A 56571-nucleotide genomic window follows, 5' to 3' on the forward strand; every position below is an offset into this window, starting at 1 on the left:
CCAGATCGCGTCTCGCCCCGCTCGCGGCGGCGGCGGGCAAGCCCACGGCGGACGCCCCGTTGCTGATAAGCCCACGGCCCGAGGGATCGATAAGAAACCTCGAATTTTCCGATGACGGAAGGATGCTCGCAAGCCGGGAATATGCTCGCGAAATATCATGGGATGTCGAACGTGCAGCATTCGCTTCGGCGCGCAAACCCGAATATGGCGATCTTCCTCCTGCGTTCGATCGCAACCTTCCCATCGAGTTCGGCGACGGGCACAGGCGTGCGCGGGTGGCGCTGCAAGCCATATCGATCGAGGACGATCGGACCGGTGCCTCGCGGACGATTCAGGTGGGCGACCTGGTGAAGGTGGCAGCCTTATCTCCCGACGACGCGAAGATCGCGGTCAGCGGTCCCGACGGAAAACTCCGACTCTATTCGACCGAGAGCGGCGCGCTTCTTCATCAGCTTTCGGGGCACAATGGAACCGTTGTCAGTCTGGCCTGGAGTCCGGATTCCGATCTGCTGGCGAGCGGTTCCGAGGCGGGGGCCATTATCGTCTTTTCCGCTGAAACGGGCGGCGTGGCCGCCAGGCTGAGCGGGGATGCCTCCGCACAAGGCCACAAGGCGAAGATCCGCGCGTTCGGCTTCAGCCCAGACGCGCGGAGCCTCTTCACGCTGTCGAGCGCGATCGGCGAGCGCGACGGCAAAGCGCTGCGGCAATGGGACAGCGCCACCCGGCGTCTGATCGCCCAATATCCCGCGGATCAGGACGCGGCCGTGATGATTTCGGGAGACGGACGGCGCGTGGCGGCGCTCGGATCGGACGGTATCGACATATTCCTGACCTCGAACCCCGACATATTGGAGCGCTCGGCGAAAATCCCTGGTGGTGCCCGGCTCCGCGACGCGACGATTTCAACGTCCCGCGACGTTGGCATCGTTTCCGGCCTTTTTGACGGTGGCGGCACGGCGGCGTTCGAGATCGGTAGCGGAAAGCTGCTTTGGCGGCAGGACAAGGTCGACGGCGTCCTGCTTGCTGCCGATGCGAACGGTTCGCGCATCGCGGTTGCCGACATCCGCGACGATGGCACGTTCAGGCTGCTGTCGGCCGACAGCGGGGACGAACTATGTTCAGCGCCGGTGAAGAAAATGACGGTAGCTTCGGGCGAGCCGGTCAGCCCATTTGGTGCGCTGGCCTTTTCCGCCGACGGGTCGGAAGTCGTCGGTTTGGGAATGACCTTTGCACCGGGTAGCCGCGGCGAGCCGGCGATCGCGAATCTTGCTCGATCGACGCGTTGGAACGTGCAGGATTGCTCGGTTGTGGCGGACTTGGACGCGAGTGCCGCTGCACAGGACCAGAGTGCGCAGAAGGTCGCCTTTGGCGGCCATGCATCGGCGGTCGCGGGCGTCATCGGAACCGCCGAAGACCCCGTCTATGCGGTGCGCTTTTCCCCCGGCGGCAAGCAGGCCTATGCGTTGACCCGGCAAAACCGGCTCTGGCTCTATTTCGCGGGCGGGGTTCGGGCACCCCGGCATCTGGCGACGTTCGTCGCGGGCGTATCGGGGCTCGCCTTTTCGCCTGACGGCGCGCGACTGGCTGTATCGAGCGAGAACGGGCTTTGGCTGTGGAATGCCGAAACCGGCGAATTGGAGGGCGAGGTGGGGCGCGAATGAAGGGGCGGCGGAATATTCCTTGTAACCAACACCCTCGACGGCGGTACGCGGGAATGTCGTTCCTGTTGGCCGCAGTTGCTGCGAGCTTCGCGGCGAAAGCACAGGAACCGGACCCTCGTGCGATCGGCAAGGCGTTTGAATATGTCCAGCTGGCGACGCTTTCGGAATCGACGATCAACCTCAACGCCGCGACGGTGCTGGCGTCGCGCGGCGATAGCGAAATTGCCGTTTGGGAAGGCGAGCGGCAGGCCGCGCTGGCCGATTTGACACGCGCGGAACGCGATTTCGAAGACGCGCTCGCTGCAAAACCCGACCCCGCTGTCGGTAAGCAGGCTGCCGAGCGCCGCGCCGCGCTTCTCGTGGGCATCGAGGCGATCGAGGCCCGGATTCGCGACCGCGACCCTGCCTATTGGGATCTTCTGCACCCTGAAGCCGTGTCGCTCGCCGGCTTGCAGCGCCTGCTCAATGCCGACGAGGCTCTGCTTCTGATCGTGACGTTCGAAAAGAAGAGCTACAGCTTTGCGGTCACCGCCAAAGGCGCCGGCTGGTCGCGTGTCGACGGCTATGGATCGCGCGAACTGAAATCGGACGTCGATGCCATTCGGTCCGGAATTCGCGAAGAGATCGACGGATATGCGGATCCCGGCACCGGCATCGATCTTGAACGCGCGCATCGCATCTACGCGAATCTGGTGGCGCCGGTCGAAAAGGACCTAGGAGGCAGACGGCGGATCTTCACGGTGATCGGCGGGCCGCTTTCGGCCTTGCCCCTCGGCCTCCTTCCCAGAACCCCGGCCCGGGAATCCGGAGGCGCCGCCTGGATGGCGGACGAGCGCGTCATCATGTCGCTCGCGACGGTTTCCATGCTGCGCGCGCAGCGCTGCCTGCTTGTCGATCAAAAGCATCGCCATGCGGGCTGCGAGGCGGCCGGCGCAGGACGGTCGGCAAGCAAATCGTCGGGTTTGCAGGGGCAGGGGTTTCTGGGGGTCGGCAATCCGGCGATCGGGAAGCAGGGCGTGCCATCGGCGCAGCCGGCGGGCGTTCCTGGCGACTGGGCGACCCGGGGGATCGCCAATCGCGATATGCTGATGGGGATGGTGTCGCTTCCGGGTACGGCGTCCGAACTGAAGATGGCCGCGCAATCCTTCGGCCCGGGTCGAAGCCGTCTGCTGATGGGAAGCGAAGCCGATGAGCGGAATGTCCGGGGGGCCTTGCGCGAAAGCCGGCCGCGTTTCATCGCCTTTGCGACCCATGGGCTGCTGGCGTCTCAGGTCGGCGGTCTGGCCGAGCCGGGGCTGGTGCTGACCCCGCCGGCTAGCAATGTCCGATCGGACGATGACGGCTTTCTGTCGGCATCGGAAATCGCGCAATTCCAGCTGGCGCGTGCCGCCATCATCCTCTCTGCCTGCAACACGGGAACCGAGGAAAGAGGCATCGCCTCGCGTAACCTCAACAGCGTCGCCCGGTCGTTCCAGTTCGCCGGCGCGCGCGAGGTCATTGCATCCCATTGGAACGTCGACGATGAAGCAACGGCGCGGCTGATGGAGATATTCTTCAGGAAGATCGCAGCCAATCCTTCCTTGTCGGTTCCGGCCGCATTCCAGGAAGCGCAAGGCGAATTGCGGCGCGATCCTCGCTGGACATCGCCGGCCTTTTGGGCCCCCTTCTCGACTATCGGCGCTGATCATTGAGTGGCAGACCGTTTCGATCGTGATATTGATCCGCTGGTGCGCCAGTTCGCGCGTCACCCAGTCAGGCGGCGGTAGTCAGACGGACAACGGGGATGGTTGCCCAACGCCTGCTCAAGCCGTTTTGCAAAAGCGCGCTCTCGCGAACCTGGTTGAATGCCGCCCATTGTGGCCAGGCGCCGCCAGCGGCACCTGGATAAAGGTCACGAACAGCATGAAGGCAAGCGCCGGTTCGAGCGCTGCGGCGTCGGGCTTCGGCGCGCCCGCAAGCGCGCCAAGCAACACGAGAAAGCGAACAGGTCGAAACATCCCGAGGATTGCCAGCGGCCATGCCGGAATGGTGCTCAGCCCTACGGCTGTGCGATCAAATATGCCGATGAGGCTGCGACGAAGGCCTGATCGCCGGGCTCCCTTGTTGTCCGTTCCACCGCGGTCTCTATGGATCGCGGCGAGGCGGGGCATGTCTGCGGCGGAAAACCCCCAAGTCATTCTGGGGCCGGGCAGGCGCGCTCGAACAGATTTGGTCCGAACTTGCTTTGGATATTAGTGGATTAGGGAGTACCTAAGATTCGGTTTTGGCGCGTAATCTATTCGTGATATTTGGGCATTTCTGTTTCTGGTCACCTTTGGGGAAGGGGGATTGTGATGCTTGGCCCATTCAAAGCCGCGGCGATAGTGGGGATCGGGATTTCGCTGACGAGCTTTACGCCGCCGCCGGCTTTTTCGGCCGCCGCGCTGGAAGCGCTGGATCCGAGCCGTCTCGCGACCCTGTTTTGCGGCGCCCGGCGGGCGGGTTCGTCCCTGGCGCAGAATCTCCTTGTCGCGGCGGCGTTCGCGGCGCCCGCCAGTGAAGGCAGGCCGATACCGCTCTTTCCGGACCTCGCGACCTCACCGTTTCCGGTCTCGACCGACAAGGATCAGGCCCGGCGCTATTTCAGTCAGGGGCTGCTCCTGACCTACGGCTTCAATCATGCGGGCGCGGTGCGCTCGTTTCGCGAGGCGCAGCGGCTCGACCGCGATTGCGCGATGTGCTGGTGGGGCGAAGCCGTCGCGCTCGGCCCGAACATCAATGCGCCGATGGACGATCGCGATCGCGACGCCGCGCTGGGCGCGATGGACCGCGCGATGGCGCTGCGAAGCACCGCCACGCCGATGGAGCGAGCACTGATCGAGGCTGTCGCAAAGCGATATTCGCGCGATCCTAATAGCGACCGCGCCGCGCTCGATGCCAGCTACGCCGACGCGATGCTCGACGTCGCACGCCGGTTTCCGGGCGACGACGATGTGGCGGTGCTGACTGCCGAAGCGGTGATGGGCACAAGCCCGTGGAATTATTGGGAGGCTGACAAGAAGACATCGGTCGGCCGGAGCGGCGAAGCCGTGCGGCTTGTCGAGGCGGTGCTCAAGCGCAATCCCGGCCATGTCCAGGCGAACCATCTCTATATCCATCTGATGGAAGCGAGCGACCCGCAGCGCGCCGAGGCGGCCGCCGACCGGCTGGGGAGTCCGTCGGCGCCCAGCGCGGCGCACCTCGTCCACATGCCCGGGCATATCTATCAGCTGCGCGGCCGCCACGCCGATTCGATCCGCGTCAACATCGCCGCCGCGCGCGCGGACGAGGAATATATCCGCAGCGCCGGCGACAACGGGCTCGTGCGCTACGGCTATTATCCGCACAATGTCCACTTCATCGTGACGTCGGCGCAAATGGCCGGCGACATGCCCACCGCCATTCGCGAGGCGCAGCGGCTGCGAACCTTGCTCGATCCCAAGACGTCGGCGCAGATTGCGTGGATCCAGTCGATCGATGCCGCGCCTTATTTCGCAATGGCGCAATTTGCCGATCCGAAAGCCATATTGGCGATGCCGGCGCCCGACCCGAGCCTGGCCTATCCGACGGCGATGCGGCATTTCGCCCGCAGCATCGCCTATGCCGGGCTTCGCGACCGCAAGGCATTCGATCGCGAACTGGCGGCGATGACCAGGATACGGACGTCGGATGCGATGAAGGCGATGATCGAACAGGACGTGCCGGCGGGAGATCTGGTCTCGCTCGCCGAGCTCGTGGCGCGCGGCCGGTTCGCAAGCGCGCGGGGCCGCACCGACGAGGCCATCGGCTTTTATCGTCAGGCGATCGCGATCGAGGCCGGCCTTCCCTATCAGGAGCCGCCCTATTGGTATTATCCGGTGAAGCAGTCGCTGGGCGCGGCGCTGTTCCGCGCGCGGCGCTATGGCGAAGCGAGCGAGGCCTTTCGCGCCGCGCTGGCCCAGACGCCGAACAACGGCTGGGCGCTTTACGGGCTCGGCCGCAGCGAGGCCGCGCAAGGGAACAGGCTGGAGGCGGCCGCCGCCGACAAGGCCTTGTCGAAGGCATGGATCGGCGACAAGGCCTGGCTCCGCATGGATCGATTATAGTTGAGCGCCGGGAAACGCGGCGCAAAGCCCTTCGGCTTTTCTCTGGCGATTTTCGGGGAAGGTGGTGGTGCCGCTTACAGGACTCGAACCTGTGACCCCATCATTACGAATGATGTGCTCTACCAACTGAGCTAAAGCGGCAACGAGGGGCGCCACTAGCAGCGCCTTGGGATGAAAACAAGCATCCTTGCGCAGGATTCGGTGTTCGCATTCGACACGGGCAAAGCGGGGGCAGTCCCGTGCCTAATCCTGACCCAGCGGCAGTTCGGTCGTCGCCTTGATTTCGGACAGCGCCACCGTCGAATTGATTTCCTGTATCCCCGGCAATTTGCTCAGCTGGTCGAAGAAAAAGCGTTCATAGGCGTCGATGTCCTTCGCGACGATCCGCAGCATGAAATCGGTCGTCCCCATCAGCACATAGGCGTCGAGCACCTCGGGGAACCCCTGGATCGCGGTGCTGAATTCGTCGAGGTTGGCGCGGCCGTGGGCGTTGAGCTTGACCTGCGCGAACACATGCGCGTTGAGCCCGACCTTGCGCCGGTCGATGATCGCGACGCGCTTCCTGATGAAGCCCTCGCGTTCGAGCCGGTCGATGCGGCGCCAGCACGGTGAAACCGACAGCCCGACGCGCTCGGCGATTTCGGCCGTGGTTTGATTCGCGTCGCGCTGCAATTCGCGGATAATCTTTATCTCGAATGGGTCAAGAGCGGTCATTTCATCCTCGTATGACAATTTTTTGGATCATAACATGCAAAAATGGGCATGGGCGACCGATAATCGATCAAGAATGCCCAAGGCGGAAATGCGACAAGGCACGCTCAATCAAAGGAGTATGTTTCATGGTCGTCCGTCTTGCCCGTCTGGCCCCGCCGCTCGAATGCGTGCGGCTCTATGATCTCGAAGCGGGGCTCGACGGATTCATCGCGATTCACTCGACCGCATTGGGCCCGGGGGCGGGCGGTTGCCGCCTGTGGTCCTACCCCGATATGAAGCAGGCGCTGGGCGACGCCGTGCGGCTTGCCGAGGGCATGAGCTACAAGAATGCGCTTGCCGGCTTGCCGCTTGGCGGCGCGAAAGCGGTGCTGCGGCGTCCCGAGGGCGAGTTCGACCGGGTGGCGCTGTTCCGCGCCTTCGGCCGCGCGGTCGAAAATCTGGGCGGCATGTATGTCACCGCCGAGGATGTCGGCACATCGGTCGAGGACATGCAGGAGGTCGCCGCGGTCTCGCGCCATGTCGCCGGACTGCCCGCGGTTGCGGGACGTGCGGGGGGCGACCCATCGCCGTGGACCGCCAAGGGTGTGTTCGAATCGATGCAGGTCGCCGCCGAGTTCGCACTGGGGCGCGATCTGGCGGGGCTGACGGTGGCGGTGCAGGGCACCGGCAATGTCGGCGCCGACCTTTGCCGCCGCCTCGCCGATGCGGGTGCGCGGCTGGTCATCGCCGACGTCAATCCGGCGCGCCGCGATCGGCTGAAGGCGGTGCTTGGCGCCGAGGTCGTCGACGTTTCGGAGATCGCTTCAGTCGAGGCCGACATCTTCGCGCCCTGCGCGCTCGGCGGCGCGCTCGACCGCGAGACCGTTGCCCGGCTGAAGGCGAAGCTCGTTTGCGGCGCGGCGAACAACCAGCTTGCGACCCCCGACGTCGCTGCGCTGCTGCTCGAACGCGGGATCGCCTATGCCCCCGACTATGTCGTCAACGCGGGCGGCATCATCAACGTGTCGGCCGAATATCTGGGCGAGGACGAAGATGATGTGAAGCTTCGCGTCGCCGAAATCGCGCCGCGCGTCGGCGCGCTCCTCGAACGCGCGGCGCGCGAAGGCCGCTCGCCCGCGTTGGTCGCCGACGAGATGGCCGAAGAGGTGATCGCGGGCGCGCAGCGCGAGGCGGCCTGATGCACCGCTTCCATGTCGACGCGATCCTCGACCCGCAATCGCTGCCGCGCGTCGCCAATTATTTCGCGCAGCGGTCGATCGTACCGAGCGCGATGGCGATGCAGGTCCTGCCGACGCATATGCGGATCGAAGTGACGGTCGCGGGGCTTCCGCCCGGGCAGGCGGCGATCATCGCGGCGAAGCTGGGCGAAGTCGTCGCCGTCACGGGGTCGGAACTGGAAGAGCTTGTCGCCGAGCTGGCCTGACGGCCAATGGCGGCCCGTAGCGAACGGAGCCAAGCTCAGCTACGGGCCGCAACAGTATCTCTACTGCTTTGGTAGAGTGACATCGGGGCGATGGCTTGGCTAGACAGGGTGCGTTCGAAACAGCGCAGCAACCACTCGATTCATCGCCCGAAATGCCATCGCAGCAAAAGACCAGAACCGGACTCATCATCCGCCATGTCCCGCACGAGGGGATCGCCGGATATCGCGAACCGATCGAGGCCGCGGGATATGCGCTCGCGCGCCTCGACGTATCCGATACGAATTTTGGCGCGGTCGATCTGGGCGAGCCCGACCTGCTCATTATGATGGGCGGTCCGATGGGGGTTTATGAGCAGGACGCGCATCCGTGGATCGCCTGCCAGATGAAGCGCCTGGCACGCCGGCTCGACGCGGGGCGGCCGACGCTCGGCGTGTGTTTCGGGGCGCAAATGATCGCCGCGGCGATGGGCGCGCGGGTTTATCCGGGGCCGGCGAAGGAGGTCGGGTTTCACCCGCTGAGCTTTGTCGACACGTCATCGCCGCTGCGCCACCTTGCCGGCGTGCCGGTCCTCCATTGGCACGGCGACACCTTCGACCTTCCCGATGACGTCGAATTGCTGGCGTCGACGCCGGCCTATCCGCATCAGGCATTCCGCCGCGGTAACAATATCCTCGCGCTGCAGTTCCACGGCGAGATGGGGCTCGATCCGCGGTTCGACGAATGGCTGCGCCAATGGCCCGATGCGCTGGCGGAAACTGGCGGGAGCGTGAACGGAATGCGCGACCTCCATCGGCGGCATGGTCCTTCCGCGGTGGCGGCGGGGCGTATGATGATCGCCGAATGGCTCGCCGGGCTGACGGACTGAACGGCCTTCGCCGACCTTCAAGATTTTCTTTCGTGATGGCGAGGCCGCGGCGGCTTGCCTCGGTCGCGGACGCGTGCGAGGGGCACCGGCGAGCAGTCGGAGACGAAGACGATGCAGTTCGACGTGGTGATAGTGGGCGCGGGTCATGGCGGAGCGCAGGTGGCGATCATGCTGCGCACGCAGAAGTTCGCAGGGACCATCGCGATCATCGGCGACGAGCCCGAACTCCCCTATGAACGCCCGCCGCTGTCGAAAGAATATTTCGCGGGCGAGAAGGAATTCGAACGCATCCAACTGCGCCCCGCCAAATATTGGGACGAGCGCGAAGTCACGATGCTGCTCGGCAAGCGCGTCGCGAGCGTCGATCCGGCCGCCCATACCGTCACCACCGATGGCGGCGAGACGATCGGCTATGGCAAGCTCGTCTGGGCGACTGGTGGATCCCCGCGCATGCTCCCGATCCCCGGCGGCGACTTGCCCGGCGTGCAGGGCGTGCGCACGCGCGCCGATGCCGACGCGATGAAGGCGGCGTCCGAAACCGCGGGCCAGATCGTCGTGATCGGCGGCGGCTATATCGGGCTCGAAGCCGCGGCGGTGCTGAGCAAGGCGGGCAAGAAGGTCGTGCTCCTCGAAGCGCTCGATCGCGTACTCGCGCGCGTCGCGGGCGCCGACCTGTCGCGCTTTTACGAGAAGGAGCACCGCGATCATGGCGTCGACCTGCGCCTCGGCGTGTGTGTCGATGCGATCGAGGGCGAGACGAAGGTCACCGGCGTCCGACTTGCCGACGGGGAGGTGATCCCCGCCGATCTCGTCATCGTCGGCATCGGTATCGTGCCCGCGGTCGAACCGCTGATCGCCGCGGGCGCCGACTGCGCCAACGGCGTGCGCGTCGACCGCCTGTGCAAGACGAGCCTGCCCGACGTCTATGCGATCGGCGACTGCGCGGCGCATGCGAATCACTTCGCCGAAGGCGCCGAGATCCGCCTGGAATCGGTGCAAAACGCCAATGACCAGGCGAATGTCGTCGCCAAGGGCATCGTCGGCGACGAAGCGCCATATCACGCCATCCCCTGGTTCTGGTCGAACCAGTACGACCTCAAGCTCCAGACCGCGGGTCTTTCGACCGGGCATGATCAGGCGGTGCTGCGCGGAGATCCCGCCACGCGCAGCTTCTCGGTGGTCTACCTCAAGGCGGGCAAAGTCATCGCGATCGACTGCGTCAATGCGACCAAGGATTATGTCCAGGGGCGCATGATAGTCACCGCGGGGCTGGTGGCGACGGCCGAGCAGCTCGCCGACACCGAAACCCCGCTGAAAGCGTTGCTTCCCGCCTGACGCCTACCAGCGGATCGTCACCCCGACCGTGCCGCCATAGCGCCGGCTGCGCGGCCCGTCGGCGTCGAACGCATAATCGCCCTTCACATGCACCGCGACGCTGTCGCCGAGGCGTGCGATCAGCCCGGCGCCGACCTCGGCCTCGGTGCGGCCGAGGTCGGTGCGGATCGGATCGGTGCCGAAACGCGTCGACTGGTCGCCCGAAAAGCCGTGCCACAGGCTGGCGTGGAGATAGGGCTGGAAGCCGCCATATTCGCCCTGGAGGCGCAGCCCGGCGCGCCCCGTAAGTGAATCGCCCGTGGCGAAATCGATCGCCGAGAAGGCGTCGGCGCGGTCGTCGAGCTTCACCTGCTGCCACAAGAGCTGCGCCTGCGGCTCGAGCGTCCACTTGCCCGAGAGCGCGATCGGATATCCGGCCTCGAGCGACGCGGTCCAGCCGGTGCCGTCGACGTCGATTGCCATGCCCGAACTGGCGGCGGCTTCGCCGTCGAACCAGCTGTGCATCGCCACCAGGTCGACGTACCAGCCGCTTGTCCCGACGAGCGTCGCATAACCGGCAAGGCTCGTCGCCTTGACATCGATCTGGCCGACGGTGAGGTCGTTCCAGCCGAGCGCGCCGCCGCGGACGGTGCCGTCGGTCGACGAGCGTCCGACGAAGGCGCCCAGGCGAATGTTCGTCCCGCCATCCTCGCCCCAGCCGGCGAAATCCTGCCCGATCTGGAATCCCGAGAGGTCGCCGTCGAGCGAGGGTGCGACGTCGCCGCCCCATTTGATGTCGCTATTTTCGGCGAAGACGCGTCCCCATGTCGCGGGCAGCACACCGCCGCCGCGCAGCAGCGCCTGCTCGCCGCGGCGCTCGTGGAAGGTGCCGAGCGTCGCCGACGCCAAATGATGCGCGACGGGCACTGCCGCGACAAAGGCCGCGACCTCGGGCCGGAAGAGCGGAACGACCTCGCCGGCCGCGGCAACGGCCGGTGTCGCGCCGGGCGTCGGCGGTTCGGCGGCCGGGTCGGGGGTCGGCGGCGGTAGCGGCGCGGGTTCGGCCGGCGGTTCGGGCGGCGGCGGCGGTGCGGCGGGTTCGGGCGCCGGCGGCGGCTCGGGCGTCGGCGCCGGCGGCGGATCGGTCACGGTCACCGGCGGCGCGGGATCGACCGGGTCGGGATCGACCGGCGTCGGCTCGGGCGGCGGGGGCGGGGGAGCGGGCACCGGCGGCGGCGGCGGTGCCGGCGGCTCGGGTGGCAGCGGTTCGGGGGCGGGCGCCGGTGGCGGCGGCGTCAAGACCGGCGGCGCGGGCGCGGGCTCGGGCGGCGGGGGAGCCGCGGGTGCTGGCGGGGGCGGCAAGGTCGAGCGCAGATACCAATTCTGCCCGGTGCCGGTGGTCGTGCCGCCGCGAAACAGGAAATATTCATAGGCGCCGACGGCGACGCGGTGGTTGAGCGCAAAGGCGCCGCTCGCCGTCGTTCCGCCATTGATCGCCTCGACGACAAGGATGCCGTTTTGCGCCGTGACACCCCCGGTGCCGCCGGCGTTGAGCACGGTGATTCCCGTTGTGCCCGACGCGGCACCCGCGTCGATCACCAGCTTGTCGGACAGCGAGTTGTCGCCCCCGAGCACGGTATCAATCAGCAGCAGGCCATCGTTGCCGACATAGTCGCCGCGCACGGTGAAGCTGTTGCCCGGGGTATTGCCGCCATTGGTCAGATCGATGCGCCCGGCGTTCACCAGCGTCGCGCGCTGTCCCGCGGTAAAGGCCGCGATCCCTCCCTGAAGGCCGCCGCCGAAGATCGTGCTCGACGCGTCGAGTTCGAAACGGCCGGTGCCCGTCCCCGCATCGCCAAGCGTCAGGAAGCCATCGAAGGTCAGTTCGCTATCGTTGGTGGCGCGGATCAGTTCCCAGCCGTCGAAGCGTGCGATTCCACCGCTTGTGACATTGTCGAAGGTGAGCGTGTCGGTTCCTTCGCCCCCCGTGATCCGCGGTGACCGGCCAAGATGCGCCGCCGTCAGATCCACCAGCCGCGCGCTGTCATTGTCGCCGCCGAGGTCGACCGTGCCATGGACGATGCCGCCGCCGTCCCAGGTGAAGCTGTCGGCGCCGACGCTGAGCAGCACGTCGCCGCCGACCGATCCCCCGGTGATCGTCACGCTGTCGGTGCCGCCCGAGACGCTGATATTGCCGCCGATCGTGCCGCCCGACAGGATGATCGTGTCGTTGCCGAATCCGGCGACGAGATTGCGATCGATGATCCCGCCCGACATGTCGAACAGATTGTCGGCGAGCTTCATATTGACGCGGCCGATGCGCCCGCCGGTCATCCGCGCCGTGTCGCCGTCGTCGAACGCGTCAACGATGCGGCCGCCCGACATGAGGAAGGTGTCCATCGACCCGCCCTGGTTGAGCGTGTTGATCTCGCCGCCGGTCATCACGAAATCGTCGATGCCTTCGCCTTGCTGCACCTGTCCGGTGACCGTCCCGGCGCTGATCTGGAAACGGTCGTCGCCATTGCCCTGATCGACGCCGCCGTTGATGCGGCCCGAATCCATCACGACGGCGTCGGTCCCTCCGCCAAAGGTTACATTGCCGGCGATGATCCCGGTTCCACCGGCGGGGAGCGTCAACTGGTTGTTGCCGCCCGGATCGTTCAGGCCGGCAGGGGAGGTGCCGCTGCTGCAGCCGTGGGTGTCGTCACCCGCGGTGGGCGTAAAGACGCATTGCGCAAGCGCCGGCGACGCCTGCGTCAGCGTGAGGCCGACGGCAGCGGTCGACAGGAGCAAATGCTTCCGGCGTGGGGCGAGCGGCTTCGATATGGATTTGGGGGGCATGCGTCCTCATTCCCTTTCGGGTTGGTATGCCCCCCTGTCCGTCAAGCCTATAAACTGAATGTTACCAAAACGCTAAGCATCAAATTGCGGCGGCGGTTCGTCGCCCAGAGCGCGCTTCAATGTCGCCTTGATATTGCGCAGCAGCCGGCGCAGTGCGATGATGACGATGACGGCGGCAACCGCGAGCAGGATCGCGATGACGATGGCCAGCGGCGGATAGGCGATGGCGAGCGCCAGCAGGCCGCCCGTGGCGACATCTTCGCCGGTCGACACGACGGCGTTGCTGAACGGTTCGGGGCTGACGTTGACGACCGCGCGCGTCGTCGCCTTGGCGCCATGGCTCAGCAAGGCGCCGCCGCCGCCGAGCAGAAAGGCGATGACCTGCCACGCCGGATCCGATGAATCGACCAGCGCCAGCGCCAGCAGCGCGCCGCCGAGCGGACGGACGATGCTGTGGACCGTATCCCAGATCGAATCGACCCAGGCGATCTTGTCGGCCAGGAACTCGGCGAGGGTGCCGACAAAAGCGACGCCGAGCACCCATGGGTTGGCGAGCACCTGTAAGGCGGCGAGATGTTCGGGCAGCGGCAGCCAGCCGAAATGCATCGCGGTGCCGGTCGCCAATATGGTGAGGTAGAGCCGCCAGCCGGCAAGGAGGCTGAGGCTGCCCGCGACGCCCAAAATCTCGACGATTCCCAATGCCCTGCTCCCCGTCCCGGATCCCTTGGTCGAGCGTCATCTTGCACCCGTCCGCGCGTGCCCGCAATGCGGGATGACAAGGGGATGCGGCGGGGTTATCGCTTGGCCATGACAAATACCCCGACGACCCCGCCCGCCGAGATCTTGCCCGACGGTGCCATTCCCGCCGCGACGCTGGTCATCATGCGGCCGGCGGACGACGGCGGCGCTGACGAGATATTGATGGTCAAGCGGTCGGTCGCCATGGCTTTCGCGGCCGGGGCGGTTGTGTTTCCCGGCGGCCGCGTCGACCCCGACGATTATCGGGTGGCGCGTCTGTACGGGCCGGGCATCGACGAAGCCGACGGCGCGGCGCGGGTCGCGGCGCTGCGCGAGACGCTGGAGGAAACGGGCCTCGCGGTCGGTTGGCCGGCGCTGGACGAAAGCGACGTCGCCGAGGTGCGGCAGGCGTTGCTCGCCGGAACGTTGCTTTCGGACATATTGGCAGCGCGCGGCGACCGAATCGCACTGGAATCCTTCGTCCCTTTCGCGCGATGGTGCCCCAATTTCAAAGAGGCGCGGACGTTCGACACGCGTTTCTATGCCGTCGTCGCCCCGCCGCACAGCCACGAGCTGACGGTCGAGGAGGCCGAGCACAGCCATATTTTCTGGGCGAGCGCGAAGGCCACGCTGGCGATGGCCGACCGCGGCGACGTGTCGGTGATCTTCCCAACCCGTCGCAATCTCGAACGCCTGGCTCAAGTCATGGATTTTTCTAGCTTTTCCGATCATTCCGGCCAGTTTCCGGTCGAGCTCATCACGCCATGGGTCGAGGAGCGCGAGGGGCAGTCCTATCTCTGCATCCCCGGGCATCTCGGCTATCCTGTTACGAGCGAATCCTTCGAGCGCGTACGGCGCGGATAAGTAGCGTTCGAAGCAACAACTTTTCCCCTATTTATGATTTACTAAGATTTACCGGGGTAGGGCAAAACGTCGTTGCAATTGCTGAACGCCGTGCCTAATAAGGCGCTGCAGAAGCAGACCGGGGGAAACTTCGCCGGTGTGATTCGACAAAAGTAATCCAGTGGACGGAGAAAATGATGAACCTGCTTAAGAAAGCTGCGATCTCTCTCGCAGCGACCTCGATGATTGCGGCGCCGGTTGCCGCGTCGGCTGCTCCCGCAGCCCGCGCAGCTTCGGCCGTTGACGGCCAGAGCGAACTCGAAGGCAGCACGAGCTGGATCATCGCTGTCCTCGCTCTCGTTGCTGTCGTTGGCGGCATCATCATCGCGTCGGACAACGACGACGACAAGCCGACCAGCCCGTAATAACGGCTGTTCTGGCTAGCCAGACTTTCGCAAAGGGCTCCGAGCTTCGCTCGGGGCCCTTTGTTTATTCCGGGTGGTGAACACCTGCGCGTCGCCAAGGCGCGATGATGCAGGGTCAGAGTGCGACGGTCCGGTTCGTCCGTGATCGCGCGAGCGGGATCGCCTGGCGGGCGCGGTGGGCGGCGGCCGCGTCGATGGGGGCGAGCGTCAGCGCATAACCCTCGGCGTGCGCGTCGCCCGGCCTTGCGGCATCGGCCAGAACGATACCCCAGGGATCGACGGCAAGGCTGTGGCCAAAGGTCTGCCGGCCGTCTTCATGCGCGCCGCCCTGCGCCGCCGCCACGACATGACAGCCGGTTTCGATCGCCCGTGCACGCATCAGGACATGCCAATGCGCCTCGCCCGTCGACACGGTGAAGGCGGCGGGGATGGCGATCACCGTCGCGCCGCGATCGACCAGCGCGCGGTAAAGCTCGGGGAAGCGCAGGTCGTAACAGATGCTGAGTCCCATCAGTCCGAGCGGCGTTTCGACGACCGCCACGGCGTCGCCGCCGGCATAGGCCGCCGATTCCTGCCAATTTTCGCCCGACGGCAGGGTGACGTCGAACATATGGATCTTGTCGTAACGCGCGCGGATGCTGCCGTCGGCGGCGATGACATGGCTGCGGTTGACGCGGCGTTCGCCATCGTCGGCCAGCAGCGGCATCGATCCCGAATGCAGCCATATCCCGTGCTTCTGCGCCAACGCCTGCAGCGCCGCGGGCCAGGGGCTGTCGGCTTCGCTAGCCAAATGCGCCCCGGATCGCGCGCGCTCGCGGTCGAGGAGCAGCGACATTTCGGGAAGAAAGGCCATCGCGGCACCGTGCGCCGCGGCTTCGCCCATCGCGCGGTCGATCGTCGCGAGATTGACGGCGGGGTCGATACCGCTGGTCATCTGGATCAGGGCGGCGAGGGGAGCGGGTTCTTCGGTCATGGCTTCTGGCTAAGCCGATGGCGTCCGCAGGACAAGCCGCATGACAGTTCAGTGGCCAGCAAGGTTCGAAGGCGATAAGATGGGGCAATGTTCACTTTCTCCCGGCGCGCGCCGCTTAGTTTGACCCGATCTTTTCTCCTTGCCGGCGCCGCTGCTGCGTTGCTGCTGACGGGGCCGTCCGTCAGCGCGCAAGGGACGGCGACGAAAACCGCCGGCGCCCCGGCGAAAAGCGGCGACTGGCTGTATGTCGGCAGCGATATTCCGCGCGACACCGCGTGGCAGTTCGGCGTGCTTCCCAACGGTGTGCGCTATGCCGTGCGCAACAATGGCGTTCCCCCGGGGCAGGTGTCGATCCGCGTCCGCATGGACGTCGGCTCGATGTTCGAAACCGAACAGGAGCGCGGTTACGCCCATTTGCTCGAACATCTGACCTTCCGCGGGTCGGAGCATATTCCCGATGGCGAAGCCAAGCGCATCTGGCAGCGGTTCGGCGTTACCTTCGGTAGCGATTCGAACGCGCAGACGACTCCGACGCAGACGGTCTATCAACTCGACCTGCCGAGCGTGACGCCCGCCAATCTCGACGAAAGCATGAAATTGCTGTCGGGCATGGTGCGCGAACCGCGCATCTCCGAACTCGCGGTCGCCGCCGAGCGCGGCGTTGTAATGTCAGAACTGCGCGAAGCCGACGGCCCGCAAAAGCGGATTGCCGACGCGACCAACGCGCATCTGTTCGCAGGGCAATTGCTTGGCGACCGCTCGCCGATCGGCACCACGGCGTCGCTCGGCAAGGCGAGCGCGACCTCGGTCGCCGCCTTCCACAATCGCTGGTATCGCCCCGACCGGGCGGTCGTGGTTATCGTCGGCGATGCCGATCCGGCGGTGCTCGCCGGGCTGGTCGCGAAATATTATGGCGACTGGAAAGCCGACGGACCGAACCCCGCCAATCCCGATTTCGGCAAGCCCGACCCGACCAAACCCGCGGCGCGCGAGATCGTCGAGGCGAACCAGCCGCTGGCGCTGACGCTGGCGATGGTGCGCCCGTGGAAGAAGCGCATCGACACGGTCGAAAATACGCGGCGGCTCTATCTCGAATTCATCGCGCAGGCGCTGGTCAATCGCCGGCTGGAAAACCGCGCGCGCAGCGGCGGCAGCTATCTGGTCGCGACGGTCGAGCAGCAATATGTCAGCCGCAGCGTCGACGTGACGATGGCGTCGATCGTTCCCCTGAGCGACTGGAAAGCCGCGCTTGCCGACGTGCGCGGCGTGATCGCCGACGCGGTGAAAAACCCGCCGTCGCAGGCCGACATCGACCGCGAGGCGAACGAGATTCAGGCGTTCCTGGTCAAGGAGCTGGAGAATGCGCGCAACGAGCCCGGCGCGCGGCTCGCTGACGACATGGTGCGGGCGGTCGATATCAACGAAACGGTAACGAGCCCGCAGGGGCAGGTCGACATGTTCAAGGCGATCCGCGCCTCGGCGACGCCGAAGGTGATGCTGGACATCAGCAAGGCGATCTTTGCCGCGCCGGTCACCCGCGTCGTGCTGACCACGCCAACGCCCGCGGGCGGCGATGCCGCAGTGCTGGCCGCGCTGAAGGCACCCGTGACCGCGCGCGACGACCGGCTGGCGGCGGTGAAGGCCGATTTCAAGCAGCTGCCGGCGATCGGCCAGCCGGGCACGATCGCCGCGACCAGCGCCCTCCTCGGCCTGCGCGCCGAGCGGATCGAATTCGCCAATGGCGTTACCGCGCTCGTTTCGAACAACAAGGTCGAGCCGGGCAAGGTGCGCGTCAATGTGCGCTTTGGCACCGGCAACCGCAGCGTCGCCGCCGACGCGCCGAACCTGCTCTGGACCGGTGACTATGCGCTGGTCGCGAGCGGTATCGGCCCGTGGGGGCAGAACGAGATCGACCAGCTGACCAACGGCCGGCAGATCCAGATGAATTTCGCGATCGACGACGATGCGTTCGAACTGTCGGCCGAAAGCCGGCCCGCCGACCTGGCCGACCAGATGCGGCTGATCGCCGGCAAACTGGCGCAGCCGCGCTGGGATCCGGCGCCGGTCGAACGGCTGCGCATCGGTTTCCTCACCGGATATGATCTCAACGACGCGACGCCCAACGCGGTGCTCGACCGCAATCTGCGCGGCTGGCTGACGAACAATGACGCGCGCTGGGCCGCGCCCGACAAGGCGCAGATCGAGGCGCTGACCCCCGCCGCCTTCCGCGCTTTCTGGGAACCGCGTCTGGCCAGCGGGCCGATCGAGGTGCAGATTTTCGGCGACCTCGAAACCGTCGACTATAAGAAGATCCTCGCCGAGACGCTCGGCGCGCTGCCGCCGCGACAGACCCTCGCGCCGCCCGCCGGCCAGCGCGTCGATTTTGCCAAACATGTCACCGTGCCCGAGATCGCTTACCATCGCGGCGAGCAGGGGCAGGCGGCGGCGATGACCGCCTGGCCGACCGGCGGCGGCCTCGCCAGCCCGCGCGACGCGCGCGGGCTCGAAGTGCTGGCGGCGATCTTCAACGACCGCCTGTTCGATCGTCTGCGCGCCGAGCAGGGCGCAAGCTATGGCCCCGTGGTCGACAGCCACTGGCCGACGGGCTTCGACACTGGCGGCTATCTGCTCGTCGGCAGTCTGCTCGCACCGAAGGATCTCGATCGCTTTTACGGTATCGCCCGCGACATCGCCGCCGACCTGGTCGCAAAGCCGATCACCGCCGACGAACTGGCGCGCAACGCCGGGCCGATCCGCGAGCAGGTCGCGCGCGCGTCGACGGGCAATGTCTATTGGATGTTCCTGCTCGAAGGCGCGACGCGCGATCCGCGCGTCACAGCGGCCGCGCTGTCGATCCAGGACGATATTTCGGCGGTCACTTCGGCCGATATCCAGCGGCTGGCGCGGCAATATCTGACACCCGCGCGCCAATGGTCGCTGGCGATCCTGCCCAAGGGGATGACGCTCGCCGAGGCATCGGCGCTGGGTACAGCGTCGGCTTCGGCGCCCGCGGCGGGCGGGCGTTAAGCCTTCTTGCTGCTCTCGATGGGGCGGCGGGTCTTGCGGATGCGCGGCTCGCGTTCCAGCTGGCCCTTGGTCATAATGTCGTGCCGCATCTTGGCGCGAACGTCGTGGATCGACGCGATCACCGGCCCCATCGCGACGCCGAGGTCGATGAGCACCGCCTCGGCGAGCTGCAGTGAGCTTTCCAGCGTCTCGGGCACCGCGTCGCTCGCTCCTGCCTGATAGAGGGTGGCGGCATGGTCGGCGTCGCGCGCGCGGCTGATGATCGGCAAGTCGGGATATTTCTGGCGAAGCTGGCGCGTCATTCTGAGCTGCTGCACCGGGTCGTCCATGGTGAGGACGATGGCGTTGGCGGTTTCGACCCCCAGCTTGTCGAGGCTGCCCGGGCGCGCGACGTCGGCGAAACGGACGATGAAGCCATCGCGCCGCGCCGCCGCGACGGTGTCGATATCGGCGTCGACCGCGACATAGGGCCGGCCATGTTCGCGCAGCAGTTCGGCTACGGTGTGGCCGACGCGGCCGAAGCCGACGATCACCGTCCGGCCCTCGGGCGTTTCCTCGGCTTGCGTATCGCCGGTGCGCATCTCGATCCGCCGCGCGATGTCGTGGCCGACACGCGCGAGCAGCGGCGTGATCGTCAGCCCGATCGCGGTGACGAGTTGCCAGAATTCGGCGGTGTCCCGGCTGATGATCTGCGCCTGGAGCGCGGTCGCGAGCACGATCAAGGTCGTTTCGGACGGGCTCGACATCAACAGGCCGACCTCGGCCGCCGTCCCGCGCCGCGCGACGTTCGAAAAGCGCAGCAGCGCCGCGGTGACGATCGCCTTGATCGCAACGACGCCGATGACCGCCGCGACGAGCTGGGGCCATTGGTCGGCAATCGTCCTGAGATTGAGCCCCATGCCGACGCTGATCAGGAACACGCCGAGCGCGAGGCCCTTGAACGGCGCGGTGATCGCCTCGACCTCGTTATGATATTCGGTCTCGGCGATCATCAGGCCGGCGAGCAGGGCGCCGACGATGGGCGACAGCCCGACCGCGGCGGTCGCGAGCGCGGCGACGATGACGACGAGCAGACTGGCGGCGAGGAAGAGTTCGGGGTCTTTCGCGCGTGCGGCCTGCGCGAAGATGCGCGGCAGCAGGAACCAGCCGCCGATCGCGAGCGCGGCGACGACCACGGCGCCTTGCCACAGCGTGGTGAGCAGCAGTTCGGCATTGTCGCCCGTGGCGCTGGGCGCCAGCGCGCCGAGAATGAAGATGATCGGGACGATCGCCAGATCCTCGAAGAGCAGCATCGAGAAGGAGGCGCGGCCGACCGCCGATTTGGTGCCCGCGATGGGGAGCACCAGCGCGGTCGAGGAGAGGGCGAGGGCGATGCCAAGCCCGAAGGCGGCGGGGGTCGAATAGCCGCCGACCAGCCATAAGGCGCCGCCGAGGATTGTCCCGCCGAGCAGCAGTTCGGCCGCGCCGATGCCGAACACCAGCTTCCTGAGCTGCCACAGGCGCCGGAACGACAGCTCGAGCCCGATCGAGAACAGCAACAGGATGATGCCGAATTCGGCGAAGAGCGCGATGTCCTCGGTCGATCCGATCGTGATGTGCTTCAGCCACGGATAATCGCTCGTGAGCGCCCCGAGCCCCGACGGTCCGACGAGCAGGCCGACGAGGATGAAGCCGATCACGGGCGGCAGCCGGAAGCGCGCGAACGCCGGGATGACGATGCCCGCGGCGCCGAGGACCACCAGCGCGTTGCCGGTGGCGGAGGTTTCTGTTTCCGATACCATAAGGGCCGACCTTATGCAGGCCGGCCCCGATTGGCTAGAGGACTATCCCAACCTTTTTGGTTGTTATGCGCCCATCTTGGCTTCGAGATTTTCGACGATCGCCTCGAAGAAACCTTCGGTGGTCAGCCAGTTCTGGTCGGGACCGATCAGCAGCGCCAGATCCTTGGTCATCTTGCCGCTTTCGACCGTCGCGACGCAGACCTTTTCAAGGTCGTCGGCGAACTTGATCAGCGCGGCATTGTCGTCGAGCTTGCCGCGGTGCTTGAGGCCACCGGTCCAGGCGAAGATCGATGCGATCGGGTTGGTCGAGGTCGCCTTGCCCTGCTGGTGCATGCGGTAGTGGCGCGTGACGGTGCCGTGCGCGGCTTCCGATTCGACCGTCTGGCCGTCGGGGGTCATCAGCACGCTGGTCATCAGCCCGAGCGAGCCGAAGCCCTGCGCGACGGTGTCCGACTGGACGTCGCCGTCGTAATTCTTGCAGGCCCAGACGAACTTGCCGCTCCACTTGAGCGCCGAGGCGACCATGTCGTCGATCAGGCGATGTTCGTACACGATGCCGATCTCGTCGAACTGCGTCTTGAATTCGGCGTTGAACACTTCTTCGAACAGGTCCTTGAAGCGGCCGTCATAGGCTTTCAGGATCGTGTTCTTGGTCGACAGATACACCGGCCACTGGCGCGCGAGGCCATAGTTCAGGCTGGCGCGGGCGAAGTCGCGGATCGAATCGTCGAGATTGTACATGCCCATCGCAACGCCCGACGACGGGAACTGGAACACTTCCTCGTCGATCAGCGTGCCGTCCTCGCCTTCGAACACCAGGCGCAGCTTGCCGGGGCCGGGGACGCGGAAGTCGGTCGCCTTATACTGGTCGCCGAAGGCATGACGGCCGACGACGATCGGGTCGGTCCAGCCGGGGACGAGGCGCGGGACGTTCTTCATCACGATGGGTTCGCGGAAGACGACACCGCCCAGGATGTTGCGGATCGTGCCGTTCGGCGACTTCCACATCTTCTTCAGGCCGAATTCCTCGACGCGCGCTTCGTCGGGGGTGATCGTCGCGCACTTCACGCCGACGCCATGCTTCTTGATCGCGTTCGCGGCCTCGACGGTGATCTTATCGTCGGTGCGGTCGCGTTCCTCGATGCCGAGGTCGTAATAATGAAGATCGATGTCGAGATAGGGAAGGATCAGCCGCTCGCGGATCCACTGCCAGATGATCCGGGTCATTTCGTCGCCGTCGAGTTCGACGACCGGGTTGGCTACCTTGATCTTGCCCATGCGTTCAGCCTTTTTCCTTGGGGAGTCGGAGTTGCGAGCGCCTTAGGCAAAGCGGGGCGATTGATCAACTGCCGGTGGAACCGGCCGCTCAGCTTATCCATTGTCAGTATAGAAGCTGCCCCCTAGAAGAACGGCCATGTCCAATATCATATCCTCGAACCGCCCTGGCGGCGGCATCAAATGGCACTGGCCGTCGATCCATCCCGAAGGCCGCAAATTCCTTTTGATCGCCGGTATCGTGACCCTCTGTTTCTGGCTGCTCGGCTGGGAAATTCTCGGCTGGCTGATGCTGGGCGTGACATTGTGGGTCGGTGCCTTCTTTCGCGACCCGGTGCGCGTGACCCCGGCGGGGAACGACGTTATCATCGCGCCCGCCGACGGGCTGATCACCCAGATCGCCGAAGTCCCGCCGCCGCCCGAAATCTCCGGCCCCGACGGGCTGGGCGCCGCGCCGATGCTGCGCGTGTCGATTTTTATGAGCGTCTTCGACGTCCACATCAACCGAACCCCCGTCGCCGGAACGCTGCGCAAGCTCGTCTATATTCCGGGCAAATTCGTGAATGCCGACCTCGACAAAGCGAGCGAGGAGAATGAGCGCCAGCATTTCGTCGTCGAGCGCGCCGACGGTGTGCGCGTCGGCTTCACCCAGATCGCCGGGCTTGTCGCACGCCGCATCATGCCCTTCGTGACGATGGGCAACGAACTCACCACCGGGCAGCGCGTCGGGCTGATCCGGTTCGGCAGCCGCGTCGATGTCTATCTGCCTGCCGGAACGGCGCCGCAGGTGCTGCTCGGCCAGCGCACGCTCGCCGGCGAAACGATCGTCGCGCGGATCGGCACCGCCGAGACGATCGACGGGATCGGTCAATAATATGACCGAGGACGAGCAGGTCATCCCCGATGCCGCGGGTCGCCGCATCGCCGGGGTCAGCCTGCGCGCCTTTGCGCCCAATGCGATCACCATCCTCGCGCTCTGTTCGGGGCTGACCGGCGTCCGTTTTGCGATCGGCGGCGAATGGACAGCGGCGGTGACGATGATCATCGTCGCCGGGGTGCTCGACGGCATGGACGGGCGCATCGCGCGGCTGCTGCGCGCGCAGAGCAAATTCGGCGCCGAGCTCGATTCGCTGTCCGACGTGATCGCGTTCGGCGTCGCGCCGGCGATGATCCTGTTCCTCTGGTCGCTTGCCGACGCCCCCAAATTCGGCTGGACCGCGGCGCTGGCGCTCGCGGTGTGCTGTGCGCTGCGGCTCGCGCGTTTCAATTCGCGCCTCGACGCCGAATTTCAGCCGCACAAATCGGCGGGCTTTATGACCGGCATTCCGGCGCCCGCCGGCGCGGGGCTGTCGTTCGTTCCCGTCTATCTGTGGCTGGTCACGCGGAACGACCTGTTCCGCGAATGGTATGTCGTGATGCCCTGGGCGATCGCGATCGCGATGCTGATGATCTCGGCAATTCCGACCTATAGCTGGTCGTCGATCCGCCTTCGCCGGTCGTGGCGCCTGTTCGCGCTGGCGGGGGTGGGCCTGCTCGGCGCCGCGCTCGTCACCGCGCCCTGGCAGACATTGCTCGCGGTGTGTGCGCTCTATCTGGCGATGCTGCCCTTCGGGCTTGCGAGCTACGCGAAGGTCAAGCGGCGCGGCTGAGCGCCGGTTGCATGCGTGCCGCAGCACGGATCGGGCGCGGGGCGTCGCGGCGCGCCGACGAGCGGCGCAGCGTCATCTTTTGCGGAAGGGGCCCCGACTGCGGGGCGGTTTCGGCCGGGAAGGCGCCGTCGCCGAGCAGCGCCGAGAGAATCGCATTCTCGTTATTCTTGAGCATGGCCAGGATCACCGTGACGCCGAGACCGGCGGCGAGAGCGAAGAGGAGAGCGGCAGCGACCTGAACCATGATCTTGTCCTTTCGGCTTCTGTGTGCGAAACCTTTGTTGACCAGCGACGGTTTCGTTGAACTTTTCGTTCCATGTTCTTGTTTTGTTCTCAACACTTTTGCGACGAACGGAGTCGTTTTGTCGCCGAGTTGAGTCTGGGGCCGCGCCTCGGTTGTGTCCCCATTGAACGCGAAAAGGCACGCACGCCCCTTGCTTTTGGCGGCCAAGGCGGCTAACGGCCCGCCCATTCCACATGGAAGGCGCACATAAACCGGTGCCGGATCGTCCGCTTGCGGGCCTTCGGTTCTTGCTTTCCAGAGGACCAACCGGAAGGAGAAAGACTATGGCGGCACCTGTCGTCACGATGCAGAATCTTATCGAAGCTGGCGCCCACTTCGGCCACCAGACTCACCGTTGGAACCCGCGCATGAAGCCGTACATCTTCGGCGCGCGCAACGGCATCCACATTCTCGACCTGTCGCAGACCGTGCCGCTCTTTGCGCGCGCCCTCGACTTCATCGCGTCCTCGTCGGCCGCCGGTGGCAAGGTCCTGTTCGTCGGCACCAAGCGCCAGGCGCAGGGTCCGATCGCCGACGCCGCGCGCGCTTCGGGTCAGCACTTCGTCAACCATCGCTGGCTGGGCGGCATGCTCACCAACTGGAAGACGATCTCGGGTTCGATCAAGCGTCTCAAGACGCTCGAAGAGCAGCTCTCGGGCGACACCTCGGGCCTCACCAAGAAGGAAGTGCTCAACAAGACGCGCGAGCGCGACAAGCTCGAAATGAGCCTTGGCGGCATTCGCGACATGGGCGGCATTCCCGACGTGATGTTCGTGATCGACGCGAACAAGGAAGAGCTGGCGATCAAGGAAGCCAACGTCCTTGGCATCCCCGTTGTCGCGATCCTCGATTCGAACGTCTCGCCCGACGGCATCGCCTTCCCGGTTCCGGCGAACGATGACGCTGCGCGCGCCATCCGCCTCTACTGCGATGCGGTGGCCCAGGCGGCGACCCGTGGCGGCCAGCAGGCCCGCGCGAACCGCGGCGAAGATCTCGGCGCCGCTGTCGAGCCCGCCGCCGAAGCCGTGCTGGCCGAAGAAGCGGCCGCTCCGGTTGCTGAAGACGTTGCCGCTCCGGTGACTGAAGACGAACAGGTCCCGGCCGAAGCTGCCGCCGAAACCGAACGTCAGAGCGACGCCTAGTCGCTCTCGGGCATGACGGGGCGGCGCGGCAAGGCCCACGCCGTCCCTGTCATCCCTTTGACTTATCGCCCCGCCATGCGCGCGGGCGTCCCGCGGGCCAGATGGGCTCGCCCCTTTTGAAAGGATTTTTCCATGGCTGAAATTACGGCCGCTCTCGTCAAGGAACTGCGCGACCGCACGGGCGCAGGCATGATGGACTGCAAAAAGGCGCTCGCCGAAAACAACGGTGACATCGAAGCGTCGATCGACTGGCTGCGCACCAAGGGCCTCGCCGCCGCCGCCAAGAAGGCCGGCCGCGTCGCCGCCGAAGGCCTCGTTGGCGTCGCCACCGACGGCACGCGCGGCGCGATGGTCGAAGTTAACAGCGAAACCGACTTCGTCGGCAAGAATGAGCAGTTCCAGCTATTCGTCCGCGACGTGACGCAGGTCGCGCTCGCCGGCAATATCTCGGACATCGAGGCGCTCGCCGCTGCGGCCTATCCGGGCGGTGAAACCGTCGCCGAGAAGCTGACCAGCAACATCGCGACGATCGGTGAAAACCAGTCGCTGCGCCGCAGCGTCATCGTCTCGGTGAACTCGGGCGTCGTCACGGGCTATGTCCACAACGCCGCCGCACCCGGCATGGGCAAGATCGGCGTGCTCGTCGCGCTCGAATCGACCGCCGGTGCCGACGTTCTCGAACCGCTGGGCAAGCAGCTCGCGATGCACGTCGCCGCAGCGAACCCGCTGGCGCTGAACGGCGACGACCTCGACGCCGACCTCGTCGCCCGCGAACGCGCGATCGCCGAGGAAAAGGCTGCCCAGTCGGGCAAGCCCGCCGACATCGTTTCGAAGATGGTGGATGGTTCGATCGCGAAGTTCCGCAAGGAAAACGCGCTGCTGTCGCAGCTGTTCGTGATGGACGGCAAGACTCCGGTCGCCGAAGTCGTCGCCGCAGCCGGCAAGGATGTCGGCGCGGACGTGACGCTCAAGGCTTTCGTCCGCTTCCAGCTCGGTGAAGGCATCGAGAAGGAAGAAAGCGATTTCGCGGCGGAAGTCGCAGCCGTCGCTGGCGTTTAAAAAAGAAGATTCGGATTGCCGCGTTCATCGCGGTAGTCCGCTTGGCAATGGCGCGTGCCCGCTCTAGGGTGCGCGCCATTCGCTTATTCATCGATTACATAAGGTTCCCCCGATCATGGCTCTGCCCGGCATGAAACGTATTCTGCTGAAACTGTCGGGCGAGGCGCTGATGGGCTCCAGCCCGTTCGGCATCGATCCCGAAACCGTCGCGAGCATGGCCGCCGAGGTCAAGGAAGCCAAAGGTCGCGGGCTCGAAATCTGCCTCGTCATCGGCGGCGGCAATATCTTTCGCGGCATGGCGGGCGCCGCCAAGGGCATGGACCGCGCGCAGGCCGACTATATGGGCATGCTCGCCACCGTGATGAACGCGCTCGCGATGCAGAATGCGCTCGAACAGCTCGGCGTCGAAACGCGCGTCCAGTCGGCGATCGAGATGGACAAGGTGTGCGAGCCGGTGATCCGCCGCCGCGCCGAGCGCCATATGGAAAAGGGCCGCGTGGTGATCTTCGCTGCCGGTGTCGGTGCGCCTTATTTCACGACCGACAGCGGCGCCGCGCTCCGCGCCGCCGAAATGAAGTGCGACGCGCTGCTCAAGGGCACCAGCGTCGACGGCGTCTACAACGCCGATCCCAAAAAGGATCCGACCGCGGTCCGTTACGATACGCTGAGCTATGACCGCGTCCTCGCCGACAATCTGAAGGTGATGGACGCGAGCGCGGTCGCGCTCTGCCGCGACAATCATATCCCGATCGTCGTGTTCAACATCCGCGAACCCGGCAATCTGGCGCGCGTGCTGGCGGGCGAGGGTGTTTCGACCATCGTCGGCGACGCGGCCTGACAAGAATAGAAGAGGAAAAGACGATGGCGAAATATGACAAGGCCGACCTCGAACGCCGCATGCACGGCGCGGTCGAAGCGCTGAAGAGCGACCTTTCGGGCCTCCGCACCGGCCGCGCGCATACCGCGCTGCTCGATCCGGTGACGGTCGAGGTCTATGGCAGCCACATGCCGCTGAACCAGGTCGCCTCGGTCAGCGCCCCCGAACCGCGCATGCTGTCGGTGCAGGTGTGGGACAAGTCGAACGTCGGCCCGGTCGACAAGGCGATCCGCTCGGCGGGCCTTGGGCTCAACCCGATCGTCGACGGCCAGATGCTGCGCCTGCCGATCCCCGAAATGACGCAGGAGCGCCGCAAGGAGCTGTCGAAGCTCGCCGGCCAATATGCCGAAAAGGCGCGCATCGCGGTGCGCAACGTCCGCCGCGACGGCATGGACAATCTGAAGGCCGACGAGAATAAGAAGGAAATCAGCGAGGACGAGCGCAAGCGCCACGAAACCGAGGTGCAGAAGCTGACCGACGCGACGATCGCCGAACTCGACGCCGCCGCGGCCGCCAAGGAAAAGGAAATCCTGGGCTAGTGGATCGGTCGGTTTTCGGGACCCTGTGCAGACCATGACGACAGCAGCCGCCAGCCACGGCGCACGCCATGTCGCCATCATCATGGACGGCAATGGCCGCTGGGCCAAGAAGCGCCTGCTGCCCCGCGTCGCGGGCCACAAAGCCGGGGTCGAGGCGGTGCGCACGATCGTGCGTGCCGCGGGCGACCTCGGCATCGAGGCGATGACGCTCTACGCCTTCAGTTCCGAAAACTGGAAGCGGCCCGAGGAAGAGGTCAGCGACCTGATGGGGCTGATGAAGCGCTTCATTCTGTCGGACCTCGACGAATTCGCGGCGAATGACGTGAAGCTGAAGGTGATCGGCAACTGGCGCGCGCTCGCGCCCGACGTCGTCAAACTGATCGAAAATGCGCTCGAACGCACTTCGGGCAACAAGCGCACGACGCTCGCGGTCGCGCTCAACTATGGCGCGCAGGACGAGCTGGTTCGCGCCGCGACCGCCGCGGCCGCATCGGGCGAGATTACGGCCGAGGCGATCGAGGCGAACCTCGACACTGCCGACATGCCGCCGCTTGACCTGCTCATCCGCACCTCGGGGGAGGTGCGGCTGTCGAACTTCCTGCTCTGGCAATCGGCTTATGCCGAACTCTATTTCACCGACAAGCTGTGGCCGGATTTCAAGCCGGCCGATCTCAAGGCAGCGCTCGACCATTTTGCGCGGCGCGACCGCCGTTACGGGGGACTTTAGTTCATGGCGGCAGCGGGCAAATCGGACCTGTGGGTGCGGATCGGGTCGGCGATCGTCCTGTTTGCGATCGCGGGCACTGCGCTTTGGTTCGGAGGGCTCGCTTTCGGTCTGCTGCTCCTCGTCGGCGGGGCGCTTGTCCTCGTCGAATGGTTCGCGCTGGTTCGCGCAATGACCCTCGGCGGCGGCACAAAAACCGCACTCAACCTGCTCGGTCCGATCCTCGTTCTCGGCGCGATGGCGGGGCTCTGGTTCATCCGCGACCATCTTGGCATGACCGCCGCGCTGTGGGTTTTCGGGATGGTCTGGGCGACCGACATCGGCGCCTATTTCGCCGGCCGCGCCTTTGGCGGCGCGCGCCTCGCACCCAAAATCAGCCCGTCGAAGACCTGGTCGGGCCTGATCGGCGGTATGGTCGCCGCGCTGATCGCCAGCGCCACCATTGGCGACCGCGCGGGCATCGTCGGCGTGCCTTTGTGGATCGGTCTGTTCATGGGGCTGCTCGCGCAGCTTGGCGACCTCGCGCAAAGCTGGATGAAGCGCCGCGCGGGGGTCAAGGATTCGGGCAAGCTCATCCCCGGCCACGGCGGCCTGTTCGACCGCGTCGACGGCGTGCTGCCGGTGGCGCTGCTGCTCGGCGCGCTTGCCTTCGTTGGCCAGATCGCCGTGCGGGCGGCGGGTTGAGATGACGCAGCGCCGCCTCTCGCTGTTCGGCGCCACCGGATCGGTCGGGCAATCGACCCTCGATCTGGTGCGGCGCGACGGCGAGGCTTGGGCTATCGGTGTGCTGACCGCGAACAGCGACGTCGCTGAACTCACGAAGCTCGCGAAGGAATTTCGCCCCGATATCGCGGTGATCGCCGACGACGCGCGCTATGGCGAACTCGCCGAGGCGCTGGCCGGCACCGGGATCGAAGTAGCGGCGGGCGCCGAAGCGCTTGTCGAAGCGGCGCAGCGACCCACCGACCTCGTCATGGCGGCGATCGTCGGCACCGCGGGGCTCGCGCCGACGATGGCGGCGCTTGCCGCCGGATACGATGTCGCGCTCGCCAACAAGGAAGCGCTCGTGTCGTCGGGCGAACTGATGACCGCGGTGGCGCGCACGTCGGGCGCGACGATCCTGCCCGTCGACAGCGAGCATAATGCGATTTTCCAGTGCCTCGCGGGCGGGCGCATCGATCAGGTGCGCCGCATCATCCTGACCGCGAGCGGGGGCCCGTTCCGCACGATGAGCGCCGACGATATGGCGCGCGTCACCCCGGCACAGGCGGTGGCGCACCCCAACTGGTCGATGGGCGCGAAGATCAGCGTCGATTCGGCGACGATGATGAACAAGGGGCTCGAGCTGATCGAGGCGCATCATCTGTTCCCCGTCGGGCTCGATCGCATCGAAATCCTCGTCCACCCGCAATCGGTGATCCACAGCCTCGTCGAATATATCGACTGTTCGACGCTGGCGCAGCTCGGCTCGCCCGACATGCGCATCCCGATCAGCAGCGCGCTCGCCTGGCCGCAGCGGATGGCGACGCCGTGCGCGCCGCTCGACCTCGCCAGCATCGCGCGGCTCGATTTCGAGGCGCCCGACGAGGTCCGCTTCCCCGCGACCGCGCTCTGCCGCGCCGCGATCGCCGAGGGCGGCGCGCGCCCCGCGCAGCTCAACGCAGCGAACGAGGTGGCGGTCGCCGCCTTCCTCGCGGGGCGCATTTCCTTCCCCGCGATCGTCGATACGGTGCGCCGCGTGATCGATGCCGACGCCCCGGCCGTGCCTGCATCGCTTCAGGACATATTCAGCGTCGATGCGGCATCCCGCGCGGCTGCTCAGCATTTTGTGGACCAATATGAACATGCCTGATGTGCCGCTTTGGCTTTATTTCGTCGCTTTTCTCGCGGTGCTGGGGCCGCTCGTCTTCGTACACGAATATGGCCACTATATCGTCGGCCGCTGGTGCGGGGTGAAGGCTGACACCTTCTCGATCGGTTTCGGGCGCAAGATCCTCGGCTGGACCGACAAGCGCGGCACCGAATGGAAGATCGGCTGGCTGCCCCTAGGCGGCTATGTCCAGTTCGCGGGCGACCGCGATGCGGTCAGCCAGCCCGATGCCGATTGGCAGGCGCTGCCCGCCGAGCAGAGGTCGCACACCTTCCCCGCGCAGCCGGTGTGGAAGCGCGCGCTGATCGTCCTCGCGGGACCCGTGACCAACTTCCTGTTCGCCATCCTGATCTTTGCGGCCTTTGCGATGGTTTACGGCGTCGGCCGTACCCCGCCCGTGATCGGAAAGGTAGACGCCGGACGACCGGCAGCCGAGGCTGGCCTGCTCGCCGGTGATCGCATCCTGTCGATCGATGGGCGCCCTATCGAACTGTTCATCGACATTCAAAGCGCCGTCTCCTTCAATCTTGCGAAGCCTGCGGAACTGGTCGTCGAGCGGGGCGGCGAGCGTTTTACGCTGACGCTCAAGCCGCAAATGATTACCGAGACCGATCCTTTCGGGAACAAGTCGCAGCGTGCAATCCTCGGGGTTCGGCCCGCAAAGCCTGTCTATACGGCAGTCGGCCCGGTCGAGGCGCTAGGTGTGGGAGTCGATCGGACAGCCACAATGGTTCGCCTGACCGCTTCGATCATGCAGCAGTTTCTGACCGGTCAGCGTTCGATCAAGGAAATGGGCGGCCCGGTAAAGATCGCCAAGGCGTCGGGGGAGGCGGCGTCGCTGGGGATCGAAGACCTGATCCTGTTCACCGCCTTCATTTCCATCAATCTGGGGTTCATCAATCTCTTGCCATTGCCGATGCTCGATGGCGGTCATCTGGCCTTTTACGCCTATGAAGCGATCCGGCGCCGCCCCGCGCCGCCGCAGGCGCAGGAATGGGCGTTCCGATTCGGCTTTGCGGCCATCGTGACCCTTATGCTGGTCGTGACTTTCAACGATTTGGGCTCAATTGGCGTGTGGGACAGGATCGCCCGCTTGATTGGCTAGCGAGTCTGGGGCAGGGAGTGGCGCACGAACCCGCGGTCAGGCGGGTTTGTCGCTTTTGAGTTATTTTTTCGGGATGAACAGCGTGGCTTCACACAAATTCTCGGCGCGGACGCAGCTGTCGGTACTTCTTTTGGCCGGCACGATGCTCGCGACGCCGGTGATGGCGCAACAGGTTGCGCCGCCAGTCGTCCCGGCTCCGGCTCCCGAAGCGGCTCCAGCCGCGACGACGGTCAAGTCGATCACCGTCGTCGGCAACCAGCGGCTCGAGGCGCAGACGATCCTGTCGTATCTGCGCCTGCGCGTCGGCCAGCAATATGATCGCTCGATCCTCGATCAGGCGCTGAAGGATCTGGCCGCCACCGAATTGTTCAAGGATTTCCAGATCACCGACAATACCGGTGCGCTGACGATCCAGGTCACCGAGAACCCGGTGATCAACCGCGTCATCCTCGAGGGCAACAAACGCCTGAAGGAAGACAAGATCCGCCCCGAGATCAAGCTCGCGCCGCGTCAGATCTTCACCCGCTCGAAAGTCCGCGCCGACGTGGCGCGCATCATCGAACTCTACAAGCGCCAGGGCCGCTTCGCCGCTACGGTCGAGCCCAAGATGGTATCGCTCGACCAGAACCGCGTCGACGTCGTCTTCGAAATCAACGAGGGGCCGAAATCGAAGGTCCGCCAGATCAACATCATCGGCAACGAGAAGTTCAGCGACGGCGATCTCAAGGACGAGATGGCGACGAAGCAGTCGAGCCTGATGACGATCCTGTCGTCGAATACCAGCTACGACCCCGATCGCCTGGCCTATGACCAGCAGAAGCTGCGCCTTTTCTACCTGACCAACGGTTACGCCGATTTCCGCGTGATTTCGGCGGTGGCCGAGCTGACGAGCAACAAGCAGGACTTCATCATCACCTATGTGGTCGAGGAAGGCGAGCGCTACAAGTTCGGCGACATCGACGTGAAGAGCGAAATCCGCGACTTCCAGCCCGAAATGCTGAAAAAGCTGCTGCCGATGCAGACCGGCGACTGGTATGACGCCAAGCAGGTCGAGGATACGGTCGAAAGCCTCAGCGAAACCGCGGGCCTGTTCGGTTACGCCTTTGCCGACATCAATCCCGAATTCCGCCGCGACCCCGAAACGCGGACGATGGCGATCACCTTCAACGTTGCGGAAAGCCCGCGTACGTACGTCGAGCGCATCGACGTCAACGGCAACACGCTGACCCACGACAAGGTCGTGCGCCGCGAGTTCCGCCTGAACGAAGGCGATGCGTTCAACAGCTTCGGCGTCAAGCGCACCGAGAACCGCATCAACAGCCTGGGTTATTTCCAGGAAAACCTCGAAATCGAGCGCAAGGAAGGCAGCGCCCCCGACCGCATCATCCTCGAAACCAACGTCGAGGAAAAGCCGACCGGCGAACTGTCGCTGTCGGCCGGTTTCTCGTCGATCGAGAATTTCCTGCTCCAGGCGTCGATCCGCCAGCGCAACTTCCGCGGTCTCGGCCAGCAGCTCCAGGCGTCGGTCAACTATTCGAGCTATTCGAAGTCGATCGAACTCGGCTTTACCGAACCCTATCTGTTCGACCGCAACATTTCGGTGGGCGGCAGCATCTATCGCCGCGATTTGAACTCGTTCAATTTCATCAACAACGACCGCCGGACGACCTTCCAGCAGGTCACGACCGGTGTCCAGATCAACGCCGGCGTGCCGCTGACCGAATTCATGTCCTTCTTCGCGCGCTACAGTCTCAACTTCGACGATGTGACGCTCGACAAGGGGATCTATTATTTCGGCGACCAGTGCGACCCGCTCGTCGCCGGCCGTTATCTGTGCGACGCGATCGGTAACCGCACGACGTCGCTGCTCGGTTATACGCTCGCCTATGACGACCGCGACAACCGCCTGCGCCCGACGCGCGGCCAGTCGCTTTCGCTCAGCCAGGATTTCGCCGGCCTCGGCGGCAGCGTCAAATATGTCCGCACACGCCTGAACGGATCGAAGCACTTCAACCTCGGCAGCCGCTTCATCCTCAATCTCTCGGCCGAAGGCGGCTATATCTATCCGTTCGGCGGCCGTCCGACCCCGACCAGCGACAAGGTTCGCCTGACCGACCGCTTCTTCCTTGGCGAACCGCAGATGCGCGGCTTCGACATTCGCGGCGTCGGCCCGCGCGTCATACGCTACGGCTCGGTCGACCTGACCGATCCGGCCAATCCCGTCCTCGACACCACGACCAACGATCGCGGACAGATCGACGACGCGCTCGGCGGCCGCGCTTATTATCAGGGCCGGATCGAACTCGATATTCCGCTCGGCACCGGCGCGAAGGAAATGGGACTTCGCCCGTCGATCTTTGTCGATGTGGGTTCGGTGTTCAGTGTGCGCAGGCCGCAGTTGACGACGCTCGAGGATTTTCGTGACACCCGTCCAGGTGTGCCCGGCGAAGGCCTGATCAAGTATCGCTGTCGCAAGGCATCGACCAGCGAGGATGTTTTCGCGACGCTGACCCCGAATACGACCAATCAATATACGACGTGCGACACGGCCAATGGCTTCAGCGCCCTCCCGCCGTTCGAGGAACGCTTCTTCGGTGACACATGGATGCCGCGCGTGTCGATCGGTGCCGGGGTGAACTGGAACTCTCCCTTCGGTCCCTTCCGGATCGACTTCGCTTACGCCCTTCGCAAAGAAGAGGGTGATGATACCAAACGCTTCTCATTCAATGTAGGAACCCAATTCTGATGAAGAAAATCCTTGCCGCCTCGGCGCTGGCGATTGCCACGCTGTCGGTTTCGCCCCTCCTGTCGGCTCCCGCCATTGCCCAGGCAAAGGGTGTCGGCGTCGCCGACGTCCGCGTCGCCGCTGCCCGCTCGAACGCCTTCCAGACCGCCTCGACGCAGATCGAAACGACCTACAAGGCGCAGATCGACCAGCAGCAGTCGCGCGGCCAGACGCTGCAGGCCGAAATCAATGTCCTGATCGCGAAATATAACGAAGAAGCGAAGAAGACGCCGGTCAACCAGACTTCGCTGCAGGCTGCCGCCAAGGCCGTCCAGGACAAGCGCCAGGCCGCGCAGACCGAGCTTGGTCAGATCGGTGCGCCCGTCGACCTCGCGATCGCTTATGTCGAAGACCAGATCAGCGTTCGCATGAACGAAGCGATCAAGGCCGCGATGACCGCGAAAAAGGTCGACCTGCTCGTCAACCCCGAGGCGGTGATCGCGCGCGAAAACAATGTCGACATCACCGACGCGGTGGTTGCCGAACTCAACCGCATCCTGCCGAACGTGTCGATTGCGGTTCCTGCCGGTTACCAGCCGGGCCAGCTTGTCCAGCAGCGCAACCAGCAGCTGATGGATCAGGCGCGCGCCGCGCAGGGTACGCGTCCGGCGACCCCGGCTCCGACCGGCACCGCACCGACGACCCGCTAAGATCGATGACGGACGGGGAAATTTCGGACGGCGCTTTGGGCCCGGTGGATATCCGCCGGATCCTGACGCTGCTGCCGCATCGTTATCCGATGCTGCTCGTCGACCGGGTGGAATCGATGGTGAAGGACACCTCGATCCACGCGGTCAAGGCAGTGACGATCAACGAGCCCTTTTTCCAAGGGCATTTTCCCGGCCGGCCGATCATGCCCGGCGTCCTTATCGTCGAGGCGCTGGCGCAGGCCGCCGGCATTCTCGCGATCGAATCGATGGGCCTCGCCGGCACGGGCAAGCTGGTTTATTTCATGGCGATCGACGGGGCGAAGTTCAGAAAGCCGGTCGAACCCGGCTGTCTGCTCGACCTGCACGCCACGATCATTCAGGCCAAGCGCAGCGTTTGCCGTTTCGAAGGCAAGGCGATGCTGAATGGCGCGCTCGCTGCGGAATGCCAGTTCACCGCGATGATCGCCGATCCGCCGAGCGACTAAGCAAGACTTGCAAAATCCGGCTTTCGCCGTTAGGGGCCACCGCTTCGCGGCCCCGGACGGGGAAGCAACGACTCACGCGGCTGGTCGGAAACCAGCGGCACAGGAGCTTGAGACATGAAAAACGACATTCACCCCGACTATCACATGATCACGGTCAAGATGACCGATGGCACCGAGTATCAGACGCGCTCGACCTGGGGCAAAGAGGGCGACGTGATGACGCTCGAAATCGACCCCACTGCGCACCCGGCCTGGACCGGCGGCACCGGACGCATGCTCGACGCTGCGGGTCAGGTCGCGAAGTTCAACAAGCGTTTCGGTGGTCTCACCCTCAAGCGCTAATGGCGCCCACCTCCGCGAACGCGGGGGTCAGCCCAGAACCTTTGCAAGCGCGCTTTGCCAGCCGGCAAGGCGCGTTTTGCGTTTGTCGGCACCCAGTGCCGGCGTGAAGCGCGTCGCGGTGCCGCGCATCGCCTTCGCGGCGCTGGCGAGTTCGGGGTACAGTCCGGCTCCCGTTGCAGCGAGCATCGCGGCGCCGAGTGCGGTGCTTTCGACGAAATCGGGCCGCTCGACGGTGATGCCCAGCATGTCGGCAAGGTCCTGCGCCATCCAGTCGTTCGCGGCCATGCCGCCGTCGATCCGCACCTCGGCCCAGTCGACGCCGTCGGCGGCAAACGCCGATTTCAGGTCGTGCGCCTGATAGGCCTGCGCTTCGAGCGCCGCGCGCGCGACATGCGCCTTGCCCGTCGCAAAGCTCAGCCCCGACAGCGCCGCGAGCGCATCGGGACGCCAGTGCGGCGCGCCGAGCCCGGTGAGGGCGGGGACCAGATAGACGCCGCCATTGTCGGCCACCGAGCGCGCCAGCCCCTCGCTCTCGCCCGCATTGGCGAGCAGGCCCAGCCCGTCGCGCAGCCATTTGATCAGGCTGCCCGCGACGAACACCGATCCTTCGAGCGCATAGGAGCGGACGTCGCCTTCCTGCACCAGCACCGTCGCGAGCAGACGGTTCGCCGATTGCGGCCGCACTGTCCCGCTCGCCGACAGGATGAAGGCGCCGGTGCCGAAGGTCGCCTTGGTCTGCCCCGGCGACAGGCACGCCTGGCCGATCGTCGCCGCCTGCTGGTCGCCCGCCATCCCGCAGATCGGGATCGCGCCGCCGAACAGCGCCGGATCGGTTGTTCCGACGCGCGTCGTGCAGCCGGTGATTTCGGGGAGCAGGTTCATCGGCACGCCGAGCAGGTCGCACAGTTCGCCATCCCAGCCGCCCTGGCCGTTGATGTCCATCAGCAAGGTGCGCGACGCATTGCTCGCATCGGTGACATGGACGCCGCCGGTCAGGCGATAGATCAGATAGGATTCGACCGTCCCGACCGCGAGCCGGTCGCCGGCTTCGTTGAGCGGCGGCCAGTGCTTCAGCGCCCAGCCGATCTTGGTGCCTGAGAAATAAGGATCGAGCAGCAGCCCGCTTTTCGCCTGCGCCAGTTCTTCATGGCCCGCATCTTTCAGCGCCGCGCAATCGGCGGCCGAGCGCCGGTCCTGCCACACGATCGCGCGCGCGAGCGGTTCGCCCGTCGTGCGGTCCCAGAACACCACCGTCTCGCGCTGGTTGGTGATCCCGATCGCGGCGACATGATCGGCGCCGCCGGCCTGCGCGATCATCTCGCGCGTGCAGGCGAGGGTGGCTTCCCAGATTTCGGCGGCGTCATGCTCGACCAGCCCGGGGCCGGGATAATGCTGCCGGATCTCGCGCTGCGCGCTGCCGAGCGGGGTGCCGTCGGCGCCGAAAAGCATCGTGCGCGTCGACGTCGTGCCCTCGTCGATGACGATGATTTTCTCGGCCATTATGAACCCCCAAAACCGTTGGTGCTGAGCTTGCCGAAGCACCGCCCATTTCTTCTGCTACCAATGAAGAAAGAACGGCCCTCCGACAAGCTCAGGGCAAACGGGAAGCGAAAGCGTCGCTTTGTCACGCAATAATCTTGCAATCCGGCGCAACCCATGCCATATGATGGTGCAGCGCAGCATGGCGGGACCACCCGCCGCAACCACCGGCAGCGTGATTTTCCCGCCCGAAACAGGCGCGGGACGAGCCGGACCAGCGCTTTGTCCCCAGAGGCACCCTTTCACGCGGGTCGTTTCGAACCCGCGGCCGTGCGCCGTCCGTTCGAACCGAACGGATGCGCCTGCGCGTCGCCCTATGTGAGTATTTTATGACGACTTTTAACGACTTTGGCCTGCACGCCGACATCAATCGCGCGCTTGCCGCCAAGGATTATACCCAGCCGACCCCGATCCAGACGCAGGCGATCCCGCCGCTGATGAAGGGCCGCGACCTGTGCGGCATTGCGCAGACGGGCACCGGCAAGACCGCCGGTTTCTCGCTGCCGTCGATCCATCACCTTTTGACCTATCCGCATCGCGCCAATCCGCGGAGCTGCCGCATGCTCGTCCTCGCGCCGACGCGCGAACTCGCCGCGCAGATCGCGCAGAGCTGCCGCGACTATGGCCGTTTCACCAAGCTCAGCGTCACGACCGTTTTCGGCGGCGTTCCGATCAACAAGCAGATCCGCGAGCTTTCGGGCGGCGTCGACATCCTCGTCGCGACCCCGGGCCGCCTGCTTGACCTGATCGACCAGCGCGCGCTGCGCCTCGACGACGTCGAAATCTTCGTCCTCGACGAAGCCGACCAGATGATGGACATGGGCTTCATCCACTCGCTGCGCCGCATCGCCAAGCTGCTGCCGTCGCGCCGCCAGAACCTCTTCTTCTCGGCGACGATGCCGAAGGAAATCGCGCACCTCGCCGAACAGTTCCTCGAGGATCCGGTGACCGTGTCGGTCACCCCGGCGGCGACCACGGTCGAAAAGATCAGCCAATATTCGACCTTCGTCGAACAGAAGGAAAAGCAGGCGCTGCTGCACTCGGTCATCGCCAGCGAGGATATCGACCGCGCACTGATCTTCACCCGCACCAAGCATGGCGCCGACCGCGTCGTGCGCCACCTCGCGGGCGCGGGCATCAAGGCGATGGCGATCCATGGCAACAAGAGCCAGTCGCAGCGCACCCACGCGCTGCAGGCGTTCCGCTCGGGCGAAATCAAGCTGCTCGTCGCGACCGACATCGCCGCACGCGGCATCGACGTGTCGGGCGTCAGCCATGTGATCAACTTCGAGATTCCGAACGTTCCCGAACAATATGTCCACCGCATCGGCCGCACCGCGCGTGCCGGCGCCGAGGGCAAGGCGATCAGCTTCATCGCGCCCGATGAGCGCCCGTACATGCGCGATATCGAGCGCGTGACGCGGAGCAAGTCCGAGCCGATGCCGCTGCCGGAGAATTTCAACGAGCTGGTGCGCAACCTGCCAAAGCCGGCACAGCCGCCGCGCGACACCGGCAGCCAGGGCCGCAACCCGCAGCGCCAGCGCGACGACGCGCTGCGCGGCCGTGACGGCAACAAGCCGCGCGGCGATCGCGGGCCGCGCCGTGACGGCGCTCCTGCCGGCGAAGGCGCGGAAGGCCAGCGCAAGCGCCGTTTCCGCCCGCGCAACAAGAGCGTCGGCGCGCACAAGGGTGCGGTCAAGCGCGTCGGTTGACGCGCGCTACCCGTCCGCTAGACCCTTCGCCCACAAGATATGGGCGAAGGGGTAGCGGATGACGAACGGTGACGGCGCGACGGCACTCGAAACCCGGCAGAGCGAACGCAAGGTCATCCTGGCATCGTCGCTCGGCACGGTGTTCGAATGGTATGATTTCTACCTCTACGGCCTGCTCGCGACGATCATCTCGGCGCAATTCTTCTCGGGCGTCAACGAAACCACCGGCTTCATCTTCGCGCTTGGCGCCTTTGCCGCGGGCTTTGCCGTAAGGCCGTTTGGCGCGCTCGTCTTCGGGCGCATCGGCGACCTTGTCGGGCGCAAGAACACATTCCTCGTCACCATGGGACTGATGGGCGCCTCGACCTTCCTCGTCGGCGTGCTCCCCAGCTATGCGTCGATCGGCGTCGCGGCGCCGATCCTGCTCGTGCTGCTCCGCCTCGTCCAGGGGCTCGCGCTCGGCGGCGAATATGGCGGCGCCGCCACTTACGTCGCCGAACATGCCCCCGACGGCAAACGCGGCCTGTTCACCAGCTTTATCCAGACCACCGCGACGCTCGGCCTGTTCGCGGCGCTCGGCGTCGTCATCGTCATCCGCTCGGCGATGGGCGAGGCGGCCTTCGCCGACTGGGGCTGGCGCATTCCCTTCCTGATCTCGGTAATCCTGCTCGGCGTGTCGCTGTGGATTCGCCTGCAACTCGAGGAAAGCCCGGTCTTCAAGCAGATGAAGGAGGAGGGCACGACCTCGAAGGCGCCGCTCACCGAAGCCTTCGGCCGCTGGGAGAATCTCAAATGGGTGATCGTCGCGCTGTTCGGCGCGGTCGCGGGGCAGGCGGTCGTCTGGTATTCGGGGCAATTTTACGCGCTCTTCTTCCTCGAAAAGACACTGAAGGTCGACGGCGCGACCGCGAACATATTGATCGCCATCGCGCTCGCGCTCGGCACCCCCTTCTTCATCTTCTTCGGCTGGCTCAGCGACAAGGTCGGGCGCAAGCCGATCATCCTCGCGGGCTGCGCGCTCGCCGCGATCACCTATTTCCCGGCGTTCCAGATGCTCACCAGCGCGGCCAATCCGGCGATGGCCAAGGCACAGCAGAACGCCGCCGTGATCATGGCGGCCGATCCCGGGTCCTGCTCGTTCCAGTTCGATCCGATCGGAGGCAACAAGTTCGAAGGCAGCGGCTGCGACATCATCAAGTCGACGCTGGCAAAGGCGGGTGCGAGCTACACGTCTTTCACGCGCGAACGCATGACGGGCGAACCCGCGCGCGTGCGCATCGGCTCGCGCGTCCTCGCCGCGCCCGATCCCTGGCGTATCGCCGAAGAGGACCGCGCCGGCGCGATCGCTACCTTCCGTTCGGACCTCGAACGCGCGCTGGCGGACGCCGGCTATCCGGCAAAGGCCGATCCGGCGGCGATCAACAAGCCGCTTGTCGTCGCGATCCTCTTCTACCTCGTGCTGCTCGTGACGATGGTCTACGGTCCGATCGCGGCGCTGCTCGTCGAACTCTTCCCCAGCCGCATTCGCTACACGGCAATGTCGCTGCCCTATCATATCGGCAACGGCTGGTTCGGCGGTTTCCTGCCGACGACGGCGTTCGCGATGGTCGCGGCGACGGGCAATATCTATTACGGCCTCTGGTATCCCGTGATCGTCGCGGTGATCACGTTGGTCATCGGGTTGCTGTTCCTGCCCGAAACCTTCCGGCGCAAGATTCACGAATAGGTTAGGCGGCAGGCTGCGCATTGACCTCACGCCCTCAAACGCTAGGGTCGCCGCGAGCCTTGAGGGGGGCATGATGATCGACGAAGACGATTTCGACCCGCCGCCGCCGCGGCGCCCGTTGTTCCGGCGCAAGCGCGTGTTGATCCCACTCGCGTTGTTGCTCGCGATGGTCGTCGGCTTCCTCCTGCTCCTGACCCCCGACACCGATCGCGATGAAATGATCGCGAAATATGGCGGGCCGAACGCCACCTTCGTCGCGGGGCCGGCGGGGCAGCGCATCCACTATCGCGATCAGGGCAATCGCGAGGGACCTGCGATCATCCTGGTCCATGGCTCGAACGCGAGCCTTCATACGTGGGAACCGCTGGTGAAGCGGCTCGGCGCCACCTACCGGATTGTCACGCTCGACCTGCCGGGACACGGGCTCACCGGCGCGACCCCCGACACCGATTATTCGGCCGAGGGCATGATGGATGCTATCGACGTCGTCGCGGCGAAGCTGGGGCTCGATCATTTCATCCTCGGCGGCAATTCGATGGGGGGCTGGGTCAGCTGGCGCTACGCGCTCGCGCAGCCCGCGCGTGTCGATGCGCTGTTGCTGATCGACGCCTCCGGCATGCCGCTGCGACCGGGCGAGAAACGGCCCGAATCGAACGTCGGTTTCCGCGTCCTCGAATATCCTTTCGGCCGCTGGCTTGCGACGCGGGTGACCCCGCGGATGCTGGTCGAACAGTCGCTGCGCGGGTCGGTCGAAAAGCAGGCGATCGTCGATGAGGCGATGATCGATCGCTATTGGGAATTGCTGCACTTCCCCGGCAATCGCGAAGCGACCGTGCTGCGCGCGCGGATGGACCGCGAGCCCGCGATGGCGGCGCGCGTAGGCGAGATCAAGGCGCCGACGCTGATCCTGTTCGGTGATAAGGACCGGCTGATCAACCCGAGCGCTGCGAAAAGTTTCAACGAACGTATCGCGGGGTCCGAGGTCGTGATGCTGCCGGGAATCGGCCATCTGCCGATGGAGGAGGCGCCCGATGCGACCGCGGAGGCGATCGCCGATTTCCTCAAGCGGCGGCTCGTACCATCTCCGGCTGATCCAGAAACGCGCTGATCCGCCCCGCGATGGCTGCGGCATGGGTGAAGGGGAAGAGGTGCGATCCCGGCACCATTTCCAACACCGCGCCATCGATCTGGTCGGCGAGCATCTCACCATAGCAGGCGGGCACCACGCCATCCTGCTCACCCATTAAGACCAGCGTCGGAAGCTCTTTCAGCCCCGGCAGGAAAGCCACGCTGCTCCATCCGATCATCGCAGCACTCTGGTAAGCGAGGCCGAGCGGCGTGGCGGTCTGAATCCGTAGCCCGCTCGCCAGCATGTCGTCGTCGAGCATCACCGCCCATCCGATCCCCGGCGCGCCCATGACCGGCGTCGTCGCCATCAGCACCATATGACGCACGCGCCCCGGAAACTGGATTGCGATCTGCTGCGCCAGCGCGCCGCCCCAGCTGAACCCGGCGACGTCGATCATCTTGTGGCCAAGGCGGTCGGCGATCTCCATCACCACCGCCGCAATCGTCGGCGCGCCATAGGGCAGCAGCGCGTCGGGCGAGCCGCCGACGCCCGGCATGTCGAGCGTCCACACCTCGCGGCCGTGGATCTGCGCGAGCAGCGGCGCGGCGGCGACCAGATCGGCACCGATGCCATTGAGGAACAGCAAAGGCGTACCCGGCGTGCCTTCGCGCCAGCGCGCGACGCGCAGGCTCAGGCCGTAAACATGCTCGCTGCTGATGGCCGGCCGGCCGCTGATCCTGCTCATGGCCGGTGCCTTCGCATATCTGGATGACCGGCGAAAGACCGCAGATCTATTCCGCCTGCCGCGCGGCCGCCCCGGCCTGCTCGAAGCGTAGGCAATCGAAAATCTTCGCGCCCGCGAGGAACACCGAACCGGTGCAGGCGAGCAGCAACAGCTTGCCGCCAACTCCCGGATATTCGTGCAGATAAGCGGCGCCGCGCGCCATTGCCCCGACGGCGAGGGCATAGATGATGAGGCACGCTTCGAAGCGCGTCTTGATGACGAACAGGCGTCCGATTTTTTTCAGCATCACCATAGCCTAAGCAAGCGCCGTGCCACCGGCGCAAATGCGGGATTCGGCGCGCCGGGTTTATGGTAAACTGTAAGTTAATCCGACAGGTGGGAACAAGCCATCAGGCCATCCGTTCGGCGAAAAGACGGTTCAATTCGTCTCGCGAACGCGTGCCGGCGCGCCCAGCGGGCACTCCAGCGCGGCGCGGTCCCAGCCCGCGGCATCGGCCGTCGCGCCATAGCTGCGCTCGAGGAAATCGAGCAGCAGCGCATCGGGTGACGCCGCCGCCCGCACCGCGTCATAGGGCAGGATATATTCGCCCATGCCCGTATCGAAGCGCGCCGCAGCGGGCATCGGATAGTCCCGGAACCCGGCCGGCTCGGGATAGGCGTAGGAGTAAAAGGCAGGCTCGGGAAAAGCGTCGCCGCCCGGCCAGAAACCCGCGCTGCTGACTTCGTGCGAATAGGCTTCGCGCGTCACCGGGTCGGGCAGGCCGGGCACGCCGCCGGGATGCGGCGCCGCCGCGCGGCCCGAAAAGCGCGTGACCGCCAGGTCGAAGCTGCCCCAGAAGAAATGCACCGGGCTCGCCTTGCCGAGAAACCCGCTGCGGAACAGTTTGAACACCCGGTCGACCTGCATCAGCGCGCGCCAGAAACGATGCGCGGCGTCGGCGTCATAGCTTTTGTGGCTCTCGTCGCGCGCGAACGGGATCGGATCGGGCACCTCGTTCGGCACGCCATGGATGCGCACCGCGATGCCGAGATCGGCAAGCAGCCCGAGCAGTCGGTCGTGAAAATCGGCGACGCTGCGCGGTTCGAGCACGAGCTCGCGGGTCTGCCCCTGGCTGGTGCGGCAGATCAGCCGGTGGACGATGAAGTCGAATTCGATCTCGAGCAGCTCGTGCCCGACCGGGATCGGCGATGTGGTGAGGCCGCGCGCACTGACATAGAGTGGCACCTGCCAGCCATGGTTGAGCCAGGGTGTCAGCGACAGGCGGATCTTGCCGACGATCTGCGTCCACAGCTTCAGCGTGATCGCGGTATCGCGCCAGTCGCCCCAGCGCAGTTCGGGCCAGATCGCGGATTGCTCGGTCGGTGACATCGCGGCTTTCCTTCGACAAATATCGTGCGCCGCCCCGCGTGGAGTGTAGCCGTTTCTATGCCTAAGAATAGCGCGGAATCGGTCCGGCCCGCGACGTTAGCTCGCCATTTACGCGTGCGCCGCTAGTTCGCTCGCGCAAACCAGATCACGTGCCGCGGCCCCTTGCCATTGCTGCGCGCGCGCACGCCGACCTCTTCGACTTGAAAGCCCGCCGCCGTCAACCGGCGCGTGAAGCGCGCGTCGGGGGCTGCCGACCATATCGCCAATATGCCGCCGGGCCGCAGCGCCGCCTTGGCCGTTGCGAGGCCCTCCGCCGAATAGAGTCCCTCGTTGGCGTCGCGCGTCAGGCCATCGGGGCCATTGTCGACGTCGAGCAGGATCGCGTCATAGCGGCGCGTCGCCGCGCCGATCGCCTTCGACACGTCGCCAAGGATCAGCTCGACCCGTGGATCGTCGAGACAGCCTGCCGCCAGCTCTGCCATCGGTCCGCGCGCCCATTCGATGATGCCGGGGACGAGTTCGGCCACCGCAATCCTTGCGTCGGGACCGAGTGTCGCCAATGCCGCGCGCAGGGTGAACCCCATGCCATAGCCGCCGATCAGCAGGCTGGCGGCCTTCGAGCTGCGCAGCCGGTCGCAGGTCATTGTCGCCAACGCTTCTTCGGAGCCGCTCATCCGGCTGCTCATCAATTCGTTGCGATCGATCGCGATGATGAAATCGTCGCCGCGCCGGTACAGGCGCAGCTCGTCGCCGCCCGGGACTTCGGCGGTGCCGATCAGCTCGCGTATCTTCAACCGAGTTCGCCGAGATCGAGCATTTCGAGCAGCGCGGCGCGCGCCTTGCGCACGTCGCTCGCCAGCGCCGCCGACGCGAGGTCGCCGGGCGCGATCGCTTCGGGCCAGTGTGTTGCGACGACGCCGGCTATCCGGTCGAGCTTTGCTTCGTCGGCGATAAAGCGCGGATCGACCGTCGCCGGATCGGCAACAACGCGCAGCCGCAGGCATGCCGGGCCGCCGCCGTTCGCCATCGACTGGCGGACGTTGACGGGGAGCAGGCGGCGGATCGGGCCGTTGCCGGCGACATGCGCCTCGAGCCATTTCCACACCGCGGGCGTCGCCTGCGCCTCGGTCGGCAGCACCAGTCCCATGCCGCCGCCGTCGGGCAGGCTGACCAGCTGGGCGTTGAACAGATAGGATTTGATCGCGTCGGGCAGGCTCACCGCGCTCGCGGGCACCTCGACGATCTCGACCGCGGGGAAGGCGGCGCGGATTTCGGCGTGCGCCGCCTCGCGGTCCTCGAACGCGGTTTCGTGCGTGAAGAGCACATGCTCGTTCGCGACCGCGACGACGTCGTTGTGGAACGCGCCGCCCTGGATCGCGGTGTCCGACTGGCGGATGAACAAGGTGCGCGCGGGATCGAGCCGGTGATTGCGCGCGATCGCTTTCGACGCATCGAGATGCTGGCGCGCCGGGAAGCGGCCGCCGCCGACGCCATAGACGAAGATCTCGACGCCTTGCCCGTCGTGCCCGCTGCACAGCCGCATATGGTTCGCCGCGCCCTCGTCGCCGAAGGGGGCGGGGATGGGGGCGTGCACCGCAAAGGCGGGATGCGCGAACGCAAGGCGAAGCTGCGCGAGCGTGCCCGGCCATTCATGGCTGCGGTGCGGCATGGTGACGAGGTTCGCGACGGTCAGATGGCATTTGCCGTCGGCGCTGTCGGGGGCGGGGGAGACGGTCGCGGCGTTGGCGGCCCACATCGACGACGCCGACCAGGCTTGCGCGCGCAAATGCCCCTCGGCGTCCTCCGGCGTCGTGCCGAGCGTCGCCAGCCAGGGCGCGTCGGGGCGGTCGAGCGGAGCGAAGAAGCCCTGCGGCAGCCCGAGCGTCAGGTTATGGCGCATCTTCTCGATGCCCTGCAGTGCTGCGGCGCGCGGCTGCGACACGTCGCCGGCATTGCTTGCCGACGCGATATTGCCGCGGCTGAGCCCGGCATAATTGTGGCTCGGGCCGATGATCCCGTCGAAATTGATTTCGGTGAGCATGGTTTAGCGCCCGATCCAGCTGATGTTGCTGCCTTTTCCGACACCCAGCAGCTTCGCCGCCTCGCTGTCGAGCGTCGCGCCGTCGCCGACCTTGCCGAAACAACAGCGGAAATCGGCGAGTTGCCCCGTCGCGACCAGCGCGTCCTTGCCCGTTTCGGCGATGGCCGAAATCTCGATATGTTTCGCGTCCTTGATGCTTGCGACCTGATCGGTGCGCGCGGTCATCGTCGGGCCGCCGTCGAAGATGTCGACAAAGTTTTCGTACGCGAAGCCCTCATTCTCGAGCATGCGCATCGCCGCGCGCCCCGTCGGGTGCGGCACGCCGATGACGCTGCGCGCATGCTCGCCCAGCATCGCGATATAGACGGGGTGTTTGGGCATCAGGTCGGCGATGAACTGATTGCCGTGGACCGCGTTGAACTGGTCGGCTTCCTGGAAGTTCATGCCAAAGAATTTGCCCGCGACCCCGTCCCAGAAGGGCGATCCGCCTGCTTCGTCGATCACCCCGCGCAGCTCGGCGAGGATGCGGTCGCCGAAGCGCGCGCGGTGCCGCGCGATGAACAAATAGCGCGAACGCGCGAGCAGCAGCCCGAGCCCGCCGGCGCGCGCCGCGGGGTGCAGGAACAGCCCGCCGACCTCGCTCGCGCCGTTGAGGTCGTTGCTGAGCATCAGCACCTGTGCGTGGAAGGTGCGGCCCAGCTGCTCGCTATGCTTGCTGTCGGTGCCGATGCGGTACGAATAGAAGGGCCAGCGCTGCCCAACCTGCCCGAAAATCTGGCAGGTGCCGCGCACTTCGCCATTGTCCGTATCTTCGAGCACGAGCAGGTACAGCTCGTCCGACGGATATTCCTTGTCGCTCGCGAACGATGCTTCGGTGCGCTCGAGCTTGGCACGCAAGGCATTCTTGTCGGGGGGCAGGTTGGTGAAGCCGCCGCCGGTCAGCTTCGCCATCTCGTAAATGCTTTGCAAGTCGCCCGGCTTGGCCGCCCGGATCACATAATTCACACAGTCCCCCGTTCCGCTATTCTTATCATGGTGAGTGCCGACAGTTGCGCGCGCTCGGCGAGGCTATCGACGATCAGAAATTCGTCCGACGAATGGATCGCGCCGCCGCGCGGGCCCATCGTGTCGACCACCGGCACGCCGCACGCCGCGATATTATTGCCGTCGCACACCCCGCCGGTCGCGTTCCAGCCGATCGGCAGGCCGAGCGCGGCGCCGCAATCGCGTACCAGTTCGAACAGGCGCGTCGCCGCCGCATCAAGCGGCTTGGGCGGGCGATTGAAGCCGCCGTGGACGTGGCAATGGACATCATGCTCGCGCGACACCGCCGCGATCGCATCGCGCATCGCCGCCTCGGCCGCCGCCATCGCGTCGGGGGTCGACGGGCGCATATTGACGCGCAGGATCGCGCTGTCGGGCACGATATTGTTCGGGCCGCCGCCGTCGATCTTGGCCGGATTGACCTTCAGCGTATCGGACTTCAGCGCGCCGAGCCGCAGCGCGAGGTCGGCGGCGGCGAGCAAGGCGTTGCGCCCCTCTTGCGGATTGCGCCCGGCATGCGCCGCGCGGCCGTGGACGATGACCGAGAAATTGCCGCTGCCCGGCCGCGCTCCCGCCAGCGTGCCGTCGGGCAGCGCGGGCTCATACGTCAGCGCCGCGGTCTTGCCCTTCGCGAGTTCGGCGATCAGCCGCGCCGACGCCTGGCTGCCCGTTTCCTCGTCGCTGTTGATCATCACGTCATATCCGACGCGGCTCGCGAGCGGCGATGCCTCCAGCGCCGTCAGCGCCGCGAGGATCACCGAAATGCCCGCCTTCATGTCGGCGGTGCCGGGGCCGTTGAGCACGCCGTCTTCCAGCCACTTCAACGTCTGGAATGGATGATCGGCGGCGAACACCGTGTCCATATGCCCGGTCAGCAGCAATTGGACCGGCGCCTCGGGGCGCACGCGCACGTGCAGATGGTCGCCGCGCTGGATGGTGTTGACGGTGCCTGCGCTATCGACGCTTTCGACGGGGTCGGCGGCGACCAGCCGGACCTCGCCGGGCAGCGCCGCAAAGGCATCGGCCAGCTGCCCCGCGATCGTCTTCAATCCCGCCAGATTGCCCGTGCCGCTGTTCACCGCCGCCCATTGCTCGACTTGCGCGAGCATCGGGGCGTCGGCGGCGCGTTCAAGCGTCGCATTTTCTGTCGCGGTGAGACTGACCATGGGGTGGCTATAGCGAGCGGCGAGGGGCTTTTGCACCCCCGGGGCGGCGATTTTGTCTTCGCTGTGCGGCAAGTCACTGTCGCGGGCCGTTCCCTTCGGTAATGGGGCACTCGAATTGCACCGAATCGCAACGCATTAACCGAAAGTTCGGAACAGCGTCGCTACGCTGGCCGAACCGATAAGTGAGTGAGCCGATGACCGCCGCCTTTGTGCTTGGCATCAACATGTCCGTCGCCGGCATTTTTGCCGTTGCGTTCGCCGTGGTCGCGGCGACGAACCGCGGCGCGCGCGGTGCGCGGTGGCTTGCGGCGGGCTATGGCATGGGCATCATCTATGTCGCGTTGGAGTTTCTGCTGACGCGGCAGGTCGATCCGACCCCGGTCGGCATCGGCATATTCCTGGTCTTCCTGATCGCGCTCAGCTTTGCGCTGGTCGGTGTCGCTCATCATTATCGGGCGCAGCCGCCGTGGGGCGCGATGGCGGCGATCTGGGTCGTCACGATCCTCGCCGTGCCGGTGATCTTCAGCATGACCTATGGCTCGATCGTGCGTCTGATGCTTTACCAGATACCCTATTTTTCGATGCAGGCCCTGCTCGGGCTCGTGATCTGGCGCTCGGGCCGGCGCCAGGCGCTCGACCTGCTGCTGATCGCGCTTCAGGTGCTCGCGGCGAGCATCTATGTCGCCAAACCCTTCATCGCGGCGATCGTAGGGACGGCGAGCGCGCCGCAGGGCTATATGGCGACGACTTATGCCGCGATCTCGCAAAGCGGGAGCGTCGTCACGCTCATGGCGATCGCGCTCGTCATGCTGCTCGTGATCATGCGCGACACCACCGCGGAGATGGTCGCGCGCTCGGAAACCGATCCGCTTTCGAGTGTGCTCAACCGGCGCGGTTTCGAACATCATGCCGAACTGGCGCTGCTGCGCGGCGGGGAGGTGGCGGTGCTCGTCGCGGCCGACCTCGACGACTTCAAGAAGATCAACGACAGCTTCGGCCACGCCGCGGGCGACGGCGTGATCGCGCATTTCGCGGCGATGCTGGTCGATGCGGCGCCCGCCAATGCGATCGTCGGCCGGATCGGGGGCGAGGAATTCGCCGTCCTGCTTCCCGACGCGCTGCTGTCCGACGGCCGCCTCTATGCCGAAACCGTGCGCACGACCTTTACCTCGGCGCAATTGCCGGTGCTGGGGGTCGACCGCGGCTTTACAGCGTCTTTCGGAGTGGCGCAGCGAACGTCGGACGATTCGCTGTTCGACCTGTCGCGCCGCGCCGACGCCGCGCTGTACCGCGCCAAGGCGGGTGGACGGAATCAGGTGCGGGTCGCGATTGCCGAACTGGCGCCGGCTCCGACGCCGGCCCGCGGGGTTGCCTGAACTCAGACCGCGAGCAGCGGCGTGTCTTCCTCGCGCGGCGGCGCGGGTTCGAAACCGGGCAGGGGCTCGAACTCCTCTTCGCTGAGCTCGATCGACGCCAATCCATCGAGCTTGAAGTGGCCGAGCCGCGGGTCCTCATCGGACCGCCAGCTCTTGTTGAGGTTCAGTGCGCTGATGAACAGGTCGCCGCGGCGCTCGAACAGCAGGTGCGGCGCCAGCGTCAGCACCTGGCCGTTATAATGCGCCGTCACCAGCCTTTTGCGGGCGATGGCTTCCATCAGTTTCAGTCGTGTATCGTCCATGATTCCGGGTCAGTTGGGGAGAGAGATTTTTTCGTTGTGCGTTGCAACGTAAACTACCCGGCCCGCATTGAAAAGCGCCCATTGCCAATCGAAACCAATCGCGGCATAGGCGGGCGGCCCTTTCCTCCCCGGGTCCACTGGCGCAGCCGCGCCGACCAGAGGGTGTAGCATGACCGAATTTCTCGACCGTTCCGGCCTGTCCGTCGATTCGCGACTGGCCGACTTTGTCGAACAGCGCGCGCTGCCGGGCACGGGGCTCGACACCGCCAGATTCTGGAGCGATTTCGCGGACCTGCTCGGCAAGTTCGCGCCCGAGAATGCGTCGCTGCTGGCGAAGCGCGAGGATTTGCAAACGCAGATCGACGCCTGGCACGAAGCGCGTGCGGGGCAGCCGCATGACGCCGCCGCCTATCAAGCGTTCCTGCGCGAGATCGGCTACCTCGTCCCCGAACCCGCAGCGTTTCAGGTCGGCACGCAGAATGTCGATCCCGAAATCGCGACGATGGCGGGGCCGCAACTTGTCGTGCCCGCGCTCAACGCGCGCTTCGCCCTCAATGCCGCCAATGCGCGCTGGGGCAGCCTCTACGATGCGCTCTACGGCACCGACGCACTCGACGCGCCGCCGGCCAGGCCCGGCGGCTATGACGCCGACCGCGGCGCCGCGGTGATCGCGCGCGCCAAGGCGTTTCTCGACGAAGCGGTCCCGCTGGCGTCGGGCAGCTGGGCGGACTGGCAGGGCGGAGAGCCCGTGCTCGCCGATCCGGCGCAATGGGCCGGCAGCAAGCCCGGCGGCATCCTGCTCCGCCACAACGGCCTGCATATCGAACTGGTGATCGACCCCGCCAGCGCGATCGGCAAGACCGACCCCGCGGGCATCGCCGACGTCGTGCTCGAAGCCGCGCTGACGACGATCATCGATCTTGAGGACAGCGTCGCCGCGGTGGACGGTGAGGACAAGGCGCTCGGCTACACCAACTGGCTCGGCCTGATGCGCGGCGATCTCGTCGAAAGCTTTGCCAAGGGCGGACAGACGGTCACGCGCGCGATGGAGGCCGACCGCAAATGGACCTCGCCATCGGGCGAAGCCTTCACCCTCCACGGCCGCAGCGTGATGTTCGTGCGCAACGTCGGTCATCTGATGACGACGCCGATGATCAAGCTCCCGAACGGCGCCGAAGCGCCCGAGGGCCTCTGCGACGCCGTCATCACCAGCCTCTGCTCGCTCCACGACCTCAAGGGGCTCGGCACGCTCAGGAACAGCCGCGGGGGCAGCATCTATATCGTCAAGCCCAAGCAGCATGGCCCCGAGGAATGCGGCTTCACGAACCGGCTGTTCGATGCCGTGGAAGATATGCTCGGCCTCGCGCGTCACACGATGAAGGTCGGCGTGATGGACGAGGAGCGTCGTACGTCGGCCAACCTCAGCGCGTGCATCCACGCGGTGAAGGACCGCATCGTCTTCATCAACACCGGCTTCCTCGATCGCACCGGCGACGAAATCCACACCTCGATGCGCGCGGGACCGATGATCCCGAAGGGCGAAATGAAGGCGAGCGACTGGATCGCGTCGTACGAGGACCGCAACGTTCGCATCGGCCTTGCCTGCGGGCTGTCGGGCAAGGCGCAGATCGGCAAGGGCATGTGGGCGATGCCCGACCTGATGCGCGCGATGCTCGAGGCCAAGGTCGGCCATCCGAAATCGGGCGCGAACACCGCGTGGGTGCCGTCGCCGACCGCCGCGACGCTGCACGCGCTGCACTATCATCAGGTCGACGTGTTCGCGCGGCAGAAGGAGATCGCGGGCGAAGCCGTGCCTTCGCTGGGTCGCCTGCTCAACATCCCCGTCGCCACGGGGCGCAACTGGAGCGAGGCCGAAATCACCCGCGAGCTCGATAACAATTGCCAGGGCATCCTCGGCTATGTCGTGCGCTGGATCGACCAGGGCGTCGGCTGCTCGAAGGTGCCCGACATCGACGACGTTGGCCTGATGGAAGATCGCGCGACCTTGCGCATCGCTAGCCAGGCGCTCGCCAACTGGCTGCTCCACGGCGTCTGCACCCCCGAACAGGTCGACGCCGCACTGACGCGCATGGCGGCAAAGGTCGACGCGCAGAACGCCGGCGATGCGCTCTACGAAAAGCTGACCCCCGACGGCATCGCGTACCAAGCGGCGCGCGCGCTGATCTTCGAGGGCGTGACGCAGCCGTCGGGCTATACCGAACCGCTGCTGCACAAATACCGGCAGGCGAAAAAGGCGGCGTAGCGCCATAACATCGCGAATTGACAGGCTAAACCGGCGGGCGCATAGCGCCGCCCGCCGGGGCGCGACTCCGGCATCAACCCAAGGACCGAAAAATGGACCCCGACAGTAGACGTCGCACCATATGTCCGGCAGCCACGGCGGTCCGTCAGGGGTAATCTCCTGCGCATCTCCTGACGCTGGCGGACGCCAGCATTCAGGAGACACTCCATGTTCCACGCTTTCGTTCGCGAGGCCGACCGCCTCGTCCGCGCCGATATCGGCGCGGCCAACCCGCCCGCCATCCTGTGGGCGGATATCGTCCATCCGACCGCCGACGACGCCGCAAATGCCGCCGCCTTGCTCGGAATTTCGATCCCGACGCTGCCCGAAATGCAGGAAATCGAACCCTCGGCGCGGCTCTACGAAGAGGCCGGCGCGCAGTTTATGACGGTACCGATCGTCGTCGGGCTCGACGGCGATGCGCCGCGCCTCGCGCCCGTCACCTTCATCCTCGGCGCGGCAAGCCTCGCGACGGTTCGCCATGCCGAAGCCGCGCCGTTCGAACAGGTCGTCGCGCGCCGGCTGCGCAGCAACGGCGCGACGACCGCCGAAACGCTGATGCTCGACCTGATCGAGGCGATCGTCGATCGCGTCGCCGACGTGCTCGAACGCAGCGCGCTCCACTGCGACACCGTGTCGCGCGACGTTTTCGCGCGCAAGGCCGCGGGCGGCGGCGCCGAAGGCCCGGCGCGCGACCTCGAAGCGATGCTCGGGCGCATCGGGCGCGAGGGCGATCTGCTCACCAAGCTGCGCGAATGCCTCGTCGGGCTCGCGCGGATGCTGTCCTATCACAGCACGCGAAGCGAAGGCAGCGCCCGCGAGGCGCGCGCGCGGCTCAAGACGATCCAGCGCGACGTGCAGGCGCTGACCGATCATGCGAGCTTCCTGTCGGGCAAGATCAACTTCCTGCTCGACGCGACGCTGGGCCTGATCAACCTCGAGCAGAACCAGATCATCAAGATTTTCACCGTCGCCGCGGTGGCTTTCCTGCCGCCGACGCTGATCGCGTCGATCTACGGGATGAATTTCGACCTCATGCCCGAACTACGCTGGCAGTATGGCTACCCGTTCGCGATTGGGCTGATGCTCGTCTCGTCGATCCTGCCCTTCGCCTATTTCCGCAAGCGCGGCTGGCTGTGATGACGGCGGGAGACAGGCGATGCGGATCATCGAATTCCGCCTGCTGCCGGGTCTGGCGGCCGCGAGCGTAATCGCGATGCCGCTGCCCGCGATCGCCGCGGGCGGCGCGCATGGCGTCGACGACGCTGCCGTCGAAACCCCCGGCGCCTGCCACCTCGAAAGCTGGGTCAGCGACCTTGGCCACGGCGAGCGCCTCGTCAATTTCAGCCCCGCCTGCACGGCCGAAGCGCTGCCGGCGGTCGAGATCGGCGGAACCGTCCAGCGGGTGGGGACGCCCGGTGCGCGCCGCTGGCTTGCCGGACCCGCGATCAAATGGACCTTGCACGAGGGCGGCCGCGGCCCGGCGGTCGGGCTGGCCGGATCGGCTTTGATCGACCCGGGTTCGGGACATATCGACAGCGCGGCGCTTCTGGTGCCCGTGACTTTCCGGCCGGCCGGAAATCTCACGGTCAACCTCAACGCCGGCGTCGGGCACAGCCGGGGCGAGGGCGCGCATCCGCTCTACGGCGCGCAGGTCGATGTCGCCGCGGCGAAAGGGGTCGCGCTGATGGCGGAAATCTTCGGACGGCCCGACCAGCGGCCCGCACTGCAGGCGGGGATTCGATGGACCTTCGACCGCGACCGCATCGACCTCGACCTGCTCGCCGGCCGACAGGGCGGGGCGGCGGGCGACGGCAGCATCACGCTCGGGCTCACGATCCGGCGATAAAGATTGGCGCTCAGCGTGAGCAGGCTTGCGGCGTGCGGTGGGCATGTATAGAACATATAAAGAACATCGTTGGAGATGCCTATGTCCGCCGCCGTCGATCCCGCCTATCTTCATTATCCGAAACATGCAGAATTTCGCGCGCTCGTCGAAGCGGGCGGCGCGGCGCTCAAGCTCTATCACCTGACCACTGCCGACGCGCCGGTGCCGGACGAAGTGGCGAAGCTCTGCGCCGACTGGTTCGCCGGACAGGCGGTGGCGGCCGTCGCGCCGGGCGATTGCGGTTTCGTCATCCTCCACCGCTGCGGCGCCGATTTCTATTTCCTGCTCGTGTCGGTGTGGCGCGGGTCGAACGAACTCTGGGAAGCGGTCTGGTATCGGCACGGCGACATGCCAGCCTTCGCGCCGTTCGATCCGGCCTATCCGCCGGGCGCGGGCGCCCCGCGCCCGACCTTCTGCGTCTGGGAACTCGGGATCGTCGCGCACGAGAGCGCGGCATGGGGCCGCTACCTCGCGTCGCCGCGCGACGGCACCGCGCGGTCGCACTGGGTTGATGATATCTTCGAAGGCGCTGTATAGGCGCCGCTCGTTTCAAGGGGAGTTTTGACGTGCAGATTGCGGTGCTGACCTTCGACGGCTTCAACGAACTCGATTCGTTCGTTGCGGCCGGAATCCTGAACCGTTTGCGCGGGCAGGGCTGGGAAGCGCACATCACGTCGCCGACGCCGCGCGTGACCTCGATGAACGGCGTGACGATCGAGCGTCAGCAACCGCTCGACTTCGTGGCGAAGGCCGACGCGGTGATAATCGGCAGCGGGATCAAGACGCGCGAGATCGCGGCGGACCCGCTGATGCTCGGCCGCATCCGGCTCGACCCGTCGCGCCAGCTGATCGGCGCACAATGTTCGGGGACGCTGCTGCTCGCGAAGCTCGGGCTGATTGGCGCGCTCCCCGCCTGCACCGACCTCACCACCAAGCCGTGGGTGATCGAGGCCGGAGTCGAGGTGCTCGACGCACCCTTCGTCGCGCATGGCAATGTCGCGACCGCGGGCGGTTGCCTCGCGTCGCAATATCTCGCCGCGTGGATCATCGCGCGGCTGGCCGGGACCGCCGCGGCCGAGGAGGCGCTGCACTATGTCGCGCCGGTCGGCGAGAAAGCGGACTATGTGACGCGCGCGTTGGCGGCCGTGCAGCCGTTCCTTGCGGAAGAAAAGCTCGCGCGCACTGCGTAACTGGCGATCCCATACAATACAGCTTGCCCCGGCCTGCTAAAATCCGGCATTTTGCGGCGTACGCAAACTGGGGGCAGGGCGATGACGGCACCGTTTAATTTCGGGCAGCTCAAATTTCTGAAGGCGCTGACCGAAGCACTGTTTTACGAAGCCGAGATGGTGATTTCGGCCGATCAGGTCGTCGCCAACGTTTGCGATCTGTTCGAAAAGGTCGGCGGGACCAAGCTCGACGAGATCCGCCTGTCGCTGACCGCGACCGAACTGGTGCTCGGCGGCCCCTTCTTTACCGAGAATGATGTCGCGGACCGCGCCGAGAAGCTTAAAGACCGGCTGCAGGACAGCCAGATCGACCTGTTCCAGGACATGGCGCGGCTGCGCGGCGTCATTTACGCCTGCTATTACGGCCATTGGCAGCCGGGGCTCGGGCCCGGCGATCAGGGTGCCAACGCCAATAATCCGGTGCACCGCCAGATCGGCTTCACGCTCCCCCAATTTCGCCAGCGCGGCAGCGAAGAAGTGCCGCTGGAGCGGATTCACGGGCGCGAGATCGACCCCGCGCATATCCTCGATGCGTCGAGGGTCGACGACGAATATGATGTTATCGTCATCGGTTCGGGTGCCGGGGGCGGGGTCGCCGCCTATAATATCGCGGCGCAGGGCTATAAGGTGCTGATCGTCGAGGCGGGGCCATTCTATCCCAGCCACGCGATTACGCATCACGAACTCGACATGATCGCGAAGCTCTACAAGCATGGCGCGCTGCAAACCTCGACCAACCGCGATTTCGTGGTGTTCCAGGGACGCTGCGTCGGCGGGTCGTCGACGATCAACAACGGGATTTGCCTGCGCGTCAACGAGCCGGGGCGCACGCACCCCGACGCAAAGGACGTGCTCGCGAAATGGGCGAGCATCGGTGCGCCCGTCGACGCCGCGGCGTTCCACGCGAGCTATGATGCGGTCCGCGACAAGCTCGGCATCGCGCCGATCGAACCGCGCAGCGGACGCCACAACGGCCCGCACCTGATCGAGGGCTGGCGCAGCTACGCGCAGGGATCGACCAACCCGCGCGACCAGCGTGCGATCGCCGACTGGTTCGCGAAGAATTTCGGTCCGCCGAACACCGTCAATGCCTGCGCCTATTGCGGCTATTGCAATTCGGGCTGCGCCTATGGCCGCCGCATGGGCATCGCGCAAACCTATCTGCCCGAGGCGTGCCGCGATTTCGGCGCGCGCATCCTGCCGGGGACGAAGGCCGAACGGATCATCTGGCAGACCGCCTACGACGGCCGGCGCGAGGCCGAGGCGGTGAAGCTGGTCCTCCCCGACGGGTCGAAGACGCTCGTTCGTGCGCGCGTCGGTGTCGTCGTCGCCGCGGGCACGATCGCCTCGTCGAAGCTGCTCGACCGCAGCGATATCGACCGCACCGGCTATCAGGTGTCGCTCAACGTCGCTTCGCCGGTGGTCGCGCTGATGCCCGAAGGTGCTGGCGGCGACGCGTGGGACGAGGATCAGATGTCGAGCTATGTCGACTGCGGCGACTTCCTGCTCGAAAGCCATTTTCAGCCGCCGATGTCGATGGCGTCGCTGATGCCCGGCTGGTTCGGCGAC

51 protein-coding genes and 1 tRNA gene (2 of these 52 cut by a window edge) are annotated in these 56571 nt (G+C 65.9%); 34 read left to right on the forward strand and 18 right to left on the reverse strand.

Going from position 1 to position 56571, the window contains the following annotated elements; genetic code table 11:
- Both V8J55_RS18780 and V8J55_RS18785 read left to right on the forward strand, forming a co-directional pair.
- A protein-coding gene (locus tag V8J55_RS18780) for a WD40 repeat domain-containing protein (protein WP_336447126.1) crosses the window boundary here: on the forward strand, positions 1–1661 show its 3' end. The gene continues 2269 nt to the left of window position 1, outside the view; only the last 1661 of its 3930 coding nucleotides appear in the window; its start codon lies beyond the left edge, outside the window; its stop codon occupies positions 1659–1661.
- A gap of 53 nt (positions 1662–1714) precedes the next feature.
- Positions 1715–3352: a CHAT domain-containing protein gene (locus V8J55_RS18785; RefSeq protein WP_336447127.1), complete on the forward strand. Its 1638-nt coding sequence runs from the start codon at positions 1715–1717 to the stop codon at positions 3350–3352.
- 111 nt (positions 3353–3463) lie between these two features.
- Here the strand turns inward: V8J55_RS18785 and V8J55_RS18790 are convergent, their stop codons facing one another.
- Positions 3464–3811 (reverse strand): hypothetical protein, encoded by a 348-nt coding sequence (locus V8J55_RS18790; RefSeq protein WP_336447128.1) that lies wholly within the window; start codon positions 3809–3811, stop codon positions 3464–3466.
- 183 nt (positions 3812–3994) lie between these two features.
- Between V8J55_RS18790 and V8J55_RS18795 the strand changes: the two genes are divergently transcribed.
- Entirely contained in the window at positions 3995–5764 is a 1770-nt protein-coding gene (locus tag V8J55_RS18795) for a hypothetical protein (protein WP_336447129.1), read from the forward strand.
- A 65-nt stretch (positions 5765–5829) separates the two neighbouring features.
- Here the strand turns inward: V8J55_RS18795 and V8J55_RS18800 are convergent.
- Both V8J55_RS18800 and V8J55_RS18805 read right to left on the reverse strand, forming a co-directional pair.
- A tRNA-Thr gene (locus V8J55_RS18800) sits at positions 5830–5905 on the reverse strand.
- 102 nt (positions 5906–6007) lie between these two features.
- Entirely contained in the window at positions 6008–6478 is a 471-nt protein-coding gene (locus V8J55_RS18805; protein WP_336447130.1) for an Lrp/AsnC family transcriptional regulator, read from the reverse strand.
- Between the two features lie 125 nt (positions 6479–6603).
- On the opposite strand from V8J55_RS18805, the gene V8J55_RS18810 reads away from it, so the two are divergent.
- The 4 genes from V8J55_RS18810 (at position 6604) to V8J55_RS18825 (ending at position 10102) form a co-directional block, all read left to right on the forward strand.
- Positions 6604–7656, forward strand: coding sequence for a Leu/Phe/Val dehydrogenase (locus tag V8J55_RS18810; RefSeq protein ID WP_336447131.1), 1053 nt, complete (start codon positions 6604–6606; stop codon positions 7654–7656).
- Positions 7656–7901, forward strand: coding sequence for a hypothetical protein (locus tag V8J55_RS18815; RefSeq protein WP_336447132.1), 246 nt, complete (start codon positions 7656–7658; stop codon positions 7899–7901). The genes V8J55_RS18810 and V8J55_RS18815 overlap by 1 nt, the downstream gene beginning before the upstream one ends.
- Before the next feature lie 152 nt (positions 7902–8053).
- Complete coding sequence (locus V8J55_RS18820) at positions 8054–8767, forward strand: glutamine amidotransferase (RefSeq protein WP_336447578.1); 714 nt, start codon at positions 8054–8056, stop codon at positions 8765–8767.
- A 111-nt stretch (positions 8768–8878) separates the two neighbouring features.
- Positions 8879–10102: an NAD(P)/FAD-dependent oxidoreductase gene (locus V8J55_RS18825; RefSeq protein WP_336447579.1), complete on the forward strand. Its 1224-nt coding sequence runs from the start codon at positions 8879–8881 to the stop codon at positions 10100–10102.
- A gap of 3 nt (positions 10103–10105) precedes the next feature.
- On the opposite strand, the gene V8J55_RS18830 is transcribed toward V8J55_RS18825, so the two are convergent.
- Together V8J55_RS18830 and V8J55_RS18835 are read right to left on the reverse strand one after the other, a co-directional pair.
- Positions 10106–12922: an autotransporter family protein gene (locus V8J55_RS18830; RefSeq protein WP_336447133.1), complete on the reverse strand. Its 2817-nt coding sequence runs from the start codon at positions 12920–12922 to the stop codon at positions 10106–10108.
- A 72-nt stretch (positions 12923–12994) separates the two neighbouring features.
- Positions 12995–13621 (reverse strand): DUF4126 domain-containing protein, encoded by a 627-nt coding sequence (locus tag V8J55_RS18835; protein WP_336447134.1) that lies wholly within the window; start codon positions 13619–13621, stop codon positions 12995–12997.
- Between the two features lie 108 nt (positions 13622–13729).
- Between V8J55_RS18835 and V8J55_RS18840 the strand changes: the two genes are divergently transcribed.
- Together V8J55_RS18840 and V8J55_RS18845 are read left to right on the forward strand one after the other, a co-directional pair.
- Positions 13730–14524 carry an NUDIX hydrolase gene (locus tag V8J55_RS18840; protein ID WP_336447135.1) on the forward strand — a complete coding sequence of 265 codons (795 nt, stop codon included), beginning with the start codon at positions 13730–13732 and terminating at the stop codon, positions 14522–14524.
- A gap of 176 nt (positions 14525–14700) precedes the next feature.
- Entirely contained in the window at positions 14701–14928 is a 228-nt protein-coding gene (locus tag V8J55_RS18845) for a hypothetical protein (protein ID WP_037517451.1), read from the forward strand.
- Between the two features lie 115 nt (positions 14929–15043).
- Here the strand turns inward: V8J55_RS18845 and V8J55_RS18850 are convergent, their stop codons facing one another.
- Positions 15044–15901, reverse strand: coding sequence for a carbon-nitrogen hydrolase family protein (locus tag V8J55_RS18850; protein ID WP_336447136.1), 858 nt, complete (start codon positions 15899–15901; stop codon positions 15044–15046).
- Between the two features lie 120 nt (positions 15902–16021).
- Here V8J55_RS18850 and V8J55_RS18855 point away from each other — a divergent pair, with 120 nt between their 5' ends.
- Positions 16022–18928 carry a M16 family metallopeptidase gene (locus tag V8J55_RS18855; protein ID WP_336447137.1) on the forward strand — a complete coding sequence of 969 codons (2907 nt, stop codon included), beginning with the start codon at positions 16022–16024 and terminating at the stop codon, positions 18926–18928.
- On the opposite strand, the gene V8J55_RS18860 is transcribed toward V8J55_RS18855, so the two are convergent.
- Together V8J55_RS18860 and V8J55_RS18865 are read right to left on the reverse strand one after the other, a co-directional pair.
- Positions 18925–20709, reverse strand: coding sequence for a cation:proton antiporter domain-containing protein (locus V8J55_RS18860; protein ID WP_336447138.1), 1785 nt, complete (start codon positions 20707–20709; stop codon positions 18925–18927). The two genes, V8J55_RS18855 and V8J55_RS18860, sit on opposite strands and share 4 nt — an antisense overlap.
- Positions 20710–20772: 63 nt before the next feature.
- A complete protein-coding gene (locus V8J55_RS18865) occupies positions 20773–21987 on the reverse strand; it encodes an NADP-dependent isocitrate dehydrogenase (RefSeq protein WP_336447139.1) in 1215 nt (404 codons plus the stop codon).
- Between the two features lie 136 nt (positions 21988–22123).
- On the opposite strand from V8J55_RS18865, the gene V8J55_RS18870 reads away from it, so the two are divergent.
- Both V8J55_RS18870 and V8J55_RS18875 read left to right on the forward strand, forming a co-directional pair.
- On the forward strand, positions 22124–22858 hold the full coding sequence (locus V8J55_RS18870; protein WP_336447140.1) for a phosphatidylserine decarboxylase: 735 nt from the start codon (positions 22124–22126) through the stop codon (positions 22856–22858).
- 1 nt (position 22859) lies between these two features.
- The gene (locus V8J55_RS18875) at positions 22860–23633 is read left to right on the forward strand and encodes a CDP-alcohol phosphatidyltransferase family protein (protein WP_336447141.1); all 774 of its coding nucleotides are present in this window, start codon (positions 22860–22862) and stop codon (positions 23631–23633) included.
- Here the strand turns inward: V8J55_RS18875 and V8J55_RS18880 are convergent.
- The gene (locus V8J55_RS18880; protein WP_336447142.1) at positions 23617–23877 is read right to left on the reverse strand and encodes a hypothetical protein; all 261 of its coding nucleotides are present in this window, start codon (positions 23875–23877) and stop codon (positions 23617–23619) included. The genes V8J55_RS18875 and V8J55_RS18880 overlap by 17 nt on opposite strands.
- A gap of 323 nt (positions 23878–24200) precedes the next feature.
- Here V8J55_RS18880 and rpsB point away from each other — a divergent pair, with 323 nt between their 5' ends.
- The 12 genes from rpsB (at position 24201) to rpmE (ending at position 35494) form a co-directional block, all read left to right on the forward strand.
- Positions 24201–25058, forward strand: coding sequence for a 30S ribosomal protein S2 (gene rpsB / locus V8J55_RS18885; RefSeq protein WP_137889624.1), 858 nt, complete (start codon positions 24201–24203; stop codon positions 25056–25058).
- A 132-nt stretch (positions 25059–25190) separates the two neighbouring features.
- A complete protein-coding gene (gene tsf, locus V8J55_RS18890; RefSeq protein WP_336447143.1) occupies positions 25191–26117 on the forward strand; it encodes a translation elongation factor Ts in 927 nt (308 codons plus the stop codon).
- Between the two features lie 115 nt (positions 26118–26232).
- Positions 26233–26955: a UMP kinase gene (gene pyrH / locus V8J55_RS18895; protein WP_336447144.1), complete on the forward strand. Its 723-nt coding sequence runs from the start codon at positions 26233–26235 to the stop codon at positions 26953–26955.
- Positions 26956–26978: 23 nt separating this feature from the next.
- On the forward strand, positions 26979–27533 hold the full coding sequence (frr, locus tag V8J55_RS18900) for a ribosome recycling factor (protein WP_037517475.1): 555 nt from the start codon (positions 26979–26981) through the stop codon (positions 27531–27533).
- 34 nt (positions 27534–27567) lie between these two features.
- Positions 27568–28260 carry a polyprenyl diphosphate synthase gene (uppS, locus tag V8J55_RS18905; RefSeq protein WP_037517645.1) on the forward strand — a complete coding sequence of 231 codons (693 nt, stop codon included), beginning with the start codon at positions 27568–27570 and terminating at the stop codon, positions 28258–28260.
- 3 nt (positions 28261–28263) lie between these two features.
- Entirely contained in the window at positions 28264–28941 is a 678-nt protein-coding gene (locus tag V8J55_RS18910; protein ID WP_336447145.1) for a phosphatidate cytidylyltransferase, read from the forward strand.
- 1 nt (position 28942) lies between these two features.
- Entirely contained in the window at positions 28943–30109 is a 1167-nt protein-coding gene (locus V8J55_RS18915) for a 1-deoxy-D-xylulose-5-phosphate reductoisomerase (RefSeq protein WP_336447146.1), read from the forward strand.
- Positions 30102–31232 carry an RIP metalloprotease RseP gene (rseP, locus tag V8J55_RS18920; RefSeq protein ID WP_336447580.1) on the forward strand — a complete coding sequence of 377 codons (1131 nt, stop codon included), beginning with the start codon at positions 30102–30104 and terminating at the stop codon, positions 31230–31232. The genes V8J55_RS18915 and rseP overlap by 8 nt, the downstream gene beginning before the upstream one ends.
- A gap of 73 nt (positions 31233–31305) precedes the next feature.
- Positions 31306–33978 carry an outer membrane protein assembly factor BamA gene (gene bamA, locus V8J55_RS18925; RefSeq protein WP_336447581.1) on the forward strand — a complete coding sequence of 891 codons (2673 nt, stop codon included), beginning with the start codon at positions 31306–31308 and terminating at the stop codon, positions 33976–33978.
- The gene (locus tag V8J55_RS18930) at positions 33978–34667 is read left to right on the forward strand and encodes an OmpH family outer membrane protein (RefSeq protein WP_336447148.1); all 690 of its coding nucleotides are present in this window, start codon (positions 33978–33980) and stop codon (positions 34665–34667) included. Before bamA ends, V8J55_RS18930 begins: the two co-directional genes overlap by 1 nt.
- Before the next feature lie 5 nt (positions 34668–34672).
- Positions 34673–35152, forward strand: a complete 480-nt coding sequence (gene fabZ, locus V8J55_RS18935) for a 3-hydroxyacyl-ACP dehydratase FabZ (RefSeq protein ID WP_336447149.1) — start codon at positions 34673–34675, stop codon at positions 35150–35152.
- A gap of 114 nt (positions 35153–35266) precedes the next feature.
- A complete protein-coding gene (gene rpmE / locus V8J55_RS18940; RefSeq protein WP_336447150.1) occupies positions 35267–35494 on the forward strand; it encodes a 50S ribosomal protein L31 in 228 nt (75 codons plus the stop codon).
- A gap of 27 nt (positions 35495–35521) precedes the next feature.
- Here rpmE and V8J55_RS18945 read toward each other — a convergent pair whose 3' ends face one another.
- Positions 35522–36994 carry a glycerol kinase gene (locus V8J55_RS18945; protein ID WP_336447151.1) on the reverse strand — a complete coding sequence of 491 codons (1473 nt, stop codon included), beginning with the start codon at positions 36992–36994 and terminating at the stop codon, positions 35522–35524.
- 368 nt (positions 36995–37362) lie between these two features.
- Here V8J55_RS18945 and V8J55_RS18950 point away from each other — a divergent pair, with 368 nt between their 5' ends.
- The 3 genes from V8J55_RS18950 to V8J55_RS18960 all read left to right on the forward strand — a co-directional run bounded on the left by V8J55_RS18950 (position 37363) and on the right by V8J55_RS18960 (position 41579).
- A complete protein-coding gene (locus V8J55_RS18950) occupies positions 37363–38745 on the forward strand; it encodes a DEAD/DEAH box helicase (RefSeq protein ID WP_336447152.1) in 1383 nt (460 codons plus the stop codon).
- A gap of 58 nt (positions 38746–38803) precedes the next feature.
- A complete protein-coding gene (locus V8J55_RS18955; RefSeq protein WP_336447153.1) occupies positions 38804–40471 on the forward strand; it encodes an MFS transporter in 1668 nt (555 codons plus the stop codon).
- 73 nt (positions 40472–40544) lie between these two features.
- Positions 40545–41579 carry an alpha/beta fold hydrolase gene (locus V8J55_RS18960; RefSeq protein WP_336447154.1) on the forward strand — a complete coding sequence of 345 codons (1035 nt, stop codon included), beginning with the start codon at positions 40545–40547 and terminating at the stop codon, positions 41577–41579.
- On the opposite strand, the gene V8J55_RS18965 is transcribed toward V8J55_RS18960, so the two are convergent.
- The 7 genes from V8J55_RS18965 to V8J55_RS18995 all read right to left on the reverse strand — a co-directional run bounded on the left by V8J55_RS18965 (position 41533) and on the right by V8J55_RS18995 (position 47905).
- A complete protein-coding gene (locus tag V8J55_RS18965; RefSeq protein ID WP_336447155.1) occupies positions 41533–42285 on the reverse strand; it encodes an alpha/beta fold hydrolase in 753 nt (250 codons plus the stop codon). The genes V8J55_RS18960 and V8J55_RS18965 overlap by 47 nt on opposite strands.
- Positions 42286–42331: 46 nt before the next feature.
- The gene (locus V8J55_RS18970) at positions 42332–42571 is read right to left on the reverse strand and encodes a hypothetical protein (RefSeq protein ID WP_336447156.1); all 240 of its coding nucleotides are present in this window, start codon (positions 42569–42571) and stop codon (positions 42332–42334) included.
- Between the two features lie 132 nt (positions 42572–42703).
- Positions 42704–43654, reverse strand: coding sequence for a DUF5996 family protein (locus V8J55_RS18975; RefSeq protein ID WP_336447157.1), 951 nt, complete (start codon positions 43652–43654; stop codon positions 42704–42706).
- Positions 43655–43776: 122 nt separating this feature from the next.
- A complete protein-coding gene (locus V8J55_RS18980) occupies positions 43777–44448 on the reverse strand; it encodes a spermidine synthase (protein ID WP_336447158.1) in 672 nt (223 codons plus the stop codon).
- Complete coding sequence (locus V8J55_RS18985; RefSeq protein ID WP_336447159.1) at positions 44445–45695, reverse strand: N-succinylarginine dihydrolase; 1251 nt, start codon at positions 45693–45695, stop codon at positions 44445–44447. The genes V8J55_RS18980 and V8J55_RS18985 overlap by 4 nt, the downstream gene beginning before the upstream one ends.
- Positions 45696–45698: 3 nt before the next feature.
- On the reverse strand, positions 45699–46700 hold the full coding sequence (locus V8J55_RS18990) for an arginine N-succinyltransferase (RefSeq protein WP_336447160.1): 1002 nt from the start codon (positions 46698–46700) through the stop codon (positions 45699–45701).
- Positions 46697–47905 carry a hydrolase gene (locus tag V8J55_RS18995; RefSeq protein WP_336447161.1) on the reverse strand — a complete coding sequence of 403 codons (1209 nt, stop codon included), beginning with the start codon at positions 47903–47905 and terminating at the stop codon, positions 46697–46699. The genes V8J55_RS18990 and V8J55_RS18995 overlap by 4 nt, the downstream gene beginning before the upstream one ends.
- A 194-nt stretch (positions 47906–48099) precedes the next feature.
- Here V8J55_RS18995 and V8J55_RS19000 point away from each other — a divergent pair, with 194 nt between their 5' ends.
- Positions 48100–49281 (forward strand): GGDEF domain-containing protein, encoded by a 1182-nt coding sequence (locus V8J55_RS19000; RefSeq protein WP_336447162.1) that lies wholly within the window; start codon positions 48100–48102, stop codon positions 49279–49281.
- A 2-nt stretch (positions 49282–49283) separates the two neighbouring features.
- Here V8J55_RS19000 and V8J55_RS19005 read toward each other — a convergent pair whose 3' ends face one another.
- A complete protein-coding gene (locus tag V8J55_RS19005) occupies positions 49284–49583 on the reverse strand; it encodes a hypothetical protein (protein ID WP_336447163.1) in 300 nt (99 codons plus the stop codon).
- 169 nt (positions 49584–49752) lie between these two features.
- Here V8J55_RS19005 and V8J55_RS19010 point away from each other — a divergent pair, with 169 nt between their 5' ends.
- The 6 genes from V8J55_RS19010 to V8J55_RS19035 form a co-directional block, all read left to right on the forward strand.
- Complete coding sequence (locus tag V8J55_RS19010; RefSeq protein WP_336447164.1) at positions 49753–51846, forward strand: malate synthase G; 2094 nt, start codon at positions 49753–49755, stop codon at positions 51844–51846.
- A 207-nt stretch (positions 51847–52053) separates the two neighbouring features.
- Entirely contained in the window at positions 52054–53025 is a 972-nt protein-coding gene (locus V8J55_RS19015; RefSeq protein WP_336447165.1) for a magnesium transporter CorA family protein, read from the forward strand.
- Positions 53026–53044: 19 nt separating this feature from the next.
- Complete coding sequence (locus V8J55_RS19020; protein WP_336447166.1) at positions 53045–53734, forward strand: hypothetical protein; 690 nt, start codon at positions 53045–53047, stop codon at positions 53732–53734.
- An 81-nt stretch (positions 53735–53815) separates the two neighbouring features.
- Entirely contained in the window at positions 53816–54310 is a 495-nt protein-coding gene (locus tag V8J55_RS19025; RefSeq protein ID WP_336447167.1) for a hypothetical protein, read from the forward strand.
- Between the two features lie 29 nt (positions 54311–54339).
- Complete coding sequence (locus tag V8J55_RS19030; RefSeq protein ID WP_336447168.1) at positions 54340–54963, forward strand: DJ-1/PfpI family protein; 624 nt, start codon at positions 54340–54342, stop codon at positions 54961–54963.
- Between the two features lie 81 nt (positions 54964–55044).
- Positions 55045–56571, forward strand: partial view of a GMC family oxidoreductase N-terminal domain-containing protein gene (locus V8J55_RS19035; protein ID WP_336447169.1) — the 5' portion only. 489 nt of this gene lie beyond the right edge of the window; the window shows 1527 of its 2016 coding nt (coding positions 1–1527); it begins with the start codon at positions 55045–55047; its stop codon lies off the right edge, out of view.

The sequence above is a fragment of the Sphingopyxis sp. CCNWLW2 genome (assembly GCF_037095755.1).
Taxonomy (GTDB): domain Bacteria; phylum Pseudomonadota; class Alphaproteobacteria; order Sphingomonadales; family Sphingomonadaceae; genus Sphingopyxis.

Excerpts from the sequence above, each read along its gene's own strand:
- V8J55_RS18950 (WP_336447152.1), top strand. The coding sequence starts at position 37,363 with ATGACGACTTTTAACGACTTTGGCCTGCACGCCGACATCAATCGCGCG.
- V8J55_RS18880 (WP_336447142.1), bottom strand. The coding sequence starts at position 23,877 with ATGGTTCAGGTCGCTGCCGCTCTCCTCTTCGCTCTCGCCGCCGGTCTC.
- V8J55_RS18985 (WP_336447159.1), bottom strand. The coding sequence starts at position 45,695 with ATGCTCACCGAAATCAATTTCGACGGGATCATCGGCCCGAGCCACAAT.
- V8J55_RS18945 (WP_336447151.1), bottom strand. The coding sequence starts at position 36,994 with ATGGCCGAGAAAATCATCGTCATCGACGAGGGCACGACGTCGACGCGC.
- V8J55_RS18875 (WP_336447141.1), top strand. The coding sequence starts at position 22,860 with ATGACCGAGGACGAGCAGGTCATCCCCGATGCCGCGGGTCGCCGCATC.
- V8J55_RS18785 (WP_336447127.1), top strand. The coding sequence starts at position 1,715 with ATGTCGTTCCTGTTGGCCGCAGTTGCTGCGAGCTTCGCGGCGAAAGCA.
- bamA (WP_336447581.1), top strand. The coding sequence starts at position 31,306 with ATGAACAGCGTGGCTTCACACAAATTCTCGGCGCGGACGCAGCTGTCG.
- rseP (WP_336447580.1), top strand. The coding sequence starts at position 30,102 with ATGCCTGATGTGCCGCTTTGGCTTTATTTCGTCGCTTTTCTCGCGGTG.
- rpmE (WP_336447150.1), top strand. The coding sequence starts at position 35,267 with ATGAAAAACGACATTCACCCCGACTATCACATGATCACGGTCAAGATG.
- V8J55_RS19020 (WP_336447166.1), top strand. The coding sequence starts at position 53,045 with ATGCGGATCATCGAATTCCGCCTGCTGCCGGGTCTGGCGGCCGCGAGC.
- V8J55_RS18795 (WP_336447129.1), top strand. The coding sequence starts at position 3,995 with ATGCTTGGCCCATTCAAAGCCGCGGCGATAGTGGGGATCGGGATTTCG.
- V8J55_RS18965 (WP_336447155.1), bottom strand. The coding sequence starts at position 42,285 with ATGAGCAGGATCAGCGGCCGGCCGGCCATCAGCAGCGAGCATGTTTAC.
- V8J55_RS18790 (WP_336447128.1), bottom strand. The coding sequence starts at position 3,811 with ATGCCCCGCCTCGCCGCGATCCATAGAGACCGCGGTGGAACGGACAAC.
- V8J55_RS19005 (WP_336447163.1), bottom strand. The coding sequence starts at position 49,583 with ATGGACGATACACGACTGAAACTGATGGAAGCCATCGCCCGCAAAAGG.
- tsf (WP_336447143.1), top strand. The coding sequence starts at position 25,191 with ATGGCTGAAATTACGGCCGCTCTCGTCAAGGAACTGCGCGACCGCACG.
- fabZ (WP_336447149.1), top strand. The coding sequence starts at position 34,673 with ATGACGGACGGGGAAATTTCGGACGGCGCTTTGGGCCCGGTGGATATC.
- V8J55_RS18910 (WP_336447145.1), top strand. The coding sequence starts at position 28,264 with ATGGCGGCAGCGGGCAAATCGGACCTGTGGGTGCGGATCGGGTCGGCG.
- V8J55_RS18930 (WP_336447148.1), top strand. The coding sequence starts at position 33,978 with ATGAAGAAAATCCTTGCCGCCTCGGCGCTGGCGATTGCCACGCTGTCG.
- V8J55_RS18915 (WP_336447146.1), top strand. The coding sequence starts at position 28,943 with ATGACGCAGCGCCGCCTCTCGCTGTTCGGCGCCACCGGATCGGTCGGG.
- V8J55_RS18995 (WP_336447161.1), bottom strand. The coding sequence starts at position 47,905 with ATGGTCAGTCTCACCGCGACAGAAAATGCGACGCTTGAACGCGCCGCC.
- V8J55_RS18870 (WP_336447140.1), top strand. The coding sequence starts at position 22,124 with ATGTCCAATATCATATCCTCGAACCGCCCTGGCGGCGGCATCAAATGG.
- V8J55_RS18975 (WP_336447157.1), bottom strand. The coding sequence starts at position 43,654 with ATGTCACCGACCGAGCAATCCGCGATCTGGCCCGAACTGCGCTGGGGC.
- uppS (WP_037517645.1), top strand. The coding sequence starts at position 27,568 with ATGACGACAGCAGCCGCCAGCCACGGCGCACGCCATGTCGCCATCATC.
- V8J55_RS18820 (WP_336447578.1), top strand. The coding sequence starts at position 8,054 with ATGCCATCGCAGCAAAAGACCAGAACCGGACTCATCATCCGCCATGTC.
- V8J55_RS18865 (WP_336447139.1), bottom strand. The coding sequence starts at position 21,987 with ATGGGCAAGATCAAGGTAGCCAACCCGGTCGTCGAACTCGACGGCGAC.
- V8J55_RS18840 (WP_336447135.1), top strand. The coding sequence starts at position 13,730 with ATGACAAATACCCCGACGACCCCGCCCGCCGAGATCTTGCCCGACGGT.
- pyrH (WP_336447144.1), top strand. The coding sequence starts at position 26,233 with ATGGCTCTGCCCGGCATGAAACGTATTCTGCTGAAACTGTCGGGCGAG.
- V8J55_RS18815 (WP_336447132.1), top strand. The coding sequence starts at position 7,656 with ATGCACCGCTTCCATGTCGACGCGATCCTCGACCCGCAATCGCTGCCG.
- V8J55_RS18850 (WP_336447136.1), bottom strand. The coding sequence starts at position 15,901 with ATGACCGAAGAACCCGCTCCCCTCGCCGCCCTGATCCAGATGACCAGC.
- V8J55_RS18955 (WP_336447153.1), top strand. The coding sequence starts at position 38,804 with ATGACGAACGGTGACGGCGCGACGGCACTCGAAACCCGGCAGAGCGAA.
- V8J55_RS18810 (WP_336447131.1), top strand. The coding sequence starts at position 6,604 with ATGGTCGTCCGTCTTGCCCGTCTGGCCCCGCCGCTCGAATGCGTGCGG.
- V8J55_RS18845 (WP_037517451.1), top strand. The coding sequence starts at position 14,701 with ATGAACCTGCTTAAGAAAGCTGCGATCTCTCTCGCAGCGACCTCGATG.
- rpsB (WP_137889624.1), top strand. The coding sequence starts at position 24,201 with ATGGCGGCACCTGTCGTCACGATGCAGAATCTTATCGAAGCTGGCGCC.
- V8J55_RS18960 (WP_336447154.1), top strand. The coding sequence starts at position 40,545 with ATGATCGACGAAGACGATTTCGACCCGCCGCCGCCGCGGCGCCCGTTG.
- V8J55_RS19000 (WP_336447162.1), top strand. The coding sequence starts at position 48,100 with ATGACCGCCGCCTTTGTGCTTGGCATCAACATGTCCGTCGCCGGCATT.
- V8J55_RS18860 (WP_336447138.1), bottom strand. The coding sequence starts at position 20,709 with ATGGTATCGGAAACAGAAACCTCCGCCACCGGCAACGCGCTGGTGGTC.
- V8J55_RS19025 (WP_336447167.1), top strand. The coding sequence starts at position 53,816 with ATGTCCGCCGCCGTCGATCCCGCCTATCTTCATTATCCGAAACATGCA.
- V8J55_RS19015 (WP_336447165.1), top strand. The coding sequence starts at position 52,054 with ATGTTCCACGCTTTCGTTCGCGAGGCCGACCGCCTCGTCCGCGCCGAT.
- V8J55_RS18830 (WP_336447133.1), bottom strand. The coding sequence starts at position 12,922 with ATGCCCCCCAAATCCATATCGAAGCCGCTCGCCCCACGCCGGAAGCAT.
- V8J55_RS18825 (WP_336447579.1), top strand. The coding sequence starts at position 8,879 with ATGCAGTTCGACGTGGTGATAGTGGGCGCGGGTCATGGCGGAGCGCAG.
- frr (WP_037517475.1), top strand. The coding sequence starts at position 26,979 with ATGGCGAAATATGACAAGGCCGACCTCGAACGCCGCATGCACGGCGCG.
- V8J55_RS18970 (WP_336447156.1), bottom strand. The coding sequence starts at position 42,571 with ATGCTGAAAAAAATCGGACGCCTGTTCGTCATCAAGACGCGCTTCGAA.
- V8J55_RS18805 (WP_336447130.1), bottom strand. The coding sequence starts at position 6,478 with ATGACCGCTCTTGACCCATTCGAGATAAAGATTATCCGCGAATTGCAG.
- V8J55_RS19010 (WP_336447164.1), top strand. The coding sequence starts at position 49,753 with ATGACCGAATTTCTCGACCGTTCCGGCCTGTCCGTCGATTCGCGACTG.